This is a genomic window from Bradyrhizobium sp. LA2.1, assembly GCF_040547725.1.
Taxonomy (GTDB): domain Bacteria; phylum Pseudomonadota; class Alphaproteobacteria; order Rhizobiales; family Xanthobacteraceae; genus Bradyrhizobium; species Bradyrhizobium barranii.
Window position 1 is genome coordinate 111,189 of record NZ_JBEPQI010000014.1, and the last position, 53,483, is coordinate 164,671.

The window sequence follows — 53,483 nt, forward strand, 5'->3', positions numbered from 1 at the left end:
GAAGGGAAAGGAAGGGGAAAGGGAAGGGAAAGGAAAAGTCTCTCGGTCGGTCGCTGACGCGACGCGACGCGATGAGGATTCGAAATTCGAGGAATTCTGGCAGGCTTACCCGCGCAGAGACGGGCCCAATCCACGGAAGCCTGCCGAGCAGAAGTTCAACGCCCTCGCCAAAACCGGCGTCGATCCGGATGTGATGATTGCCGGGGCCAAGCAACTCGCGATCGAGGAGTCGCGGCGCGGCAAGATCGGAACTCAATTCGTCGCCCAGGCTGTGACGTGGCTCAACCAGCAGCGCTGGAGTGACCATGCAGCCTCGGCCTTCACCGCTGACGACGGCATGGTCGAGGTTTTGGATCAGCTTCAGCTCGAGGCATGGGACGCTTACGGCATTCAGCAAAACGGCAGGGGCTACCCGCGAAACAAGAAGGGCGGATGGCGCTTTCCGTCGAAATGGCCGCCAGGCTATGAGGCAAATTTGGTCGCTGGCGTTGAAAAGCTTCTGACCGGGAATGGCATGCAATGATCCGCGATCCCTCAGACGGCAGCGTGCGGGAGCCAGTGCATTGCACGGCATGCGGAACGCTATCGTATTCTGGCCGCTGCGATTGCACGAGAGCTGGGATTAGAGAGCGGCCCAACGGGCCATACATCGAGCCGAAAGTCCCAGACACCGGCCTTCGCCAGCCCACCAGGACCGACGCGCAACTGCGGATGGAGCGATCGAGAGAGTGGCTCAAAGCGTATCACGCGAACAACGGAGCATCACATGCAGGGGCAGACATTGAGCAAGAACTTTCGCAGGAACGGCATTCGATCCAAGTTCAACGGGCAGCCAAACCCGCTTCATCCGATGATGGCGGGGCCAACAGCGGAACGTCTCGCCAAGGCTGAGAACCATTACGCAGTTGGCGATGACCAGCGCGGCAACCGCGTCTACCATTTCCATGACTGCCCTATCGATCGCTTGTATAGCCGTTTAACGCGGCAGGCGAAGTCACTGAGCGCGGAGCAGGGACTTCGGCGGGAATACATCGCCCTGGTGAAGTACCGGCACCATTGGTTCTCTGCGGGGCTTCAGGACGCCATCGGCAGCGCCGACCTCAACCGGATATTCGCATCGGACCCAGGCTCGATGTCGGGCATGGCAAAATCTGAGCGGCAGGCACATCATCGGCAGCAATATCGCCAAGCCCGTGACGGCGAGAATGGCATAGGCCACAAAGCAGGCATTGTTGTGGACAACGTGGTGTGCGCAGAAATGTCTCTGGAGACCGCGGGCTATTCGGTCGGGTTCAATTCTCGCACTCACGCCCGCGACAAGGCCGAGGAGATGCTTCGCGAGAGCGGGCGGAAACTGGCCCGGCTGTGGGGGATATCGTGAGCGAGATGATTGAACGGGTCGCGAAAGCCAAATGGGCGCGTAGGCAAGAAGTTGCTCGCGCGGCCGGAATCCAGCCGCTCCTAGCCGACTGGGATGATGAGCTCGAGGGGTTGCGGGAAGAAGTTAGAGCGGAGGCCCGCTGCGCCATAGAGGCCATGCGGGAGCCAACAGTGGCAATGCTCTCGTATGAAACGCCGGACGCCATGGTGCATCCCGGCTGCTTCACATGTGGTGGACATCTGGAAGGCTGGCGGTTGATGATCGATGCGGCCCTTGACACTGCGTCACAAATCACCCCTCATAAGGCAGGTTCGTGAAATGCGCCCGGCAGGAGAAATCCTCGCCGGGCTTTTTCATGGGCCGCTTTCTGACTTCGTGTCCTCCCAACGACTTCGCCCCGGGCCCGCTCCCCCCAGAGCTATCAAGGTCCGGGGCGCTTTCAATTCCATTCGGAGCAGCCGCCGTTCAACCCGCACCGCTTCCCGTGGTTGGATCTGTGAGCCCCGGCGCGCTGCCTCCGAAGCCAAAGGACAAGATCATGCTCAGCAAACCGACCCTGGAACTGATCGTCTCCGAGATCGTCGCCGGCTACGGCAAGATCATCAAGCGCAAGGGCAAGCTGATCGCAACGAGCTCGCGCTAGTGTTCTTCCCGATCTCCCCCGCATTCGAATACGTCGAGGTTTTGTTCTGGCCGGTTATGACATGCGTCGCCTTCGGGCTCGGCTATATCACTGGCGGCATCGTTCAGCGCGGGTGACGGACAATGCCAGCTCTATCGAATTCCAAATGGGAACGGTTTGCTCAGGAGCTAGCAAAGGGCAAAACGGCCAGCGAGGCTTATGAGTTGGCCGGTTATAAACCGAATGACGGAAACTGCATCCGGCTGAAAGGGAATGAAAGGGTGGTTGCCCGCGTTTCCGAGTTGATGGAAAGGGCGGCAATAAGAGCCGAGATATCCATCGCCAGTATCACCGAGAGCCTGCTTCGGATCGCTGAGAAGGCCGAGAAGCTTGGAGAAGCCTCGGGGCTCAACGTCGCCAAGAGCGCTTGGATGGACGCAGCGAAGGTCAATGGGCTGATTGTGGATCGCGCCGTAACCGAGAACGTGAACACCAATTATGTTGTCTCAGGCGAGCCAATCGACAACGTCGAGGAATGGGAAGCCGAGTACGCTCCCAAGCACTAAGCTTGCTTGGTCGCCTCAGGCTGGCCCGCAAACCGCGCTGGTCAAATGCCCTGCCGATGAAATCTTCTACGGTGGAGCTCGAGGCGGCGGCAAGACCGATGGAATGCTCGGCAAGTTCGCTGTCAAGGCATCTCGGTACGGTGAGCACTGCGTTGGCGTCTTCTTCCGCCGATCGCGCGAGGATCTGAAAGAGGCGATCGAGCGCTCACAGCAGATTTATGGGCCGATCGGCGCCAAGTGGAACGAGCAGAAGAAGTGGTGGCGCTTTCCCAACGGCGCCCGCCTCAAGTTTGAATACCTGGATCGAGACGCTGACGCGGACAACTACCAGGGCCACAACTATACCGATGTTTTCTTTGAGGAGCTGACACACTGGGCTAGCCCGACGCCCGTCAATAAGCTGAGGGCAACGCTTCGATCCGCAACCGGCGTTCCATGTCAGTTTCACGCTACTGGGAATCCGGGCGGTCCTGGACATCAGTGGGTGAAAGCCCGCTACATCTCTCCGGCTCCTCAGGGCTGGAGCTTGATGTGGGAGGATTTCACCAACCCGTTCACGGGCGAGATCGTTCGCAAGAACAGAGTCTTTATCCCGTCGAAACTGAGCGACAACCATTATCTGGGTTCAGGCTACGTTGCTAACCTGTACCAGTCGGGCTCCAAGGAGCTTGTGCGGGCATGGCTCGCGGGCGACTGGGACGTTGTTGAGGGCGCGTTCTTCGATTGCTGGGATGCGTCCAAGCACGTTGTGCGTCCCTTTGAGGTGCCGGAAACCTGGGCGCGGTTTCGCTCGGGTGACTGGGGTTCGGCAAAGCCATTCTCCATTGGATGGTGGGCTGTCGTCGGGGAAAAGTACAGGCTTGAAAGTGGGCTCTGGTTGCCGCGCGGCTGCCTAGTCCGATATCGCGAATGGTACGGCATGAAGCCGGGACAGCCCAATGTCGGGCTCAAACTGCATGCAGATGCGGTCGGCAGGGGCATAGCCGAGCGCGAAGCTAAAGACCCGAAACTTGTCGGTGGCGTTCTGGACCCGGCCGCGTTCAGCGAGGATGGCGGCCCTCCAATCTCCGAGCGCCTTAACGCTGAGCTCATCAAGGCCAAGCTGGTCCCGTTCCGGCCAGCCGACAACAAGCGCGTACCAGGCCGCGGCGCGATGGGTGGTTGGGATCAGGTTCGAGGGCGGCTTGAAGGTGACGATGACGGCCTGCCTATGCTGGTCGTGTTCTCAACCTGCGTTGACTTCATACGAACCTTGCCAGCGCTTCAGCACGATCCGTTGAAGCCTGAGGACGTTGACAGCGACATGGAAGACCACGCGCCAGACGAAGGGCGATACGCCTGCATGTCACGCCCGTGGATTCGTAAGCCTGCGGTCGATGAGAAACCGATGAACCAGAGCGGTTACAAGACTGCATCGGCAGAGCCATCTGACAATTGGAAGGCAGCACTCTAATGGCAGTTCCAGCATATCAGGCACCGTGCCGGCCCAGTGACTACGGCTGGCGCAACGGGAAGCCGGGCAAATGAGCATTTCGCACTGGGGTATCTTCGAAGGGCCTGCGCTGCCGTTGCAGGCGCCTCTTACCTGGATTTGTGAGATAGCGCGGTTGCAGTCGCTGTTGGCGCAGCACGCCAAGCCTGCGGGCAAACTTATTTTGTCTGGCAGGGCTATTCGGATGATCAACGCCTAATGCAGACCCTTCCTGTCCCCACACAGCAGGCCATGCCCGCTGGTCGCGGCTCTGCGCCTGCGATCGACCAGGGGAAGGATGAGGACTATTACGATATCACGCGCCTGCGCCGGCAGTGGAACGACTGGGCCTCTGCAAAAGACGCCGAAGGCCGCGAGATGGTCGAGTCTCGCCACTACTACCACGGCGACCAGTGGACCGAGACGGAGATTGCTGCTTTGCGGCGCCGCAAGCAGCCGGTTGTCACGTCCAACCGCATTGTCCGCAAGATAGACGCGGTCGTGGGGCTGGTCGAGCGGCTGCGGCAAGATCCGAAGGCCTATGCGCGGACGCCTAAGCATGACGAGGGCGCCGAGCTCGCCACGGCCACGCTCCGGTTTGTGCTCGACAACAACGACTGGAAGTCCAAGTCATCCCGCATTGCACGGGCTGGCGGCATCGATGGCATTTCAGGGATTGAATACGATCTTGTCCCCGGAGACGAGGGCGACCCGTCCCTGGAAATGCATATCGCTTATGGTGACGGATTCTTCTACGACCCGCGCTCAGTGGACGAGGGCTTTACCGACGCCCGCTATCTCGGCATAGCCAAGTGGGTTGACCTCGAGCAAGCCAAGGAGATGTTCCCGAAGAAGGCCGATGAGATCGACGGCCTGATGGAGTCGGGCGCGGATCAAACGGCTGTCGTCGAGACCGACCGTTCCCGCAACTGGATCAATACCAACGAGAAAAAGGTTCGCCTGGCGGACCATTGGTACATCCTCGGCGGGAAATGGCGCTGGTGCATGTATATCGGAACGGTGATGCTGAAGCAGGGCATTTCGCCGTTTATCGACGAGAAGGGCAAGACGTTCCCGCGGTATCGGATGTACTCGGCCTCGGTTGACCACGATGGCGACCGCTACGGCTTTGTGCGCAATCTGAAGAGCCCTCAGGACGAGGTCAACCATCGCCGCTCCAAGGCCCTGCATATTCTAAATACCAAGCAGATCATCCTTGAGAAGGGCGCGGTAGACGACATTGAGGTGACGCGCCGTGAACGCGCGCGGCCGGACGGAATTATCGAGAAGAATCCGGGAATGGAGCTAGAGTTTCCGGATGCTACAGTGGATTTCAAAGGCCAACTGGAAATGCTCCAGGAGGCCAAGAACGAAATCGAGAACTTCGGGCCGAACCCGGCATTGATCGGGCAGGGGCTGGAAGATAGCTCTGGCCGCGCCATTCAGTTGTTGCAGCAAGCCGGTATCGCCGAGCTCGGTCCTTACCTATCGGCTTACAAGAATTGGAAGCTGCGGGTCTACCGCGACATCTGGAACATCATCCAGCGCTATTGGACGGCCGAGCGTTGGATTCGCGTGACCGATGATCGGAATGTCGCCCAGTTCTTCCAGATCAACAAGCAGGGACTCGATGAATACGGCCGGCCGGCGATCGTCAACGCAATCGGCTCGCTGGACGTGGATATCATCATCGACGAGGGCCCGGACGCGGTGAACATGCAGGGCGACAGCATGATGGTGCTTCAGTCGCTCGGCCCGCAGTTCGCCGCGCAGTTCCCGGATGTCGTGCTGGAGCTCTCGCCGCTGCCCAACTCGGTCAAGAAGCCGATGCTGGACAAGATCAAGGCAAAGCAGGAAGCCCCGCCGCCGGTTGATCCGAAGGTCGCCGCGCAAGGCCAGCTAAAGCAGATGGAATTGGCGGCTGATGCGCAGGCAACCGTTGCCGACAACAGTCTCGAATGGCGCAAAGCTCAGCTCCAGGCATTGACCCAGATCGAGGTCGCCCGGATTGGCGCCAAGACGGATCAAGACAGCGCGTCCTTGGCGGCCCGCCTGGAGGCCGTCCTTGGCTTCGCGCAGATGAACCATGAACATGCTCAGAACGCGCAGGACCGGGCGCATGAGGCAATCCAGAACGATGCGGAGCGGCGGCAGACCGAGGTTTTAGCCGCTCGGCAGCAGGCCTCAGAGGCGGCTCAGCAGCCGCAGGCGGCCGAATAAAAGAGATCGTTGGCGGCTGACGATATAGCCGCAGGACTACCCCGCCCGCAGGCAGCGACATGCCGGCATACGTGATCGCACGAAACGCGAAGGGTGAATGACCATGAGTGATGTTGACCAAGGACCAAGCGACGACGAACTGTTCAACGAAGCCGTCTCGGATGAAACGCCGGAAGCCCCGGTCGTAGCCGAGCAGGCAGAACAGCCTGTCAGGGATGAAGCTGGCAGGTTCGCCAAGAAGGAAGAGCCGGAAGCGGCTGAAGTGGTTGCAGAGGTGCAGGCTGAAAAGCCTGTCGTCGATGACAACGCTTCGCAAGTTCCCTCATGGCGCGTTCGGGAGATCAACGAGGAAAAGCGGGCGGCACTTGCTGAGTTGGAGACCCTGCGGGCTGAGCGTGCCCAATGGCAGCAGCGCCAGCAGCAGCCCAAGCCTGAGCCCGTCGAAAGGCCGGCCAAGCCTGATCCTCTCCTTGATCCGGAAGGCTACGCCAAAAGCGTCCGCGATGAAATCCGCGAGGAAATCATTAACGAGCGCCGCGAGGAAAGCCTTCAGCGGGCAGCCGAAGCCCATCCTGACGAGTTCAAGGAAGCCTATGCCGCAGCCCGTCAGGCTGTAGACCCGGCCCTCAAGGCCCGGATGCAGTCCAGCCGCGACCCAGGCAAGACGCTCCTCGAATGGCATCGTGACAACAAGGTCAAGGCCGAAGTCGGCCACGATCCGAACGCTTGGCTCGAAAAGAAGCTCGAGGAACGTCTCAATGATCCCGCCTTCCTTCAAAAGGCGATCGAACGTTCCAAGGGTGCAACGCAACTCGCCGATGGTCGCCCCCGTGTAGACCTTCCACCCTCGCTGAACGGCGCAAGCCGCTCCAACGCAGCGCTGAAGTCGTCGACCAATGACGATGTTTCAGACGAAGACCTGTTCCGAGAACTAGCCGGCTGATCTGCTCTAACTGGTTGACGAAAACACCCGCCCTTGTGGCGGGTTTTTCTTTGCCCGTTTGGCGTGAGAGGCCATCAACAGAAAGGTAGCGGCCAATGGCCCTCACTACGAACCACGCCAATAACGAACTGATCAAATTCCGCCGCAATGTCGCGACGGACTTCCTCCGGGCTTCCCGTTTTGACCCCTTCATGGGCTCGGACTCGACCAACCCGATCGTGCGCATGTCCGACCTGGCCGGCGACGGCAAGGAAATCCGCATCCCGCTCGTTACCCAGCTCATCGGCTCGGGCGTCGGCGTCGGTACGCTGGTCGGCAACGAAGAGACGCTGGACAGCTACGGCATGCCCATGTGGGCAGACTGGGCTCGTAACGCGGTTGCGAACAACCGTGCTGCGAACAAGGAGAACTCGTTCTCGGTCCAATCGACCGCGCAGAGCCTGCTTCGTGGCTGGGCCCGTCGTATCGTCCGCGACGATATCGTTGACGCCCTGCTGTCGATCCCGACCTCGCAGATCCAGGCCAACCGCTTCACGTCGCCGGGCAACCGGGTCAACGGCATCAAGTGGTCGGCGGCTACCGCTGCGAACAAGAATGCGTGGGTGACCGCTAACGTCGATCGCGTGGTGTTCGGTTCGGCGATCTCGAACTATTCGACCACCTTCGCGACCGCAGTTGCGAACGTGGACAGCACGAACGACAAGATGACCGCGGCTGTCGGCTCGTTGATGAAGAACGTAGCGCAGCAGACCGGCGTCACCGCCTCCAACCCCGGCGTTTACAACGGCAAGCCCAAGATCACCCCGTTCAGCATCAAGGGCACCAACAACGATCAGGAATGGTATCTCTGCCTCGTCGGTTCGCGCGCCATGCGCGATCTGAAGAACGACCCGACCATGTACCAGGCCAACCGCGATGCGCGCGAGCGTGAGAGCGGCGCCACCAAGAACAACCCGATCTTCACGGGTGGCGGCCTGATCTATGACGGCGTGATCTACCTGGAGATCCCGGAAATCACCCAGCGTCTGCTTCTGTCCGGCGTCGGTGCCTCCTCGATCGATGTCGAGCCCGTCTTCCTGCTCGGCCAGAGCGCCCTTGGCTACGTCATGGGTCAGATGCCCCGTCCGACCCGTCGTGATGAAACCGACTACGATTTCATCAAGGGTATCGGCATCGAGGCTCAGTACGGCGTTGGCAAGATTGCCAAGGCTCCGCTGTCGGTCGGAAGCGCTGCTACGGTCGGTGATTTGATCGATTGGGGCATGGTTTCACACTACGAACCACGCCAATAACGAACTGATCAAATTCCGCCGCAATGTCGCGACGGACTTCCTCCGGGCTTCCCGTTTTGACCCCTTCATGGGCTCGGACTCGACCAACCCGATCGTGCGCATGTCCGACCTGGCCGGCGACGGCAAGGAAATCCGCATCCCGCTCGTTACCCAGCTCATCGGCTCGGGCGTCGGCGTCGGTACGCTGGTCGGCAACGAAGAGACGCTGGACAGCTACGGCATGCCCATGTGGGCAGACTGGGCTCGTAACGCGGTTGCGAACAACCGTGCTGCGAACAAGGAGAACTCGTTCTCGGTCCAATCGACCGCGCAGAGCCTGCTTCGTGGCTGGGCCCGTCGTATCGTCCGCGACGATATCGTTGACGCCCTGCTGTCGATCCCGACCTCGCAGATCCAGGCCAACCGCTTCACGTCGCCGGGCAACCGGGTCAACGGCATCAAGTGGTCGGCGGCTACCGCTGCGAACAAGAATGCGTGGGTGACCGCTAACGTCGATCGCGTGGTGTTCGGTTCGGCGATCTCGAACTATTCGACCACCTTCGCGACCGCAGTTGCGAACGTGGACAGCACGAACGACAAGATGACCGCGGCTGTCGGCTCGTTGATGAAGAACGTAGCGCAGCAGACCGGCGTCACCGCCTCCAACCCCGGCGTTTACAACGGCAAGCCCAAGATCACCCCGTTCAGCATCAAGGGCACCAACAACGATCAGGAATGGTATCTCTGCCTCGTCGGTTCGCGCGCCATGCGCGATCTGAAGAACGACCCGACCATGTACCAGGCCAACCGCGATGCGCGCGAGCGTGAGAGCGGCGCCACCAAGAACAACCCGATCTTCACGGGTGGCGGCCTGATCTATGACGGCGTGATCTACCTGGAGATCCCGGAAATCACCCAGCGTCTGCTTCTGTCCGGCGTCGGTGCCTCCTCGATCGATGTCGAGCCCGTCTTCCTGCTCGGCCAGAGCGCCCTTGGCTACGTCATGGGTCAGATGCCCCGTCCGACCCGTCGTGATGAAACCGACTACGATTTCATCAAGGGTATCGGCATCGAGGCTCAGTACGGCGTTGGCAAGATTGCCAAGGCTCCGCTGTCGGTCGGAAGCGCTGCTACGGTCGGTGATTTGATCGATTGGGGCATGGTTTCGGGCTTCGTCTCCGGCGTCGCGAACGCCTGATCCTCATAGGGCGGCCTTCGGGCCGCTCTTTCCCCCTTTCATCAGACACAAGGAACTGAACTATGGCTTATCGTAAGGATTGGGGCCAGCCTCAGGCGGGTCTTCAGGGCGAAGCTCGTACTCGCAAGGTGTTCGGTCGCACCGTCACCGTCGGTACGGCTGACAACGTAACTGGCAATACCATCGGCGCCTTCATGGTGCCGGCTTGGTTTACCGTGACCGGCATCCTTGGCTCTGCCACGGATATGGATAGCGGTACGGCCATGCTGATCACGATTGGCGACGCAGGCAGCGCCAACCGCTTCGTCACGAGCTTGAATACTCAGGCTGCCGTGACCTCGCTCAGCTTGGCCGCGGCTGGTCTCCTGTACACCTTCGCGACGGACACGGAAGTCCTCATCACGATTGCCACTCAGGCCGGCACGCCGGTTGCGGGCACCGTGACCGCGTATCTCGACGGCTTCGTCAACTAAACGAACCAAGTGCCTGCCGGTCGCGTTGATCGGCAGGCAACCAACTGGAGAGCACTATGCGCAAGGCAACCGCTACCTACAACGCTCCCGAAGGCGACAACAAGGTCGTCGAGATGGGCGGCGTTACGTTCTTCGACGGCCAGTCCATCGATCTCAACACCGATGAGCACGAGCACCTGATCGGCAAGCTTCAGGGCAATCCTCACTTCGACATCGAAGTGGGCGAGGAAGAGCAGAGCGAGAAGCGCTGCCCTGGCCGTCCCAAGAAGCGCGATCTCAAGGCCGGCATCGAGGAAGCCCGCGATCACGACTTCGAGGCTGACCAGCGCGCCGCCGCTGCTCGCAAGCCTACTGAGCCGGCGCCTGCCAAAGCGTCGGCGGAATAACCGCCTATCAGATCCCAAAGGGCCCCTTTCGAGGGGCCTTTTTCTTGTGAGGGCCGATGTCCAAAACCCGCGCTGAGATCCAGAAGAAAGCCCTCGATATCCTTGTCGGGGGCGATGTCGGCGCGAGCATGTCCGATGAGGACGCGACGGCGCTTGATGGATACATCGATAGCGTGGTGGCAGAGATCAACGCGGATGGCACGACCTACATCGGCGATCCCGACGACCTCGACGACGGCCTGTTCCTCACCTTCAGCAAGTTGGTCGCGAACGCGGCCGCGGAAGAGTTTGGCGGGGCTTCCAACGAGCAATTGGCCCAGCAGATGCGCAACCGCATTCGCGTCATCACTCGCCAGACGCCCGGTTATGGTCCTCAGAGCGTGGAATATTTCTAAGTGGCAGGGCTGTACGAAAGCCTTATGGCGGCGCCTCAGCAGACGTTCGCCAATAATCAGCAATATGCCGCCGTGCCCGGTCAGTTGAACTACGACACGAAGCTCCCGCAGATGGATGAGTTTCAGTTTCGGCAGTGGCTGGCTGACAAGAAGGTTCCGTTTAACGCAGATGCGAGCGGACAAGATTACGACATGCGCGGGTACTGGCAGGGGCTGATGCAGCAGAATCCGCGTGCCACGTCAGGAATGAATGCGAACGACGGTCGTCTGCATTTCTCGGACTATTGGAAAACGCCTTATCATCAATCGTTCTCAAACGAGAGCAAGTATGCGTCTCCGAACGCGCCGCAATGGGTCAACGATAGTCAATTGGCCGCCCCAAATGGGCGCATTGTGTTTGACGAGCGGCGATGACTAGCAAGGGCGGATCGATCCACATACCGTTCCCTTTGAGCTCGTCGCCGGGGGCATCAGGGCAGGAGAGCGCGGGCCGTCTGATCAATTGCTATGCGGAACCGCTCGGCAAGGATATCGGTGCACAGAAGGGCTTTACCCCGCCGCAAGTCGTCTGGCGCAAGAGCCCTGGTCTGCCGCAGTTCTGCGCATCTGCCCTGACCGGATTCCGCGGCGGCTTGCTGGTTGGCAGCGCGCTCTACACGGCATGGAGCGGGAAGGCGGCCACTTACACCTCAGGAGGCGTTGAGGCCGTCCTGACCGGCACGCTCAACGGCACGGAGAAGGTGTTCTGGGCTCGCAACAACAAGAGCCCGACGCCTGATGTGGTGTGCGTCGCTCCGGGCACGGGCGCGTTCTCGGTCTCGTCGAGCGCGGTGATATCGTTTGCTGATCCTAACATTGGCACGCCCAACAGCGTGTTCGATATGGATGGCTTTTTCATCTTCACCTATGGCGACGGCACCATCCAAGCGTCGGGCCTGAATGCAGTCACGATCAACACGCTCGACAAGACGAAGGAGCAGGCAAAGCCCGGAGGTCTAACGCGCGGCCTTCGGTTCAACGGCCAAGCTTACGTCTGGGGGCCGACCTTCGGCGCTGTTTATTCGAACACAGCACAGCCAACCGGCTTCCCGTTCACACGCTCCTATGTGATCCAGCGCGGCTTGCTCAGCCCGTATGCGGTGGCAGGGCACGAGGATGGGTTCGGGTCGGCACTGATCTGGGTTGCGGACGACAATAGCGTTGTGCAGCACAACGGCACGCCGAACCCGCTGAAGATATCGCCGCCGGATCTGGATCGGTTGATCGCCGCGGTGACTGACAAGACCACGCTGGAGGCCAGCGTCTACATTTCGCAGGGGCATCCGAAATGGGTGCTCTCTTGCCCGGCGTTTACCTGGGAATTCGACCTCGGAAGCCAGAAGTGGAACGAGCGCGCGAGCTACCAGCAAGCACGGTGGCGGGCGATCAGTGGCGTCTCTGCCTTTGGGAAGTGGATCACGGGCGACACGCAGGGCGGCCGGCTGCTCTATGTCAGTGAGCAATCATATGACGAAAAGGGCAACCCTCTCCAGTTCCAAATCGAAAGCGGGCCGGTCCTGAACTTCCCGAACCGGACGAAGGTTGCTCGAGCAGATTTCAATTTCGTGGTTGGAGTCGGGCAGGCGACGGGGCAAGACCCGATCGCAACGGACCCCAGCGTCGGCATCTCTTGGACGGATGACGGCGGCATTACCTGGAGTCAGGAGTTCGTTCGAAAGCTTGGCCGGCAGGCAACACCACAGCGGATCACGATGCTGCGCACGGGGATGAGTGGCGTTCAAGGGCGGCGATGGCGGCTCAAGGTTACTGATCCGGTCTATGTCGCGTTCATGGGCGCGACGCAGGACACGGCATTGAGGAACCACTGATCATAACATTGCCTGGGTTATGATCAGTTTTGATCACCAACCTGCAAGGAAAGCTTGCAGGTTCAACCTGTGCAAAAAATGCACAGGTTGAACCTTACTTGGATATTGGAAAGCTGAGACCCGGGGCTTCACCAAAATCCTTTAGCGCTATGCCTAACGGTCCTTCCGTCTCATGACGGATGGTAGATCTAGCAATCTCGAACTCAGCCATCCCGCCGTAACCGGCACCTTCGATGGACTCTAGGAAGTGGAGAACTTGCCTCATGGCGTCATGGCGATCAATCATGGCCTACTCCTCGTCCTCGATATCGTCAGACGTATCAAGGCACATAAGGTTTTCAGCCCACTTATGAAGGTCAGAGACCAAAATCATCGTTCTCTTGCCTACCTTCTTGGCCGGGAGCCTGTTTGATTTTATCTCCTCTCTAAGCTTGGTTAGTCCAATGCCAACGGCTTGGCAGGCTTCGTGCACGCTGTAGGCGATCCTATCAACCATTCGGTATTTCCTCCTTATAAATGTGCAAATGCTCGGCGCCCTTCATAATTTGGGATTCCGACGTAGATCGAACGAGAGGCCCGATCTTGGCCGTGATCCAAGTATCAAGGTCTTCTTTGGCGTATAGCGGCCATCTGCCAGCAAGACGAAACGAAGGACCGCCGCCTACGCAGGCATATTTTGCTAGAGTTTTTGGCGAGCACGGATAGTTCCAAGTAGTCTGGATGTACTCAGCTGCTTCTTGGCGTCGCAACATGCGGCGGTGCGGAGAAGTGCTCATTCGTGATCCTCATGAGTGTTCAAGATTGAAGCATCCCACTCAATCATATTCGCGCGGAATCGGGAATAGCGAAGTTGTTGAAGTTGCGAGTTTTGCGGAGTTTGTGCGCACTATTGATTTTCTCGAACTGGCCAGTACGGGAAAAGCTGAGAGGATGAACCACTGATGTCTGCTTTTCCCGGAAAAGACGTTCCTGTCATCGATCAGGCGACGGGGACGATGAGCCAGACCTGGTACGACTGGTTTCAGTTTCATCAGAAGCTCGCTCAATTGCCTGACGTTTCAACGACGGCGCCGACCAACGGTCAGGTGCTGATTTACAACGACACGACTAAGCTTTGGACGCCGGGAGCCAACTGATGGGCCTGTTCGATCTCTTTTCAAATGATACCGCCGAGAAGGCGCGAGATATGGCTAACGCTGGCGCAACGGCTGGATATAATCAGCTGTCTGATCAATATGGGCAGGGTCGAAGCGCGCTCACGAGCAACTACGGCGACGCGAAGAACCTGTACAGCGGCCTGATCAACTCGACTGGCGCAGGCGCAAAAGCCTATGGCGATGCCAGCGGAGCGAACGGCGTTGCTGGACTTCAGTCGGCCATGGACACGTTCAAGAACAGTGGACAGTACGGCAACTATGGTTTCACGCTTGGCCAAGGCCTTCAGGCTCTGGATCGAACCCATGCCGCTGCCGGAAATCTAGCATCAGGCAATGCCGATACTGATACACTTAACTACGCGACTGGCCTCGCGAACAATACCTACAACAGCTATCTCTCAGGCTTGCAGCCATACCTTGGTGCGAACTCAAGCGCAGTTTCTGGTGCGGCTGGAGTTGATACCGGGCTCGGAAATGCATTGAACTCGTCCTACACCAACCAGGGCAACGCTGCGAACACCACTCAGACCACGATCGGCAACAACAATGCTGCGGCCGAGATGAATAACTACAAGGTCGGCGCAAACCAGTTGAATGCGCTCATGGGGATTGGGAGCTTGGCGTCTGGCGCCATTGGGGGCGCCGGTGGGCTGGGCGGGCTAACGGGCGGCTTTGGTGGCTCAGGATTCAGCCTCGGCCCGACTTCAGTTGGTGGCGCGCCGGTCAGCGGCGGCCTATTCAGCATGTTCGGTTAGGGATCAAATGGCTGAAGCATCAACATCGTCGTTTGCAAGTCTGCTTGCTAATGCCGCCGATACCAAGGCTGATTTTGACTTCGGCAAGCTCAACAAGAGCTATTGGGAAGGCAAAGATCAGTTCGCCAAGAATGAGCTGCGCGATGCGTTCCGGGATGGCCTCCCGCTAGATGCCAATGGTCAGCCTGATTGGGGCACCATGTCGAAGGTGCTTATCCAAAAGGGCGGCCTCGAACAGGGCGTTGCGGCGGCTAATCTCGATGTCAGCCGGCAGCAGCTTGCTGCAGGGCAGAGGGATAGAGCGCTATACGCTGGAGGTGGCAGCGGCCAGCCAGCCCCTATCGTATCTCCCCCGTCCTCCAACCGAGGCGCATCGGTGGCCGTTGCGGCTCCGCTCAATCGGGGCGGTGAGCAGCCTTCGACTGCCGCCCAGCCGCCGGCCGCCCCGAAAGGTGGAACAACAATTGGTCAATACCTGATGGCGGCAGGCATCCCAAATGACCAAATTGGAACGGCTGGCGCTTCGATTGCGCGTCAGCTCGGCGTTGATGATCCGAATGCTCAGATTGATACGAACGATATTCGGATTCGCAACGTGCTCGTGCCTGCCGTCCAGCAATTGAAGCGGATGGGCATCGGTCAGGTTGTGCAGCAGCAGCCCCAGACGGCGCAGATCGCACCTCCGCAAGCTCCGCAGCCGGCGCAGGCTATTCCTCAGCCACCGCAGCCCCCCGCCACCGCCCAAGTCGCGCCTGACTTCAACTCGCGGTTTAGCGCCGCCAGACCGGGACAGGCGGATGCCGAACTGGCGAGGCTACGGTATCTTTCCGGCAGTACTGACAAGGGAACGGCAGAGGCCGCGCGTGCTGAATTGAAAATCAGACTTGAGGGACAACAGCCTCCCAATGAGGTGAAGTTGTACAATCAGGCTGTAAGCCAAGGCTTCAAAGGTACGTTTGAGGATTGGCAGAACCGCACGGACGAAAACACCACGCAGCGCGATATCCTGACCAAAAGCATCCTGCCACGCATAGATAAGTCGCAGGAAACGGCGACGGCTGCACGGGACGATATTGATTCTATCCATCGGGCGCGTGCTGAGTTGGATAAGCCCGGCGGCATCATCAATGGTGCGTTTGCGGATAAGAGGCTGTTCCTCGCCAAGGCCGCTAATCTTCTTGGCGTTCCGAATGCTGACAAAATCAACAACACAGAGGCTTATGGCGCTGCCATCGGCCAGCGTGTTGCGTCCATGGTCAAGGCTTTCGGTAGCGGAACGGCCATCTCGGATGGCGACCGGCGTTTCGCGGCGGCAATGGCTGGTGGCAATATCGAGTTGGACGAGAAGTCCATGCGTCGCATTCTTGACATCGGCGAGAAGGCCGCGCGGGGCAAGATCGACTATCACAACACCTCTGTTGACAAGGTGGTGAACGCCAACGACGCGCTTAAGCCAGCGCGCGACACCTTCCTTGTGAAAGCTCCTGACGCATATCAAAAGGCGGCAGCACCAGACCCCTATGAAAAAGCCCGCGATGCAATCTCAAAGGGCGCTCCGCGCGATGCGGTCATGCAGCGGCTTCAGAAGGCGGGATTTGACCCGACGAAGCTGTAATGTCTGATCTCGATTTCTCGGACCTTATCCCGTCTCGCTCGTCCCCAACTGCGGCCGGTAGCGGGGATTTGAGTTTTGAAGACCTAGTTCCTCAGAAGTCGAATTTGCCAGCAGCCATAGCCGATGTACCGACAGAGATCAGCAATGCTGCCTCTGAAAATATTGACGCCATGAAGAAGGGTCTTACACCTTCCGGTCAAGGCACTCGCGGTTTTCTGGAGAGATCGGGCGATCTTGCGCGGGGGCTGATCAGCATTCCTGCCCTTGTGGCTTCGCCCATCACCGGGGCTGCCAGGTCGATTGGCGGCCACTTGATGGCTGACGCCGTGCAGGGCTTCGGCGAGAACGTCGTTAACCCCATCTCGGAGAAGATGGGGGGGCAGGCTCAGCACCCAGACCCGAATGCCGTTTACGAGACGGCAAAGGGCGATGTTGACCTCGCGTTATCTGGAGCGCGAGCGGCGGCGCCGAGAGCTCCCGCTGTGGCGACGCCGACCATTCAAGAGCTAAAAGCGGCTTCGAATGCGGCATATTCGTCGCCTGAAGTGGTCGGGCTTGAGTTTAAGCCTGGCGCTCTGAAGGGCTACTCGGATCGGACACAGATTGCGCTCAACAGCGAAGGTTTTGACGACATCGTTGCACCAAAGACTTTCGCGCTGCTTCAGCGCGTGCAGAATTTTCCGCAAGGTGCGACGGTAACGGGCCAGAACGTTAACAGCCTGCGAAAAACGCTGGGAAAACTCGCTGGATCGACTGATCCAACGGAGAAAGCGGCTGCTACTTTCGCAATCGATCATCTCGACGACTTTGTTCCCAAGATTCCGCGCACTGATATCCTGAAGGGTGACGCTGCTGCTGCCTCCGCGCGGCTTGAGGAGGCCCGCGGTAATTGGGCTGCTGCAAAGCAAGCAGAAAAGATGGACAAGCGCATCGCCAAGGCAGAAATGCAGGCTGATGTGTCCAATTCTGGAATGAACGTCGAGAACCGCATTCGTAGCCAAATGGGTAAGATCGCAATCGACGAGCGTGAGGCGCGAGGCTTGACGCCAAGTGAGGTGGCCGACGCGAGAAAGATCGCCGAAGGCAGCAAGACACAAAACGCGTTGCGGGCTACGGGGAACCTGTTGGGTGGGGGGGGCGGCCTTGGCGCCGTAGTTACCGGCATTCCATCTGGTGGCCTTGCGCCGGCCGCTGGATTTGCTCTCAAACTGCTCTCGAACCGGATGACCTTGAAGCAGGCTGAGCGACTGTCTGAGGCAATCCGGATGCGAGCGCCGCTCGCAAGCTCAACGGAGAAATTCGGGCAGGCTTTCGCGAACTACCAAGCTAACAGCAATCCAAGGACTTTGTCTGGTGTCGCGGTGGCAGCGCGCAATCTTTCGAACAACATCAATGAGCCGAACATGAAGGCTTCGATCGCGAACCTTCTGCGTGACCTTCAATCTACTCGTCAGGGTGAATGATGGTCCGTTTTTGCTGGATGAATTCCCGCAGAGACCTGGGACCGGGGTCATATAGATTCCCACCGCGAAGCTTGCGGACGACCGAGAAAATGACCGATCCGACCAATAGGGCCGGCAATCCAACCGCTATAGCTGTCAGCATTTTATAGGGCCTACCCACATGATCAAACGTCTCTGCCTCGCTTTTGCGGGGCTGTTTGCGCTGGCCAGTGTAGCACAGGGCGCTGGGACCGTCCCCGGCTTTTCCCTGGTGCCGCAGTTCGATTTGACGGGGAAACTCGCCCCCGGCTGCAAGCTCTACGTGATCCAGGCCGGCACGGTCTCGACCCCGCAGAATGCCTATCAGGATAGCAGTTTAACGCTGCTCCAGCCGAACCCGATGACGTGCGACGCCGCCGGCCGGTTAGGACAGTGGTTTGTCGCTGACGGGTCGATCAAGCTTCGCCTGACCGACAAGAACGGCGTTCAGATCTTCAACCAAGACGGCCTCTTGGTGGTTGGCGCTTCGTCCGGTGGGGGCGGCGGCTCTCCAGTCGATCCGACGACGATCCTTCAAACAGGAGATCTCAAGGTCTCATACGGTACTGGCGTCCTTTCTGGCTTCGTTCGGGCCAATGGGCGCACGATCGGCTCGGCAACCTCTGGGGCAACCGAGCGGGCGAACGCGGACTGCCAGTCGCTATTCCAGTATCTCTGGGGCGCCGATGCCAACTTGGCCGTAAGCGGCGGGCGCGGCGCATCTGGTGCAGCGGATTGGGCTGCAAACAAGACGATCGCCCTTCCCGACATGCGAGGCCGCGTCATTGCTGGCCTTGACGGGATGGGTAACAGCCTCGCCGGGATCTTGGGCTCCGGGTCCGGCTCGTTCCAGACAAACAGCAATACGCTCGGGTTCAAGGGCGGTGCCGAAGTACATGGGCTGACGCTTGCCCAACTCCCAACGGGGATCACGTCGAGCGGCACACTACCAGTTGCCGGCACAACAAATGCTGCGCTGGCTTTCATAACCTCCAATTCTCAATCAAGTCCTTTCAGTAGCGGAACCGGCGGTGCAACCGCTTGGTTAGCTCAAGGGACTGGCGCAACTGTTCTAACCCAATCCGCTAGCGCATCAGGCACCGTCACGTCGAACAACACTAGCGGCGTGGTACACGACACGATGTCCCCGGCGATGCTCATGACCTACTACGTGAAGCTCTGACCATGAGCATCACCCTCAACTCTTCCGCGACCAACAACGCGGACTGGAAAACACAATTCCAGTTCAACGATGCGGACAGCGGCGACCTGATCGATTTCACGGGCGCAAGCATCGAGATCGATGTGAAGGATTTCGACGGCTGCCGGCGTATCCAGGCGTCTACAGGCAACGGCCTTATTGCAATCGTGAGCACGGGCATTTTCGAACTCGACGTTCCCGCCTCGACGATGGAATGCCTTTGCCCCGGCACCTACCAGATCGGCGGCGTCTACTCGCTGAATGGTGAGACGATCTCTCTGTTTACTGGATCTCTGGCCATCGTGAGCGGGGTTGCGCGGCTGTGACCATTCCTGTCCTGAAGATAAAGGTTCTTCCGAAGTCGACCGTCAAGGGGAAGATGGATGTTCGCTTCCCTGCAAACATCGATGTCGAAAACTTCATTACGATCGTCAGGGCTAACGGCAAATACACATTTGGTATCGACTACACGAAGCTTGATCCAGCAGCCTTTAGCGATCCAGCCGAAACCTTTATTGCTGTTCTAGACGCTGTCTCTGGTACCTACAAGGTCACGACACTTTCAATAGCAGTCAACAGCGTAACTCAAGTTGAACAGCATATCACGGCGGCGGGACCTGTCGCAGTCGTCACCAATGCCGGCATCGTGAGGGTGGATCAAACGTCCGGAGCAGCCATCACTCTCAATCTTCCGGCAGCGGCGAGCAAAAGCTGCCCAGTGCTTATCGCGGATTGGAAGGGCGACGCCGGTACAAACAACATCACCATCGTCCCTGCTGGGGCAGAAAAGATCCAAGGTCAATCGAGTTGGACAATCGCGGGTGACACGGGAAGCGTGTTCCTGCGGCCGATTGCGGGAGTTGGCTACGTCATATGAAATATCTGCATAGACTTGTTGCGGTCGCTTCGGCGGCCATTTTTATTGCCTCCGCGCACGCTCAGAACGCTGGCACAGTAACCAACCATGCATTCGTGCTTGGGAAGGGCGCCGGCACCACGGGCTACACCTCGCTTTTGTGCGGCTCGGCACAGCTCGCGGTTGGCCAGTCTGCGGCTGACCCCATTTGTAAGACGATCACGGGCGACGTCACTTTGTCGGCGGCCGGCGCCGTTACGCTGGCAACGGTCAATTCGAACGTCGGCTCGTTCGGCTCTGCAACGAACTGCACGGCGATCACCGTCAACGCCAAGGGCCTGATCACTGCGGCGTCTGCCACAACCTGCACGCCTGCAATTGGCAGTGTGACGGGGCTCGGGACTGGCGTCGCGACATGGCTTGCAACTCCCTCCAGCGCCAACCTGCGCGCGGCCCTGACCGACGAGACGGGAACGGGGCTCGCCTACTTTCAGGGTGGAGCGCTCGGAACTCCGTCTTCTGCCACGCTCACGAACGCGACGGGGTTGCCTCCTGCTGGCCTAACGACGCAGGGCGCGTACACCTTCCTCGGCAACAACACGGGCAGCGCTGCAAGCCCGACTGCTGTCGATATGGCGGCGCTTACCACCAAGGCCAGTCCTGGCGTCGGCGACTACGTGATGCTATCCGACCAAGCCGCCTCGGGTGCTTGGAAGAAGGCGACCGTCGCCTCTCTTGGCGGTGGCGGTAGCGGCGTCTCATCGCTGAATACCGAGACCGGAGCAATGGTGCAGTGGCCGTCTCCGCAGGGCCGCCTCACCTTAACAAGCAACACACCAGTCATGGCGACGTCAGTCACTGCGGCAACGACGGTCTACTATACCTCCACTGCGGCAGGGAAAAGCGTCCCAATCTACAATGGTTCTGCTGTTGTTGTCCGTCAGCTCTGCGCCGCCGGCACCGCCGGCGCATGTGAACTCTCCGCCGCCCTCGGGTCAAATTGGGCGGCAAGTTCCAACTATGACTGGTTTGTCGGCCTAGACTCCGGAACGCTGCGGCTGTGCTCCGGGCCTGATTGGTCGGCAGGAGCCGTTGCTGGGTCAAATACAGTTGGCGCAAGCACGCGCGGCACTGGGGCTGGATCGACAGACCTTGAAAACCTCGACGGCCTGTTGACGAACAAAAACTCGATGACGTGCCGCTACAACAATACCACGACGTTCACCTGTGCTGTTCATCAATGCACCTATGTCGGATCATCCCGTACGGGCTCTGCTGGTCAGGTGAGCTTTACCTATGGCTCGCAGGGAACGGCAGGCACGTTCTACCTGTGGAACGCATACAACCAAGCACAGATTTGCAGCGCAAGCTCCGACTCAACGGCTAGCTGGGTTTATGGAGTTGCGACGCCACGGCAAGCGAACAACAGTTCGGTAAACCAGTTCAATTTCATGTCTGGCCTTGCATCCGGGTCGGTCGATGCATCACAGACCATATTAGCCCGTCCGGCCTCTGCCTCGGGGGCCCTCGCATATGTTGGTATCGCGCTCAACTCGACATCAACGGTAGATAAGCAAGTCCAGCTAATCAATCCCACGGTGTCTCTATTCAACGCCTCAATCAACGCCAACATCACCTACGGCGGAAGGCTGGGAGCAAACTTCATCGCAGCAATAGAATATGGCGATGGTGTCAACGGGACGACCTATTTCGCCCAGAACTTCATGACGCTTCGTGCCTGCATGGGTATGTAAATGAGGTTCTTGATTGTCGCGGCACTATGCCTTGTCCCTCAACTGTGTAGCGCTCAACAGCGCAGCGCATTGTCTAACGATCCGTTTGTCCTAACGGAGAACTCCAGGGCTGACGCCTGGAATAACAACGCCGGATACTCAGACACAAGCGCGAGAACACTGCGCTCTCTGCAAAGCGTCGATACGAGCAAGAAAAACCTGATCCTCATCACTGCTGGCGACAGCAATATGGCGTCGGTTGGGCCGTCTGCTTACTCGGTCGTCAACACTAGCACCAATGACAATCTTAACGTCTACAACGGGGCAATCTACGGATCGTCAGATCCGATGCTTAGCGCGACATACTTCCCCGCCTACGGTTCCGGTGGGATTTCCGCGCAGGTAGCCGACAAGTTTATCACCGCCGGAACGTTCGATCGCGTGATCGTGGTCCCGCTCGCTGTTGGCGGTTCAACCGCCGCGATGTGGGCTGCTGGTGGCGCCCTATACAACAGAATCCCGGTCGCGATGGCCCGGCTCGCAGCCAGAGGGATTACGCCAAGCACAACGAATTGCACATTCGCTCTGTTGTTCCAGATAGGAGCAAACGATACTGGTGCAGGAACATCTCAGGCGTCGTTTCAGGCGAGCATTACCCAATCCATCGCGAGAGCGCTTGGCGCCGGTTTTTCTGGGCGGATTTTTATCCCGCAATATTCGCGACTGAGCGGCGGCACCAGTGCAACCATAAGGGCCGCGCAATCTGCGCTTATCGATAACGTGACCATCTTTGATGGTGGCGACATTGATGCAATCACGGCCACCGGGTCGAATTTGCAGGCAGATAGCACGCATTTCAGTACGTCGGGCCAGACCGCTGTGGCAACGCAGTACAAGACCAAGATGACTGCAACAGGTGCGCCGTTCTAGCAGTGCATGGCGTGACGGATACTGCCAATCATTGCGCTCATCCAAGGCTTGTATCCTTCGGGCGATAAGTGAATGCCGTCGATAGTTGAGGCTTCGCCACCTGGCCGCAGGTCGATAAATGAAAGCCCCTTGCGTTTCGCGATCAATCGGATGCCCTGATCGAACCGCTCGCCTACGCTGGGAAGCCCGGCAAGTAAGATTGTCCCAGAGTATGAGCCGAGAATATCAATGAAGCGCTCATAGTCTTCGCTGAGGTTTGCGTTAGATGCCAGCGCATCGTTCGTGCCAAGTGCGACCACGATAACAGAAGCCTTGAATGGCGGGATTCCTCTTATGATCGCGCGCAGGTATGAGTTCACGGTAGCTCCACCAACTCCAGCGTTGATGAGGGCGTGACCGCAGACTTCGGCGGGAAGGAGCGCACTTTCGGTGATGCTGTCTCCGATGAGGACGACCGGATCATCGCCGGCCTGAGCCAGTTGGCTCTTGATAACAAACGATCTGACTTCTGCGTGGTCTTGTGCAGCGGCCGGAGCGGTGACGATAGCAAAAATCAATAGGACTGCCCTGATCATGGGCAATTCTTACCACCGCAACCCCTAGCAGAGTCAACCCATGGTAGACTAGGGCTTGAAGCCCTGCCGTTCGACATCTTCGGCGTCTGTTAGAGACCTGTATTCCCATGTCCCGTCAGGCCGGCGGCGACGCATCACCGTGCCGCGCGGGATGGACGTGTACTCGTGCCAGCGGCCGTTGCGGATGTGCTGATAGTGCCACGAGCCAAGGGCGACCAGGAAACCGAGCGGAATGGCGATATTTAGGAATGTCTCCATCGCCGGGACTCCTACCACCTTTAATTGAGCAACCCAAGCCGCCTTTCGGGCGGCTTTTTCTATGGAAATCCAATGGTAGACCTCAACGCTCTCACACGGGCGAACGCCGATCGCTGGGCGAAAGCCAAACTGACCCGCGAAGCTGAGTTCACGAAACCCGCGAGGGTGGCTGTAGCGAACAAGGGCCGCTATCTCGCCATCGCCCGTTCCGCCGGCATGCCTGACATCGCGTGGGTCTTCATCGCGGTCAGCCACTATCGGGAGTCCTCACAGGACTTTAGTCGAAGCCTTGCGCAGGGCGATCCGTGGAACCGGGTCTCGACGCACATTCCGGCTGGCAGGGGACCGTTCCAGTCGTTCGAGGACGCCGCTGTAGACGCTCTGGTCAAGTGCTCGCCCTACGCAGCCCGGCTGAAGGACTGGAGCATTGGCGGTATGCTCACGAACCTGGAGCGGTTCAACGGCGTCGGCTATGCCAACAAGGGCGTGCCATCGGCCTACGTCTGGAGCGGGACCGATCAATACAAATCGGGAAAATACGTCGCGGACGGCGTCTATGACCCGAACAAGGTAGATGCTCAACTCGGCGTCGCCGGCCTGATCATGGTCATGATGGAGCTCGACCCGTCGATCAAGTTCGATGGCCCGGCGCCGCAGATCCAGCCCCGGCCGATCGAACCCGCCAAGGAGCCCGTGCGGGACGGCATGTGGCTTCAGAACAGCCTCAACCGGCTGGGAGCGAGCCCGAAGCTGGCTCTCGATGGCATCGTGGGGCCATCCACGAGGAATGCCGTCCGCGCGTTCCAGCTAGCGGCTGGCATCGGTGTGGATGGTTTGGTCGGGCCGGAGACGTTCGCCGCGCTCGACAAGGCGCTTGCAGCCGGCAAGCCGGTTCCGACCATGCCTGTCCCGCCTGATATCGTCCTGCCGCCTCCCGGCACGCAGGCACATGCAGACCTCGCTCCGACCTTCTGGGGCAGGGTCTTGGATCTCTTCAAACCAAAGGTGCATTGATGCTCAACGACTGGGGCAGGGTGGTAGTTTCGGCGGTTGTCGTCGTCGGATTTATTGGCGTCACCGTTCTTTATATGACGCGCAAGCTTGATGGCGCGGCCGTGCCGGAAATTCTCTCCATCCTTCTGGGCGCTCTTGCCACCAATTTTACGGCGGTCGTTGGTTACTGGATTGGGTCGTCGTCCGGTTCGGCGTCTAAAGATCAAGCGATCCAGAATTTGGCGAACAAGTCATGATCGCTTTTCTCGCCGCTCTCCCGGCCATCCTTGGCGCGCTCGCTGGCATGGTCCCTGCGATTATCCAATGGCTCACGTTGAAAGAGACCAATGCTCACCAGCTCGCAATGGCCCAAGAGCAGCGCCAGGCTCAGAAGGAAGGCGTGGCTCTACAGGTCGATCTCGCTAACGCTCAGGCTGATATTCGACAGGCAGACGCTATTTACAATTTTGGTAACGGCGCTTCTGGCAACAAGTTTGTGGATGCGCTGGCCGTGTTCGTTCGGCCCTACATTACCCTTGTTTTCTTCCATCTGTGGCTCACGCTAGAAGTATGCCTGTTCATCTATGGAGTGAACAGCGGCTATGACCTCGGGCAGCTCGTCAAGCTGCTTTGGCCCGCCGAAACACAGGCCATGTTCGGCGCGATCATCGGCTTCTGGTTCGGCGACCGGATGATGCTCCGAGGGAAGCAGCAAATGGCGGCCACGCTGGCCGTCACTCAGCCCACGATCACAACGAAAGGAACTTGAGATGGTTTGGTTTGCAGGCATTCCCGGCTTCGTTGCCGGCGGGGCGCTCATCTGGTTCGGACGCGAGAAAATCCAGGCGCTCGTCATCGACGCCAACACACTTTCGCGGAACTTGCACGCGAAGGCGGATGCTATCGCGGCGGCGTCCAAGAAATAAGTAAGCGGCCCGCTGAGACGGCGGCAACCGCCTCAACGAGCCTAACCCGCGCTGTGGCGGACACCATAGCACAGGCTGGGGCAATCCTAGCAATCGGCGGATTTCTAGGAGCTTAACGGAATGGGACTGACTTTCGAATGGACGGTGAAGCTTGGCGACATCCTCACGATGGGAGGGGCGATCATGGTGGCCGCCGCCTTCCTGTACAACAGAGGCGGCAAAGAGGCCGGCGATCAGATGACGCTTAATGCCCTCTCGAAAGAGTTCACTGAAATGAAGACCGAGTTCAAGGCGTTCAGTGACACGCTTCAGAAAATTGCCATCCAAGAGATGAAGATTGACCTCTTGATGAAGTGGTACGACGAACTTCGGCGCGGGGAGGGGTTCATACAGGAGCCACGCCGCGGCAATGTCGACGGCGAATATAAGCGCTAGCGGATGCCGCACGTAAAGCGATGCACCACAGCATTCCTCATGCTGATGGCTTCCGCAATCTTCGTTCTCATCGCCGTCATGATCCTGCTCACGACGCGCCCGGCATGGTCTTCCGAACAAATCCCATGCTGGAAGGCACGGGCCTTCATCGCCTACGCCGGCAGCTCCGCTGAGGCTGAAAAGCTGGCGGAAAAGAACGGTTACACCAAATCACAAATCGCCGAGGTCCGGCGTCGCTGCGGGCTCTAGCCCGATCCTTCACAACTGGAGACTACCAATGCTTCGTAAGTCGATTCTTGCGGCGGCCCTCTTTGCGCTGTTCGCAACCGCTGCCAATGCCGCTTCAAGATGCTGGATTTCGGAATTCGGCGTGCTAGCCGCTACAAACAGTGGAGGCGTGCCCGCGCAAATCGCTGCGTTGCCATCTCTCGTGGACCAATCGACTTTGGATCTTAGCGGCGGAACGGCACAAACCTCAGCGGCATTTGGCAGCCAGACTCGATTTATCAGGGTAGTTTGCGAGGTGCAAAGTGCCATAAAGGGAGGCGGCACCGCGACGACCTCGAGCATGCTCCTCCCGGCGCTCAGCCCGGAATATGTGGGCGTCCAACCGGGTGCAACCGTCTCTGTTATCGCGGCGCCCTGACATGAACCGTCGCGAACTGTTGACGGGGGCTGCTGCCCTAGCTGGCATCGGCCAAGCTCATGCTTTCGGGATCGGAAGGGAGGGCGCTCGCGGTGGTTTCGGCCGCTCTGGCGCTGTCCTTGGGGGAGCGAGCACCTTGCCGCCCTCCGGCTTCAACTGGCCGTTTGCAACATATCCCCTGAGCGTCCGCCAGACCGGCCCCTATGCCTTCACGACCAACTTTGTCCCTGAATCCTATGCCACTGCGGCACTCGCCGGCCCGACCTATTTCGTCAACGGCAGCACGGGCAGCGACGCGGCGAACGGAACGAGCCTCGGTACAGCCGTCAAGTCGATCTGGAAGGCAACGCAGCTCGGGAATGCCGCTGCTGTGCCGTTCAACGTCTCGGTCGCGGCGATTACTGGCGGCTATCCCCGAGAGAACGGCTTCACCAATACCAGCACGCCGGTCCCCAACACACAGCCGGCGGCCTATGTGGCTACCGGAGGCACGGTGGAATGCTGGATCGGATCTACGCTGACCTGGCCGGGGACGCCTGACGGGACCTTCACAAACTGCTATGTCGCCGCGCGCTCCAACGTCTCCCAGATCATCGACGTCAGCGCCACGGATGCGAATGGCGACTACCTCCGCATGGTCCAGGTCGCGGACGCAGCGACCTGCAACAGCACCCCGAATTCGTGGGCGCAGGTTACGACAAACATCTACGTGCATCGCACCAACAACGACGCGGTGACGAACGCCAACACTCGTGCGCTGCTGAAGGCCACCCCGAACTTCGTGCAGGATGGGACGTCGAAAGACGTCTATCTCAAGGGCTTCGCGTTCCAGGGTGGTACGGCTGCTGCCGTCGCTTGTACTGCCGCCGCCACCATGAACTTCATCGCGGTCAACTGCCGGGCTCAGTACGCCGGCGATTCCGCCACGAACGTCAACGGCTGGAAGCTCGACTACATGACCGGGCTGGCTGCGCTGGTCAACTGCATCGGCTCCCAGAACGAAGCGGACGGCTTCAACACGCACTGGACGCCCGGCGGAACGCCTGCGCTGTTCACCCTCACGATCAACTGCAAGGGCTACAACAACGGCCGGGACACCGTTCAATCGTGCAACGGCCTCACATCGCACGACAACGCGATCGGCATCGATGTGAACGGTGAGTACTATGGGAACTACGGGGCCAACGTGATCCCGATCAACGGCAACCAGATGTGGTGCCTCGGGACGTATGCCCATGACAGCCTCGGCGATGTTAGCCACGGCGGCGCGACCACCCCGACCGATTTCCAGACGCAGGCGACCGCCGTTATGTGGCTACAGAACTGCCGCTCGGCGGTCTCGGCCACATCTCTGCTCGCCTCGAACACCTCGACCATCAAGACGAGGAACTTCCTGCCTGGTGGTGGTCAGACGCCGGGGGCAGGGGGCGGGACAATTACGACGTTCTGAAGCGGCCCGGAGCGGTCTTTTCCCACGCATCGAAGGTGTGCTGGCTCATCATCTGCCAGCCCTGACACAGATCCTCGCCGCAATCGCATGTCACCGCGATCTCTGGTTCGCAGCCATCGACGCGATATCCGTCCTCGTTCTGATATTGCTGAAGACCAGATCGCCTGCAATATTGTGCGATGAATTTTTGCTTCGATATGCTCATTTGCTTTCCTTCCTCGCGAACTCCTGCGCCTGCTTCTTGGCGGTCTCCTGATCGACATGGCCTGAGATCGCGCGGCGACCGGCGTTATCGTCCCAATAGAAGTACACCGAATCCCGCCCGTCGCTGAACCGTACCTCGAAGCTTCCCGTGTCGGGGATACCCTTCGGGCTGTGCGGGACGATGCGGACGGTCATGGGGAATGTCTCAGGGAATGCGCAAGTGTGCGAACGTGGCGTCAACCGTCGTTCGGGCGTGAATCTCAGCCTGCTTGTAGTTCATCCCCTCAGCTAAGTGCAGCCGGACCAAAAGCTGCACGAGCTGGCCCCTGGTCACGGGGATGGTTTCGAGGTCTCTGACGGCCTCTCGCTCCCTCAGCATCTTATCAATATCCATCATTCCCTCACTTTCACTCCTTGCCCAACTGTGGGGCGGTCCCACCTCAATGCCTCGTAGCGCCGCTGCGCCGTGATTGCGGCCTGCTCCAGAGCGTGGGACGACCACATCGTCTTGTGCAGCAGCAGATAGTTGCCGTTGACGAACGTGAAGTAGCTTCCCGGCTGCAAGTCCACACGCTGGCATTCCGGTACGTCGAGAATGTGCATGACAAATCCGGTTAGGCCCTCGGGGCCGTATCGGCCATAAACCCAGCCGTCATCGACCTCATCAATCCAGCCGCTCATGGTGGGTTCTTCTCTCATCGGGACTCTTCGCTTAGGATCGCGCAAGCGCAAGAGCGGCCGGGAAGGCCATGACACACATCCCGATCCCCATTGCCACTACATACCAATCCCAAATGTTTCGGGGATACGGCTCAGTCAGCGCAAAGCCAATGTGTACAAGACCAACCCCTAAGCCCATGGCAGCGCTTAGCGCAACCAAGAAGCCGGATAACGAGTGCATCATAAATACTCCCTGCTCAACTGTGAAAGTGAGACTACGGCTTCCGTTCGCCGACAATCTGAAGCCCCTCGTTGAGGATCAGGGCGATGGCAAGGTTAGCGTTATCCTCGCCGATCTTTGGAGCCAGGATCAAGAAAGCGCGGGCTTTCCGGTCAACATAAGAGTTGCCGGCATCGTCCTTCAGGCCCTCAGGCGCCGGCCTCATTGATTGCGCCACGGCCGACGCGCTTAGTAGAGACGCAGCCATTAAGAACACTCCTATCTTTTTCATGTCATCCTCGTTGTCATAACAACTGATCGGTCAAAAGCTCGGGGCACAAATTGTAGATTGCCCCCCAGGCGTCAGCACCACCATCATGACGCATTGGGCGCGCTCCAAGGCCTTCACTCTGGCTTCTACGGTATCAAACTCTGACCGCACCTTACGTTCGTCAGCGGCGCAAAAAAGCGCAAGCATCGCAAAGAACAAAGCTAACCACTTTATCACGTCTCGCCTCCCAACTGACCATTCGTAAGCCGGGATCTGCCGAGCGGCGTGATCAGCCAGCGGCAATCTCCATTCGGCCACATGTCGTAAAGCTCGACATATTCAGCGTCGCGGAGTTGGTTCAGGGCAGTCTCGTCCGTCGCATCTTTGGGCGCGATGGTGACGGCCTCCGGGTAGGCCACTTGGACCGCCTTAAGCATCGTCAGGGCTACCGGGTGAAGCGACATTTTATCCTCCTGAAGGCAGACTACTGATCTGTGCCGGTGGTGATCGACCCGACGCAGGCTTCCTCCGGCCAGGTCTGCGGCGCGACCGGGCCGATCCCGAATAGCTGCAAGAGCCTGGATGCAGCCTTGCGCAGGGTCGGGTAGCTCATGGGCGGCGCAACGCCTTCTGGCGTCCAGTCGTGGACCATGAAGCCGCTGCCGTAATCCTCGACGATCCAGACGCGATTGGCGCCCTTGAACTTGTCGAAGGTGGCTTGCTTGATCGCCTCGATCTCTTCTTCGTGTGTCATGATCATTTGCCTTGCCTGACTGGGGGACCGAGCACCTCAACCCATCGCCCGCCGAACCATTGATGCAGATGGGCGCAACCAAGGTGCATGTCCCGAAATTCAAGAGCGCCGCGGTAGGTCCAGAACTCCCGCATCGGGGTCCAGTGATCCATCACGGTGACGCAGTATTGTTTGAGCTTCATCGGGAATCTCCCTGTCGAAGCGCGAGAGAGTGCCGCTCGGCCAGATAGCGCCGGACAGAGCTGTAATCCTCTCTTGTTGCGGGCCGGCCCGACTTGAGGCCCAACCTATATGCCCTGCCGGTAACGCCCGCCTCCGGTCTGCCAATTTCCTTCGCCATCTCGCGGAAGCTTAAGCCGCGCTTGACGCAATCGCGTATCTTGTCATCCTCCTCTTGAGTCCAGAATTTGATCTTCCTGGGCCCAGAGTAAAATCTTCCGGTTGCGATGTTGCCGATCGTGGTCTGGTTGGCCCCGAACATCTCTGCAATCTCTCGGTGGGTGTGAGTTTTGAGCAGTTCCCGGATCTCGTCGATCTGGGAGGGGTCAAACTGACCCTTTGCCCCGAACCTGCTTTTGGGGTGCGTCCCGTGGGCGGCGCAGTCCATTAGATTTTCGGAGGCCGTCTTCCAGGAGAGGTGCTTTGGATTAACACAGCCCAAGTGCCCATTGCCGCAGCTATGAGCTGCCTGATGCTCTGGGGTCGGTGGCTCGCCGTGCGCAAGTTGGCACATCATCCGATGGGCACGATAAGTCTTTCCGTTGAGACCTACGACGCCGCGTCCATTGGCATGTCGGAACAGGGGCCAGATCAGACACCATTCCTCATGAGGGTAAGATCGGTGGTCCAAGAGCCACCTATAGCCGAGGCCATCACCTCTATTAGCCACTTGCATCTCCTTGACCGTTCGCGACGGTCGTTTGCGGTTGAGATGACTGACTTGTCGTGACAGGCCAAGGGGTTAGGTCTCTTCCGCGACCAGCGCAAGATCCTCGACATGACAGCGACGAGCTGGCTGTCATTCCGCGAGTTCAATGGGCTGCTCGTCTACTACACGCACCTCGTGTCCTACCGCTGCGCCATCCGCGAGGTGCGCATCGGCATCGACACCGCCGTTCCGAACCAGGTGTTGAAGATGCCGGGCTGCGACATGCGCGATCCCAGCGCGATCAGTGCCGGCATGCCGCTCTACATGAAGCTTGCCCCGGCTACCCAGTTCGTCTCGGTGGAACTGACCTACCGCGATGGCAGCGTGTCGGAAATCAAGAGTTTTCGGGCCGCGAACCGCAGCAACAACTGAGCGGTCTGCCATTGTTGGGCGGCGAGCGCAGTTGGCGCGGGAAACTAGCCGCGACGCTTCCCGATGTAGCGCTTGATGGAGTCGATTGCTTCCATCAAGGGCGGCGCAAGCGAGAAGAACGTGCCCATGGCGATCGAGATGACCACATGGCGAAGCAGGACCTTCTCCTGTTCCTCGAACGGATAGCCGTTCTGGTCGATCCGTGCCGGCGCGAGTGTGCCCGCGTCCTGAGGATCCGGCTTCCGCGGCTTGCGCGGCGGCAGCATGATCACGACGAAAAGCACGTTGATCAGCAGCCAGATGCCAAGCACTATCAGTATGGTGCGCAACGCGGGATCATCCTGAAATCAATCGAAATTATCAGCAACGCTACTGGCCATTCGGCATTGCGGCAAACCAATTCCGGCTTGTTGCACCGCACAGAGTACTAAAGTTGTAAGCGAGCAGTTGATGACGGAATCTGATACCCCAGAGCACACCGTGCGTCACTCCGTGAGAGCCCGATGTTGCATCGTCGGCGGCGGGCCGGCCGGCATGATGCTCGGCTATCTCCTGGGACGCGCCGGCATCGACGTCGTGGTGCTGGAGAAGCATGGGGATTTCTTCCGCGACTTTCGCGGCGACACCGTGCATCCCTCGACGCTCCAGGTGATGGACGAACTCGGCCTGATCGATGGGTTCCTGAAGCTGCCGCACCAGCGCCTGCAGATGATGGACGGCCTGTTTGGCGGCACGCCCGTGCGGATCGCCGATCTCCGCCGGCTCCGCACCAAGTACCCGTTCATTGCCTTCATGCCGCAATGGGACTTCCTGAATTTCCTGCGTGAGGCCGGCCAGCGCTTCGCCTCGCTCAAGGTGATGATGAATACGGAAGCCGTCGATCTGATCCGTCGCGGCGAGACCATCGCCGGCGTGCGCGCGATGACACCGGATGGGCCGATCGACATCGAAGCCGATCTCACCATTGCCTGCGATGGCCGGCATTCGACGGTGCGCGAGCGTGCGGGGCTCCGCGTCGAGGAGATCGGCGCGCCGATGGACGTGCTGTGGTTCCGCGTCGGCCGCAAGGCGGACGAGACCGAGAACCTGTTCGCGCGCATCGAGCCCGGAAAGATGATGGTCACGTTCGACCGCGGCGACTATTGGCAGTGCGCCTATGTCATCGCGAAGGGACAATACGAGGCGGTGAAGGCGAGGGGATTGCAGGCGCTGCTCGACGACGTCGTGCGCATGGCGCCGATCCTTCGATCCGGCATGGCCGATGTGAAGGGCTTTGACGACGTCAAGCTGCTCACCGTCGCGATCAACCGCCTGGCGCGCTGGACGCGGCCGGGCCTGCTTCTCATCGGCGATGCCGCGCATGCGATGTCGCCGGTCGGCGGCGTCGGCGTCAATCTCGCCGTGCAGGATGCAGTTGCGACCGCCAATTTGCTGGCGGACAAGCTTCGGCACGGCTGCCCAACCGAGAATGAACTCGATGCCGTGCGCCGACGCCGCGAATTCCCGGTGAGGATGACGCAGCGCATGCAGGTGATCGTGCAGAACAACATCATCAGCGGCGCCCTGCAGGGCGGCGATCGGCCGCTGAAGGTGCCGCTGGTCGTGCGCCTGATCACTGCGCTGCCATGGCTCCAGGGTATTCCGGCGCGCCTGATTGCGCTCGGCGTGCGGCCCGAGCACGTGCAATCCAAGGCCGCGCCGGCGTCGTAGTGCAGGAGGTCGGTAGGGATAACGCGGCGTTAAATCGCGCGCCGCGCGTTGCGTGCGCGCAACAGCGCAAACGGATTCACGTCGCGCCGCTTGCCAATCCGGCGTCTTAACTTTCTTGATTCAAATTTGAGTAAGACCTGCGTGTGACCGTGCACCCATCAAAGGACACGGGGTGTACCATGCGTAACAAATTGATTGCCGCCTTCGCCTGCACGACCGCTCTGGTTTCGACCGGCGCCGCTTCAGCCGCCGATCTCGGTGCGCGCTACATGAAGGCGCCCGCCTATGCGGAGCCGCTGTTCAACTGGACCGGTTTCTATGTCGGCGGCCACATCGGTGGCGCATGGACCAACGAGCAGTTCATCAACAACGGGACCGGCGCGCCGTTCGGCGATCTCGTTCCGGGCCAGGGCTATCGCCAGCGTGGCGCCGGCATCATGGGCGGCGCCCAGATCGGCTACAACTGGCAGGCCAACAACTACGTGTTCGGCATGGAAGGCACGATCTCCGGCCTCGACAACAAGGGTACGGTCGTCAACACCGCCTTCGGCGCCGCTGACGACATCTTCACCTGGCGCGCCAACGTGCTCGCGACCGTCGTCGGCCGCGCCGGCTTCGCCGTGCAGAACAATTTGTTCTACATCAAGGGCGGCTATGCCGGCGTGAACAACCGTCTCAACGTCAGCGACACCGTTGCGCCCTCGACCGGCTCGGGCGGTCAGACCCACTGGGCCAACGGCTGGACCGTCGGCGCCGGCTGGGAATACGGCATCACCCGCAACTGGATCGTCGGCCTCGAGTACAATTACGCGGCCTTCGGCAGCCAGACCTATCAGCTCGGCGGCACCTCGGGTAACTACACCTTCGATGCCAAGCCGCGCGACATCCAGTGGGCCGTCGTGCGCGCGAGCTACAAGTTCGACGCACCGGTCATCGCGCGCTACTGAGCACGTCAACAAACGACCGAAGCTAAAAAAGTACTGCCAACAACTGAAAGCCCCGGCTCCGTCCGGGGCTTTTTTCTGCCGATTCGCGCGTCGTTGTCGCCACGGGCGGGACGGCGCAGCGGATGGTCATCTCCGGAAACTGACCGTGACGGTGCATAAGGGTGCAGTAGGTAAATAGCACTTGCCTATTTCTGCCCCACGGACTCAGCGACGTATCGTTCAGCCATGTCGTTGATGCGGTGCGCGTCGGCGTCAACTACCGCTTCGATCCCTCGGCCGTCGTCGCAAGGTACTGATCTCTCCGAACGTGAGAGCTTTCAAAGCCCCGGCATCTGCCGGGGCTTTTTCGTCGACCGCGGGGCAAGCTTACGCCATCACGGAGAATCCACCGTCGACGGGGATCGCAGTGCCCGTGACGAAGTTCGAGGCGGGCGAGGCGAGGAACACGGCGATGCCGGCGAAGTCGTCGATATCGCCCCAGCGTCCCGCGGGCGTTCGCGCCAGCACGCGCTCATGCAGTCCCGAGACCTGCTGCCGCGCGCCGCGGGTGAGGTCGGTGTCGATCCAGCCCGGCAGGATGGCGTTGACCTGGATGTTGTCGGGCGCCCACGCATTGGCGCACGCGCGCGTGTACTGCACGATGCCGCCCTTGCTTGCCGCATAGGCGGTGGCGAAGCTCGCGCCGAAGATCGACATCATCGAGCCGATATTGATCACCTTGCCGTTGCCCGACGCCTTCAGCGCCGGATAGGCCAGCTTCGAGCACACGAAAGCGCTGGTGAGGTTGGTGTCGATCACCTTGTTCCACTCGTCGAGCTCGAGCTCGTGCGGCGGCTTGCGGATGCTCATGCCGGCATTGTTGATGAGGATGTCGATCCGGCCGAGCTCCTTGACGACGCGGTCGATCATGGCCGCGACCGCCGCCTTGTCGGTGACGTCGGTGGTGACGGCAATCGCCTTCACGCCGCGCTCTCTGAGATCGGCAACGGCAGCGGCCGACTTGGTTTCGTTACGTGCGACCACGGCGATATCGGCGCCGGCATCGGCGAGTCCGTGGGCGAGGCCAAGACCGATGCCGCCATTGCCCCCTGTGACGATCGCGACTTTGCCGCGGAGATCGAACCGGTTGGATGTCATATTTGTATTCCCTGGTTTCTTCTATTGGTTGCTCTGCCAGATCAGGACCAGTCCGAAGCCGGCCATGGCTGCGCCATAGCCGGCCCATTGCAACTGGTTGACCATGAAGCTCGACCGCGGCCAGGCGACGGTGCCCGTTCCCTGTCCGATCCAGAGCAGCCCGACGGCAAGGGCAAACAGGCCTGCGATCAGCAGAAATCTGCGCATGCATTCCTCCCCGTTGGTTTGCTTCTGTCGTGGCCTACGGCATCAACGATCGCCGCTTGTCACGAAAACTTCCCGCCAGACTAGCCGTAGCTTCGGTTTGGATACAATGGCTGCGGATGCAGGGCCGCTGGGAGGATCCATGTCCGTGCGGAAGATGATCCTTGGTAGCACCCTTGGCATCGCGGCTGCGGCCGCACTGGTGGCGGCCTATGCCGTCATTCCACGGCGTGCGGATCTGCGGGCGTTCGATCCGGCCGAGATGGCGCGGCTCGAGACCGCGATGTGGCGCGACTATTACGACAGGCGCTATGCCGCGCTGTTCTATCATCTCTACGAATCGACGCGGACGCAGTTCGGCTTTTCGCCGCTAGGAAGCTTGCAGATCGCGCTCGGCGCCGCCGGGGCCGCCAGGACGTTCCAGCCGACGCGGTCACGACCGGAGGCCGATGCGGCCCTGCCAGCGCTCGTTGGATACTACCGGGATTTTGCATCGGCCGCGCCTGTGGCATTCGACGCGCACGAGGCCGCCCGTCTCGAGCTTGACTGGTGGCAGGCGCGGCGCGAGGCGGCGGACCCGCGCGACTATGGCCTCACCATCGCACGCGTGACGGCGCTGACCTACGGCAAGAGCGCGGACGATTCCGGCATCAGGCAGTTCGGCATCGCGCGGGCAGAGGCCATGGCGTTTCGCGATGCGCGGGGCGAGGCGATCGCCGAGGCCGACTGGGCGGGGATCGAGAGCCGGCTTGGAGAGGCGTACCGATCTCTGAAGGCGAGCGTCGGCCGCTGACAATCCGGCAACGAAAAAGCCCCGGACGATGCCGGGGCTTTGACGTCTAACCAGACTGGATCAGGACCTGTCTCAGGAGTTGGGGCGCTTCAGTTGAAGCGGTAGACCAGCGACGTGCTGATGGTCTGGACCCAGGGCTTGAAGGTAATTGCGGTGCCCGTCAGACCCACCGCCGGCGCGCCGAAATTATTGCCCGGAGCAAACGTCGTGGGCCGGGAAATGCGGTCATAGTACGCCGAACGGTATTCGGTTTTCATGAACCAGCCGGGCGCAGCAATTCCGAAAATGTCGAGGTTGTTCTCGACGCCACCGCCAACGAAAAAGCCATCGCGGTGGAAGGAGCCAGTGGTCGTCTGCGTCGCGGTACTGGCGCCCGGTCCCACACCCAGAAACGTCTGAGACGTGCCTGACCATTCCGAACCCGAGTAACCGGCGTTGACGTAAGACAGGACATTGGGCGCAACGAGATAGCCTAACCGCGCGCCGGCCGTGTAGCTGGTGCGAAGCTTTTGGCGGCCTTCCGTTTGCCAGAAGGCGGGGTCGGTCAGCGAGCCACTGATGTCTCCGAACTGTCCGTCAGCAAAGACGCCGGCCACCCAACGGCCGTTGAATTGCCAATCGTAACCGGCGCCGACGGTTCCAAACCAGCCGCTGCCGCCCAGGCGCGTATCGCGGGTTATCGCGGTGCCCGCCGGTCCGAAGGCACCGAACCCTCCAGCAACACCAGTGCTCTGGATGTTGCTGTCAGCGGACCACAGACCGCCGCCGCCGCCGCCGAAGATGTAGAAGCCGGTCCAGCTTTGGACGGGCGCGGGCGCCAGAGCCTTCACATAGGGGCGGGCCCCAAGGTCAGCCGCCGCGGCCGAACCGGTCATCGCCGCCAATGCCGTCAGAGCGAGCAAAAACTTCTTCATGATTAAATCCCAACCTTGGTCTGTTCGGCGCGCGCGCTGAACTTCGAGTCATCGGATGACCAAGCTATAGGCGGTTCCAGCCAAAAAGCTGTTGCCGGTCAGGTACATATGAATTGGGAACGCAGAGCTTGAGGCGACGCCTCCGGACTGGCACGACCCGCTGGGGCACCGCGCACCGGAGCTCTCGATGTATCGAGCCTTGAACTCCGCAAAACAGAAGCCGCAACGAAAAAGCCCCGGACAATGCCGGGGCTTTGACGTCTGAATTTCAGATCAGATCAGTACTTCGCGACGACCGGACCGGTCCAGTTGAAGCGGTAGACAAGCGAGGTCGAGATCGTCTGGTTCCAGCTGTTCGCGCGGATGCTGTTGCCGGTCGGGAGGTTGGTGCCGTCGATCAGTTCGTCCTGGGTCTTGGCGTTGTAGAAGGCCGAACGATATTCGGTCTTCATGAACCAGCCGGGCGAAGAGATGCCGAAGATGTTCAGGCTGTTCTCGACGCCGCCGCCGACGAACCAGCCATTGCGGTTGTAGCTGTTGAGGTGGGCACCAGCGGGAACGCCGGCCAGCGTCAGGAAGTTGGTCTGGCCGAAGTGAGCGCCGGAATAACCGCCGTTGACGTAGGAGAGAACGTTCGGAGCAACCAGATAGCCGAGGCGCACACCAGCGGCCCAGGAGTCTTCCAGCTTCTGCGAGCCGGTGATGCCGAAGAAGGGATCCTGAACCGTGCCACGGATGCTGCCGAACTGACCGTCAGCGAACACGCCGGCGACCCAAGTGCTGTTGAACTGCCAGTCGTAGCCGAGACCGACGGTGCCGAACCAGCCCGAGCCACCCTGGCGCTGGCCGATCGTCAGCGGAACCGCGCCGACCGTGGTCTGGACGGACTGATCGGAGTTCGAGAGGCCACCACCACCACCGCCGAAGATGTAGAAGCCGGTCCAGTTGGCGACGGGCGCCGGAAGCGGGGCCTTCACGTAGGGACGGGCAGCCAGATCGGCCGCCGACGCCGAGCCGGTCATCGCGGCAACCGCGGTGAGTGCGAGCAAAATCTTCTTCATCTTAAAATCCCCAAGCTTTGGTCTGTCCGGCAGGCGCGAGCGCACTGAAGTCCGAGTGATCTGATGCCCGGACTATAGCCGCTTTCCACCGAAATGCTGTTGCCGGACAGGCACAGTCGCCGGGAAACGCCGCTCGGCGAGGATTCCGGGCGTGATCGCCGAAATCAAAAATAGCTCTATTATTACAATATGTTGCGTCATTTTCCGAAGATCGAATTCCGGTAACTTCTCGTTAGCAAATCCGGCTCTGTCCGAAATGGTAGCAATCCTGCCTCAGCCTTGGCGCCGGTGAGTCGTTGGCCGAGTCGTTCCGCCCCAAGATGAGTCGGGTAGCGGACGCGGTCTGGTCGGGCGCCTCCGCGAGCAGCCGCAAACAAAAAAGCCCCGGCCGAGGCCGGGACTTTGTGCGTGACGTCGGAAGACTGCCTCAGACGTCGAGCAGCTCCTCGCTCGCAAACTCCGCCTTGTCCGAGATGAACGCGAAGCGCGCCTCGGCCTTGGTGCCCATCAGGCGCTCCACCGAATCCGCCGTGGTGTCGCGGTCGTCGGCGAGCAGCACCACCTTGAGCAGCGTCCGCTTGCGCGGATCCATGGTGGTTTCCTTGAGCTGCGCCGGCATCATCTCACCGAGACCTTTGAAGCGGTTCACCTCGACCTTGGCGTTGGCGTTGAACTCGCTCTTGAGCAGCGTCTCCTTGTGCTTGTCGTCGCGTGCGTAGACGGACTTCGAGCCATGGGTCAGCTTGTAGAGCGGCGGCACCGCGAGGAAGAGGTGGCCCTCGTCGATCAGCCGCGGCATCTGCCGGTAGAAGAAGGTGATCAGGAGCGAGGCGATGTGGGCGCCGTCGACGTCGGCGTCGGTCATGATGATGATGCGCTGATAGCGCAGATCCTCTTCGCGATATTGCAAAAGCTGGCCGCAGCCGATCGCCTGCACGAGGTCGGAGAGCTGCGCGTTCGCCGTCAGCTTGTCCTTGCCGGCCGAGGCGACGTTGAGGATCTTGCCGCGCAGCGGCAGCACCGCTTGCGTCTTGCGATCACGGGCCTGCTTGGCGCTGCCGCCTGCCGAGTCACCCTCGACGATGAAGAGCTCGGAGCCGTCGGTGCCGGCATCGGTGCAGTCGGCGAGCTTGCCGGGCAGGCGAAGCTTCTTGCCGGCGGTCTTGCGTGCCGTTTCCTTTTCCTGGCGACGGCGCAGCCGCTCCTCGGCGCGATCGATCACGAAGTCGAGCAGCCTGTTGGCCATGTTCGGATTGCCCGACAGCCAGTGGTCGAACGGATCCTTCATCGCCTGTTCGACGATGCGCTGCGCTTCGGCGGTGGCGAGGCGATCCTTGGTCTGGCCCTGGAATTCAGGCTCGCGCACGAACACCGAGAGCATCACGGCCGCGCCCACCATCACGTCTTCCGACGTAATGGATGACGCGCGCTTGCCCTGGCCGACGCGCTCGGCGTGATCCTTCAGGCCGCGCAGGAGCGCGCTACGCAGGCCGGATTCGTGCGTGCCGCCATCGGGCGTCGGCACGGTGTTGGTGTACGAGGACAGGAAGCCGTCGGCATCCGCGGTCCAGGCGACAGCCCATTCGCAGGCGCCATGCGCGCCGTTGCGGCCCGATTTGCCGGAGAAGATGTCGGGATGCACCAGCGTGTCGGCGTGGATCGCTGCGGCGAGGTAATCCTTGAGGCCGCCGGGGAAGTGGAAGGTCGCTTCCGCCGGGACATCCTCGACGCCCTTCAAGAGCTCGGGTGCGCAATTCCAGCGGATCTCGACGCCGCCGAACAGATACGCCTTCGAGCGCGTCATCTTGAACAGGCGCTGCGGCTTGAATGCGGCCTTAGCGCCGAAGATGTCGGTGTCGGGCTTGAAGCGCACGCGGGTGCCGCGGCGGTTGTTGATCTTGCCGAGATCCTCGAGCTTGCCCTTCGGGTGCCCGCGCTCGAACGTCATGCGGTAGAGTTTCTGGCTGCGTGCGACCTCGACCTCGAGCAGCGAGGAGAGGGCGTTCACCACGGAGATGCCGACACCGTGCAGACCGCCGGAAGTCTCGTAGACCTTGGAGTCGAACTTGCCGCCCGAATGCAGCGTGCACATGATGACTTCGAGCGCAGACTTCTTCGGGAATTTGGGATGCGGATCGATCGGGATGCCGCGGCCGTTGTCGGTGACGGTCAGGAACCCATCGGCGCTGAGCTCGACTCCGATGAAGGTTGCGTGCCCGGCCAGAGCCTCGTCCATCGAGTTGTCGATGACTTCGGCGAAGAGGTGATGCAGCGCCTTCTCATCGGTGCCGCCGATATACATGCCGGGCCGGCGGCGCACCGGTTCCAGGCCTTCGAGCACCTCGATATCGGCCGCAGTGTAGTCGGCTTCGCCGCCGGTCCCGCGCGAGGCCGCCTTGGCGGGCGCGCGCGACTTCGGCTCATCGCCGCCGAAAAAATCGTCTTTTGCTTTTGGCTTCAACTGCTTGGACATATATTTTGATGCACTTTGATGGCCGCGATGGCGGCGAATCGGTTGGGCCGACTATGCCACGGCTGGCCTGCAAAGGTCACCGCAGGTCCGCCCGGCGGGTGTGGGTGGGAGCCAATCCCGGCGATTTTACGCCGCAGGCCCCACCAATTCCCGGCAATTTGACACCTGGGCCCGGCTCAGGCCCGGCTTTGTGACTTGATGTCACACAAGTCCTTGGCTTACCAGTCCTTTTATCTGACAGGACCGTGACGGGGCGGGAAGGCAATCTGGAATGGAGCAGTACGCGCACGCGCTGGCCGATTTCGTGCGCGCTCACCAGGCTTGGGCGGCCCCGATCGTGTTCCTGCTCGCCTTCGGGGAGTCGCTGGCCTTCATCTCGCTGCTGATCCCGGCCTGGGGGGCGCTGGTTGCGATCGGCGCGCTGATCGGGGCCAGCGGCATCAGCTTCTATCCGGTCTGGATCGCCGGCGGCATCGGTGCTGCGCTCGGCGACTGGGTCTCCTACTGGTTCGGCTATCGCTACAAGGAGCAGGTCGCCCAAATGTGGCCGCTCTCGCGTTACCCGGAACTGCTGCCCAGGGGCGAAGCCTTCGTGCGGAGCTGGGGCGTGCCCAGCATCTTCATCGGCCGCTTCTTCGGCCCCTTGCGCGCCTCGGTGCCGCTCGCAGCCGGCATTTTCGAGATGCCGTATTGGAGTTTTCAGGCCGCCAATTTCATCTCGGCGCTGGTCTGGTCCGCGGCGCTGTTGCTGTTCGGCGACGTGATCGCGAAGATCATGGAATGGATCTGGCGCGTGATCTGACCGGGCAGCTCGGCCGCCCGGTCAGCGCATACGGCAGAGCTTAAAGCGAGGCGTTCCAGATCGACGGAATCCAGCGATAGCCCGAACCATCCTTCTCCTTCTCGACGCGGACGAGACCTGGGAAGGCGGCATGGAAGGCCTGGATCGGCATCTTCTCGGCAATCGCCATGTCGTAGAGCTTGCGCCGCGTCTCTTGCGCCAGCGGCTTGTCGACGTCGGAGGCGATGTTCCATTCGGGGTGCTTCACGAACAGGAACGCTGCGCCTGCGGTGATGTCGACCTGCACAAGGACCTTTTCCGCTCCGGACGCGACGATGAAGGAGTTGTGTCCCGGCGTGTGGCCCGGGCTCGCCACCGAAGTGATGCCGGGCGCGACTTCCTTGCCGGACTCGTATTGCGTGACCTTGCGGCCGAGCGCATCGAACACGCGGCGGATATTCTTGAAGTTGCTTTCGAGGATCGGATTGCCGGTCCCCTTGCTCATCTCGCCGTCATCCATCCAGAACTTCCATTCCACTGCCGGAACCATGATCTCGGCGTTGGGGAAGGCCGGCTTGTTCTCGGCCGCGAGCAGGCCGTTGATGTGGTCGCCGTGGAAGTGCGAGATGATGACGGTGTCGACTGCTGCGCGGTCGATGCTGGCCGCCGCAAGGTTGTTGTGGAACTGGCCGACCTTGCCCTTGGTCTGCGTGAACTGGTCGGGCCCGAGACCGGTATCGATCACGACGAGCTTCGGCCCGGTGTTGACGACGACCGGATTGAAGGTGTGGGTGACCTTGTCGGTCGGCAGATGGTTCTCGGCGAAGATCTTGTTGATGTCGTCCTTGCTGGCGCCGGCCGCGTAATTGTCCGTCAGGTTGACGGTCGCGACGCCGTCGCAAACCACGGTGATCTGGTGGGTGCCGACATTGTAGCGGTAGAAGCTCGCATTCTGGGTCGCGGCCGGGGGCGCGGCGGCGCTCGCGGGCGAGGTCTTCACGAAGGGCAGGAGCGCCGAGGCGGCGGCGCCGGCTAGCGTTGCGCGACGGGTGATCTCGGTCATGGCGATGTCCTGGGGCTGGGTTGCGAACGAAAGGCGCGGACCGGCGGGGTTGTGGCGCCTTTCTTTCTCGGGAACCCCCAAGCTTAGGAGAAATTCCGCTGCGACCCGATGACACCCGTGCGGCATCCTGCCGTCACGGGGGCGGCAGCCGTCGCGCCCCATCGATTTGGACTTGACCCTGGAACCCTCTGGCCTTATAGCCGCGCGCCATGATCAACGCCGCGACCATCCTGTTCGCCCGTCGCCGCCGCCGCTCTTTAGCGGTTTGGGCGGTCGATCGCGTTTGAGATCATCGTCTTTGCCGCTGGATCCGATCCGCGGCATTCTCTCTCTCCTGTCAGCGCGATCTGATCCGGCGGCCCCCCGAGGAGGCCCAGCAGGAGACCACGATGTACACGCCACCCTTTTTCAAGCAGGACCGCGCCGCGAGCCTGAAATTCGCCGAGGAGCGCGGCTTCGGCACGATGTGCGCCTTCGACGGCCACAAGCCGGTCGCCTCGCCACTGCCGTTCTACCTGACTTACGCCGCTGACGGCACGCCGCAGGCCGCCTTTCATGTCGCCCGTCACAATCCGCTGCTAAAGCTGGCGGACGGCGCGACCTCCTGGCTGCTCGCGGTCAACGGCCCCGATGCCTATGTATCGCCCGACTGGTACGTCTCGCCGGATCAGGTGCCGACCTGGCTCTACCAGTCGGTGCATCTGAGCGGGCCGGTGCGCCTCTTGTCAGACGATCAGCTGGCGGTGCAGATCGACACGCTGAGCGACAAGTTCGAGAGCTGGCTGTTGCCGAAAGCGCCGTGGACATCGGCGAAGATGACGGCAGGCCGGCTGGAAGCGTTGAAGAAGGGGATCGTGGGTCTGGTCATGACGGTTGAAGAGGTCGAAGGCAGCTTCAAGCTCAACCAGCACAAATCGGACGCCGACTACACCGCGATCGCCAACGCGCTCGGTGCGCAACCCGAAGCCGACGCCAGAGAGATTGCACAATTGATGCAGGACGTGAGGCCGGAGGCCTTCGCGAACGAAACCAACATGCTCGAAAGGAGCGCGCCATGAGCCTCACCGAAACCACCAAGGCCCCGACCACCGGCGCGGCCAAGAAGCCCGCCACCGTCTTCGTCGACGGCGGCTCCGGCACCACCGGGCTCGGCATCAATGAGCGGCTGAAGCTCCAGAGCGACGTCACGGTGAAGACGATCGCCGACGACAAGCGCAAGGACCCCGCGGCCAAGAAGGCGCTGATGGAGGAGGTGGATCTCGTCATCCTCTGCCTGCCTGACGATGCCGCGAAGGAAACAGTGGCGCTGGTCGACAGCATGGGCGCTTCAGCGCCGAAGGTGCTGGACGCTTCCACCGCCTACCGGGTCGCGCCCGACTGGGCCTACGGCTTTCCGGAACTGACGCCGGACCAGGCCGGCAAGATCAAGGCCGCGAAGAAGGTCTCCAATCCCGGCTGCTATCCGACCGGTGCGATCGCGCTGCTGCGGCCAATCGTCGATGCCGGTCTGTTGCCGCCCGATTATCCCGTCACCGTCAACGCGGTGAGCGGCTATTCCGGCGGCGGCAAGTCGATGATCGCGAGCTTCGAAGACGGCAGCGCGCCGTCCTTCGAGCTCTACGGCCTCGGCTTCGAGCACAAGCATCTGCCGGAGATGCAGCTCTATTCGAAACTGACGCGGCGGCCGATCTTCATTCCCTCGGTCGCCAACTACCGGCAGGGCATGCTGGTCTCGGTGCCGCTCCAGCTCGACGCGCTGCCGGGCAAGCCCAGCGGTGCGGACCTTCAGGCCGCGCTGGCCAAGCGTTACGCCGGCTCGAAATATGTCTCGGTGATGCCGCTCCAGAACGAGGCGACCAAGGGCGGCAAGCTCGAGCCGGAGGCGCTCAACGAGACCAACACGCTCGAGCTCCACGTCTTCGCCAGCGACAAATATCACCAGGCGGTGCTGGTCGCGCGGCTCGACAATCTCGGCAAGGGCGCCTCAGGCGCAGCCGTGCAGAACATGCGGCTGATGTTGGGCCTTGCCGACAATAGCTGATCGAACGTTGCTCGGGAGGCCAGCCCGGTGGACGAAGCGACGCTGCGACTTTCGACCCCGGCAAGACGATCAAATGACGCCTGAAAGGTACGCGTGATGAGCTCGAAGAAGATCGGCATTCTCGGCGCCTCCGGTTACACCGGGGCCGATGCGGTGCGCCTGTTGGCCCGGCATCCGAATGCCGAGATCGTCGCGCTCACCGCCAACACCCATGCTGGCAAGTCGATGGGCGACGTGTTTCCGCATTTTTTCATGCTGGACCTGCCGAAACTCGTGGAATGGGAAAAGGTCGACTGGAGCAAGCTCGATGCGGTGTTCTGCGGACTGCCGCACGGCACCACGCAGGAAATCATCGCCGCGGTCCTCAAGGCAAATCCCAAAATCAAGGTCCTCGACATGTCCGCCGATTTCAGGCTGCGGGACAAGAGCACCTATGCGCAGTGGTACGGCCATGAGCACCGGGCGCTCGAACTGCAGGGCGAAGCGGTCTACGGTCTCACCGAATTCTATCGCGAGAAGATTACGTCGGCGCGGCTGGTCGCCTGTCCCGGCTGCTATCCCACGGCGGCGCTGCTCGCGCTGGTGCCGCTTGCGAAAGCCAAGCTGATCGACGTCGACGACATCGTCATCGACGCGAAATCGGGCGTCACCGGCGCCGGCCGCGGGCTGAAACAGAACACGTTGTTCAGCGAGGCGGGCGAGGGGCTGTCGCCCTATTCGGTCGGCACCCACCGGCACGCGCCCGAGATCGAGCAGGAGATCGGCGTCGCCGCCGGTTCCGCAGTGACGATCAACTTCACGCCGCATCTTATTCCGATGGCGCGCGGCGAACTCTGCACCTCCTACGTCAAGCTCAACGGCGCGACGCCGGACGATCTGCGAAGCGCGCTGGAGCAGGCTTATGCCAACGAGCCCTTCGTGCATGTCGCCAGGAAGGGCGTGCTGCCGCAGACCCAGAATGTGCGCGGCTCCAACTATGTGCAGATCGGCGTCGTCGCCGACCGCATCAAGAACCGGGCGATCGTGATTTCCACGCTCGACAATCTGGTGAAGGGTTCGGCCGGGCAGGCGATCCAGAACATGAACCTGATGTTCGGGCTGCCCGAGACGGCGGGGTTGGAGCAGATCGCGCTGTTTCCATGACACGAGGTACTGCGGTGGACGAAGCGACCTTGCAATTCTACCGGCAGAACGCCGAGGCCTATGCCGGCTGGGCGAAGGCCGCATCGACGCGGTTGCGGGGCTTTCTCGCCCTGCTGCCGCCGGGAGGCGCGATCCTCGAGCTCGGTTGCGGTGCCGGCAATCATTCCGCAGTGATGCTCGCCGAAGGTTTTCCAGTGCGTGCGACCGATGGCTCGCCCGAAATGGCCGAGATCGCCTCGCGCCGGCTTGGTCATCCCGTCGAGGCGATGCGGTTCGACCAGCTGGATGCGCACGAGGCCTATGACGGCGTCTGGGCGAGCGCCTGTCTGCTGCATGTGCCACGCGACGAACTCGCCGGCATCCTTGGAAAGATCCACCGTGCACTCAAGCCATCAGGCGTGTTCTACGCCAGCTACAAGATGGGTGAGGACGATGGCCGCGACAGCCTCGGGCGCTACTACAGCTACGTCTCGCGGGAGTGGCTCGATATGACTTACGCGAGCGCAGGTTCGTGGATCACGCTGTCGTCGGACACCAACGTGATCCAGAGTTTCGACGAGACGCCAGCCAACATGCTGAACCTCGTCGTACGCAGGGCCTGATCCCTAAGAGACCCGATTTCTAGAGCACCTTGAAGATTGCCAGCGCAAGCACGGCCTGGGCGAGGAAGCCGACGGTGAAGGCGAGAGTCCGGAACACCGGGATTCCGAGCGCATAGACGATCAGATGCGCGACACGCGACCAGAAATAGACCGCACAGGCGAGCACGGTCCATTTCGAGGAATAGTCGATCGCGTTCAGGATCAGCACCAGCGGCGCGAAGAGCACGAGGTTTTCGACGGCGTTGTCATGCGCGAACATCAGGCGGTTCGCCCACTCCGCCTGCGGCTTGTCGCCGCGCGAGGGATTGGCCAAGGCGCCACTGAGCCCCCGAACCTGGCAGCGGTTGATGGTGTAGGGAATCCAGAGGATCCCGGTCAGGATCACCGTCAGTGTCAGCCAGAACAATTCGCGCGTCATAACCCGGTCCCCTCTGTCGTCGCTGTGTTGAACGCGAGATTATACAAGCGCGCAGGATTGCGCCATGCGCAAAGAAATCCCGCTAGGCGCGAACCCTGACATAGCTGCCGGGCGCGTCCTCGATCGGGGGCAGGGCCTCGCTGCCGACCGCGCGCGCCGGGACTTCCTCGGGATCGAGCCCGCCCAGCCATTCGCGCCAGTCCGGCCACCACGAGCCCTTGTGCTCCACCGCGCCCTTCATCCACTCGGCGACGTTGACGTCCTTGACGTTGTCGTTGGTCCAGTACTGGTACTTGTTCGAGGCGGGCGGGTTGACCACGCCGGCGATGTGGCCCGAGCCGGACAGGACGTATTTCACCGGGCCGCCGAAGAACTGCGAGCCGTACAACACCGATTCGGCCGGCGCGATGTGGTCCTCGCGGGTGGCGAGGTTGTAGACCGGCACCTTGACCTTGGAGAGGTCGAGCAGCGTGTTGTCGAGCACCATGGTGCCGGTGGAGAGCCGGTTCTCCAGGTAGCAATTGCGCAGGTAATAGGAATGGTTCGACGCGGTCATGCGCGTCGCATCCGAATTCCAGTGCAAGAGGTCGAACGCGCTCGGCTGCTGGCCCTTCAGATAGTTGCTGACGACATAGGACCAGATCAGATCGTTGGAGCGCAGCATGTTGAAGGCCATCGCCATCTTCGAGCCTTCGAGCACGCCGGCCGCCTTCATGTCCTGCTCGAGGGCCGCGATCTGATCCTCGTCGACGAACACGAGGAGATCGCCGGCATGGGTGAAGTCGACCTGCGCCGCGAAGAACGTCGCCGACGCCACGCGCTGGCGGCGCTTCTCGGCGAGCCAGGCCAGCGTGGTCGCGAGCATGGTGCCGCCGACGCAATAGCCGGCGGTGTGCACCTTCAACTCGCCGGTGACCTTCTCGATCACGTCCATCGCCGTGAGCGGGCCTTCCTTCATGTAGTCTTCCCAGCTCTTGTTGCCGAGCCGCTTGTCGGGATTGACCCATGAGATCACGAACACGGTGATGCCCTGGTCGACGCACCACTTGATGTAGGATTTCTCCGGCTTGAGATCGAGGATGTAGAACTTGTTGATCCAGGGCGGCACGATCAGGAGCGGCGTGCGCAGCACGTTCTCCGTGGTCGGCGAATACTGGATCAGCTGCATCATCTCGTTCTGGTAGATCACCTTGCCCGGCGTCGTCGCCATGTTGACGCCGACGACGAGATTGTCCGGATTGGACTGGCGGATCTTCAGCATGCCCTTGCCGCCCGCGATGTCCTCGGCCAGCATCTTCAGGCCGCGTGCGAGATTTTCGCCGCTGCTCGCCACCGTCTCGCGCAGCACTTCCGGATTGGTCAGGACGAAGTTCGACGGCGAGATCGCATTGGTGACCTGCTGGACGTAGAACTCCGCCTTGCGGCGGGTCTGCGGATCGAGCTCGGCGTCGTGCACCAGCTCTTGCGCCCATTTGGCTGTGAGCAGATAGAGCTGCATCACGAAATCGAAGAACTGGTTCGACTTCCATTCCGGATCGGCAAAGCGCTTGTCGCGCGGCAAGGGCGCGATCGCGGGTGAAGCGTCCTGGCCAGCCATGCGGCGCGCCGCCGAGCCCCAGAGGTCGAGATAATCCTTGGCGAGCTTGGTCTGCAGATCGGACGCGCGGGATGTATCTGACATCCAGTATTGGGCGACCGACGTGAAGGCCTTGACCACTTCCGTAAGCTCGGCCGGCGGGCGATCCTGCACGTCGCCGCTCTCGCGTGGTTTCAGATACGCGGCGAGCGCCTTGCCGCCGCTCTCCATCGCCCGCGCGACATTCATCGCGAAGGCTTCCGCATCGAACTTCGTCTCGGGTTTGGGCGTGTCGGTCGTGGCGGTACTCATGAGCAGAACAGTAACGATTCATTCTGTATTCGTCACCGCGAAGCTCGCATGTTTGGCGTTAAACAAGCTCCAACATGTGCTGCACTGCGACAAAGCCCCTTGGTTTTGTCACAATCAGCGTGCACCTCTTCCGCAGTGGGCCTTGGAAGTATTCTCGCTCGTACCATTTGTGGGCAGCAATGGTTTGAGCTTGGGCAGGTTGTCGGGTTAAGCTCCGGCAGCCTTGCGTTGGGACGAGTAGGGGATTTCCCAAGTGTTGGCGTTGAGGGACCTGCAAAAGTCGCTGCCGATCTGTGGCGCGCTGCTGATGGCGGCGCTTGCCTTGGGCGGCTGCTCGAGTCAGCTGGCTGACTATACGCCCACCGACGCCCAGGCCCATCCCAGGGAGCCCGGCTCGTACCTACCGGTGCACGATCTGCCACCGGATCGTGATCAGGCAATCATCCCGCCGGACCAGCGCGCCAAGATCGAAGCCGAGCTGGCCGCCGCGCGCGACCGCCAATCGGTTGCCGCAAAAGACGCCAAGTAACGCGGCGTAATCGCTGGCGCCCCCGCCATGCCGTGCTAAAAGACCTCAGTTCAGCCAAGAGTCAGGGCGAACGACTTCAGCTCCTGCCGTCGAATATTACTCTAAGCGTTTGATTTTGAGTGATTTTCGCGAAGGGGCGAGAGCTTTCCCGAGCGGCTGTCATGGCCGGTCGATTCTGTCCTGACCGGTTGCCCGGAGCCCAGAGAGCCATGGAAGAGTTTTACCGCATCCGCCGCCTTCCGCCTTACGTGTTCGAGCAGGTCAACCGGGCCAAGGCGGCCGCGCGGAATGCAGGCGCCGACATCATCGACCTCGGCATGGGCAATCCGGACCTGCCGGCGCCGGCGCATGTGCTGGAGAAGCTCAAGGAGACGCTGGGCAAGCCGCGCACCGACCGCTACTCGGCCTCCCGCGGCATCCCCGGGTTGCGCCGGGCCCAGGCCGCTTATTACGCCCGCCGCTTCGGGGTGAAGCTCAACCCCGATACCCAGGTCGTCGCGACGCTGGGTTCGAAGGAGGGCTTTGCCAATGTGGCGCAGGCGATCACCGCGCCCGGCGACGTCATCCTCTGCCCGAACCCGAGCTACCCGATTCACGCCTTCGGCTTCCTGATGGCGGGCGGCGTGATCCGCTCGGTGCCCTCGGAGCCAACGCCGCAATTCTTCGAGGCGGTGGAACGCGCGATCGTGCATTCGATCCCGAAGCCGCTCGCGCTCGTCGTCTGCTACCCTTCGAACCCGACCGCCTATGTCGCGAGCCTCGACTTCTACAAGGACCTCGTCGCGTTCGCGAAGAAGCACGAGATCCTGATCCTGTCCGATCTCGCTTACGCCGAAGTCTATTTCGACGAGAACAACCCGCCGCCCTCGGTGCTGCAGGTGCCCGGCGCGATCGACGTCACCGTCGAGTTCACCTCGATGTCGAAGACCTATTCGATGGCCGGCTGGCGCATGGGTTTTGCTGTCGGCAACGACCGCGTGATCGCAGCACTCGCCCGCGTCAAATCCTACCTCGACTACGGCGCCTTCACGCCGGTGCAGGTCGCCGCGACCGCCGCGCTGAACGGCCCCGACGATTGCATCAAGGAGATGCGCGACACCTACCGCAAGCGCCGCGACGCGCTGGTGGAGTCATTCGGCCGCGCCGGCTGGGAGATCCCGCCACCGGAAGCCTCGATGTTCGCATGGGTGCCGCTGCCGGAGGCCTTCCGCAGCGTCGGCAGCATGCAGTTCGCAACCCTGATGGTGGAGAAATCCGGCGTCGCGGTCTCGCCCGGTGTCGGCTTCGGCGAGCACGGTGAAGGATATGTCCGCATCGCCATGGTGGAAAACGAGCAACGGATCAGGCAGGCCGCGCGCGGCGTGCGCCGCTTCCTTGAAAGCGGCATCGAAACGTTGCACAACGTCGTTCCGCTCGCCAATCGGCGTTAAGTTTCTCTTCGGCAGGTTTTCTAAAGCATCATGGTTGCACCCCTGAAAGTGGGCATAGCGGGGCTCGGCACCGTGGGCGCCGAAGTTGTCCGTTTGATCGAGACCCAGGCCCGCGTGCTCGCGGGCCGCAGCGGCCGCGGCATTCGCGTCGTCGCCGTCACCGCGCGCTCGAAGGCGAAGAAGCGCGGCGTCGATCTGCGCGGCATCGAATGGGTCAGGGACCCCATGGCACTGGCCACGCATCCCGGCATCGACTGCTTCGTCGAGCTGATGGGCGGCGCCGGTGATCCCGCTCTCTCTGCGGTCGAAGCGGCACTGAATGCGGGCAAGTCGGTCGTCACCGCCAACAAGGCGCTGCTCGCCAAGCACGGCCTGAAGCTTGCCAAGGCCGCCGAAAAGCACGGCGGCGCGCTGAATTTCGAGGCAGCGGTCGGCGCCGCGATCCCTGTCATCAAAACGTTACGTGAAGGGCTTGCCGGAACCGGCGTCACCCGCGTCTACGGCATCCTCAACGGCACTTGCAATTACATCCTGACGCGGATGGAGCAGGAGGGCCTGTCCTTTGCCGAATGCCTCAAGGATGCGCAGCGGCTCGGCTACGCCGAGGCCAATCCGTCCTTCGACGTCGATGGCCACGACACCGCGCAAAAACTTGCCATTCTCGCCAGCCTTGCCTTCGGCACGAAAGTTGCTCAAAGCGCGGTGTATGTCGAAGGTATCTCATCCATCGCGCCGGAAGATCTGCGCGCGGCCGACGATCTCGGTTACCGGCTCAAGCTGCTCGGTGTTGCCGTTCGCACCGCCAAGGGCATCGAGCAGCGCGTGCATCCGACCATGGTTCCAAAATCCTCCTCGATCGCGCAGGTGATGGGTGTCACCAATGCGGTCACGATCGATGGCGAGGGCATTCCTCCGATCACGCTGGTCGGCCCCGGTGCCGGCGGTGCTGCGACCGCATCCGCCGTCGTCGCCGACATCGCCGACGTTGCGCGCGGCATCCGCGCCAATCCGTTCGGCCGGCCGATCTCGCATCTGCGCGACACCAAGAAGGCGCCGATGGAGCGGCACGAGGGCGGCTACTATATCCGCCTGCTGGCGCGCGATTTCCCGGGCACAGCGGCCGCGATCGCGACCCGGCTCGCGGAGCAGAAGATTTCGATCGAGTCGATCGTGCAGCGTCATCCCAATGGCGGCGCTGCGCCGGCGAACGGCAAGGCGGTGCCCGTGCCCGTCATCCTGATCACCTATGCGACGCATGAGGACGCCGTGCGCCGCGCGCTCGCGGCCGTGCAGAAGGACAAGGTGATCAGCGGACGGCCGCAGGTGATCCGGATCGAGAAGAACTGAGCATGACCCGGAAAAGTGTGAAGAGGTTTTCCGGCAAGGTCATGCTCAAACAATAGGACACGGTTCGAACGAACTGTGGGTGTTACGAGTTGATGCGGACGGAGATCTCCGTCCAAAACTGTTCCGAAGGAGTTAGCCGATGTCGACCCATATTTCAGTCCCGCCGCACGCGTTGCTCGAGCGCATCCTCACGCTGGAGATCGTGCGGGTGACGGAGCGGGCGGCGGTGTCTTCGGCGCGGCTGCGCGGGCACGGCAACGAGAAGGCGGCCGACCAGGCCGCGGTGGACGCCATGCGGCGCGAGCTCAACAAGCTGCCGATCGAGGGCACCATCGTGATCGGCGAGGGCGAGCGCGACGAGGCGCCGATGCTGTTCATCGGCGAGAAGGTTGGCATGAACGCCGGCCCGCAGGTCGACATCGCGGTCGACCCGCTCGAAGGCACCACGCTGTGCGCCAAGAACATGCCGGGCTCGATTGCCACCATGGCGATGGCCGACGGCGGCACGCTGCTGCACGCTCCTGACGTCTACATGGAGAAGCTCGCGATCGGTCCCGGCTACGACAAGGGTGTTGTCGAAATTGATGCCTCGCCCGCCGACAACGTCCGCCGCCTCGCCAAGGCCAAGGGTGTCCAGCCGGAAGGCATCACCGTTCTCGTGCTCGACCGCCCGCGCCATGCCAGCATCATCGAGAGCGTGCGCTCGACCGGCGCCGCCGTCCGCCTCATCACCGACGGCGACGTGGCCGGCGTGATCCACTGCGCCGACCCCGATAACACCGGCGTCGACATGTATCTCGGCACCGGCGGCGCGCCGGAAGGCGTGCTCGCGGCCGTGGCGCTGCGCTGCATCGGTGGCCAGATGCAGTGCCGCCTGATCCTGGATTCGGACGAGAAGCGCGAGCGCGCCGCCAAGATGGGCGTCAACGATCCCAAGATGATCTACGGCATCGAGGATATGGCACGCGGCGACTGCCTGTTCGCCGCCACCGGCGTCACCACCGGCTCGCTGCTGTCGGGCGTCAAGTTCCGCAAGGACGGCGTGATCGAGACCGAGACGGTCGTGATGCGCTCCGTCACCGGCACCGTGCGTTACATCAAGGCCGAGCACCGGCAGTTGGAGAAGTTTTACCTGGGCTGACGCGCTTCGTCATTCCGGGGCGACGGGACCGCGCAAAGCGCGCGGCCCAGAGAAACCGGAATCTCGCGCCATAACTTCTGGATTCCGGGTTGGTGCTGACGCGCCCCCCGGAATGACAAGAACAACAAAAGAGGAAGCGCACATGTCCGATCTCTCCTCCGTCAAAGCGCTGGTCTTCGACGTGTTCGGCACCGTCGTGGACTGGCGCACCAGCCTGATCACCGACCTCATGTGGTGGGGCAAGGGCCGCGGCATCTCCGCCGACTGGACCGCTTTGGTCGACGGCTGGCGCGGCATGTACACGGCCGCCATGGATGACGTGCGCAAGCACCCCGAACGTGGCTATGTCATCCTCGACGTCCTGCACCGCCGCTCGCTGGACAAGCTGGTCGAGAAGTTCGCGATCAAGGGTTTGACCGAGGCCGATCTCGACTACATCACCAAGGGCTGGCACCGTCTGCATCCTTGGCCCGACAGTGTCGCGGGCCTCACACGGCTGAAGTCGAAATTCGTGATCTCGCCGCTGTCGAACGGCAATGTCGCGCTGCTCACCAACATGGCGAAGTTCGCAGGCCTGCCGTGGGATCTCATCATGTCGGCCGAGCTGTTCGAGCACTACAAGCCCGATCCCGAGACCTATCTCGGCG

At 61.1% G+C, this 53,483-nt stretch carries 66 protein-coding genes and 1 pseudogene (2 of these 67 cut by a window edge); 46 read left to right on the forward strand and 21 right to left on the reverse strand.

The annotated features are described in order from the left end of the window. The 15 genes from ABIB95_RS26225 to ABIB95_RS26295 form a co-directional block, all read left to right on the forward strand. Positions 1-523 carry the 3' portion of an LvrA C-terminal domain-related protein gene (locus ABIB95_RS26225; RefSeq protein ID WP_354243392.1) on the forward strand. 413 nt of this gene lie to the left of the window's left edge, so only the last 523 of its 936 coding nucleotides appear in the window; its start codon lies beyond the left edge, outside the window; the stop codon is at positions 521-523. Between the two features lie 243 nt (positions 524-766). After that, positions 767-1,381 (forward strand): hypothetical protein, encoded by a 615-nt coding sequence (locus tag ABIB95_RS26230; RefSeq protein ID WP_354243395.1) that lies wholly within the window; start codon positions 767-769, stop codon positions 1,379-1,381. Beyond that, the gene (locus ABIB95_RS26235) at positions 1,378-1,698 is read left to right on the forward strand and encodes a hypothetical protein (RefSeq protein WP_354243397.1); all 321 of its coding nucleotides are present in this window, start codon (positions 1,378-1,380) and stop codon (positions 1,696-1,698) included. Before ABIB95_RS26230 ends, ABIB95_RS26235 begins: the two co-directional genes overlap by 4 nt. Positions 1,699-2,146: 448 nt before the next feature. Then, entirely contained in the window at positions 2,147-2,569 is a 423-nt protein-coding gene (locus ABIB95_RS26240) for a terminase small subunit (RefSeq protein WP_354243400.1), read from the forward strand. Continuing rightward, positions 2,502-4,022, forward strand: a complete 1,521-nt coding sequence (locus ABIB95_RS26245; protein ID WP_354243403.1) for a phage terminase large subunit — start codon at positions 2,502-2,504, stop codon at positions 4,020-4,022. Before ABIB95_RS26240 ends, ABIB95_RS26245 begins: the two co-directional genes overlap by 68 nt. A gap of 70 nt (positions 4,023-4,092) precedes the next feature. Continuing rightward, positions 4,093-4,260, forward strand: a complete 168-nt coding sequence (locus tag ABIB95_RS26250; protein ID WP_354243406.1) for a hypothetical protein — start codon at positions 4,093-4,095, stop codon at positions 4,258-4,260. Next, positions 4,260-6,260, forward strand: coding sequence for a portal protein (locus tag ABIB95_RS26255; protein ID WP_354243409.1), 2,001 nt, complete (start codon positions 4,260-4,262; stop codon positions 6,258-6,260). The genes ABIB95_RS26250 and ABIB95_RS26255 overlap by 1 nt, the downstream gene beginning before the upstream one ends. 103 nt (positions 6,261-6,363) lie before the next feature. Continuing rightward, on the forward strand, positions 6,364-7,203 hold the full coding sequence (locus tag ABIB95_RS26260) for a hypothetical protein (RefSeq protein WP_354243411.1): 840 nt from the start codon (positions 6,364-6,366) through the stop codon (positions 7,201-7,203). 95 nt (positions 7,204-7,298) lie between these two features. Continuing rightward, the gene (locus tag ABIB95_RS26265) at positions 7,299-8,495 is read left to right on the forward strand and encodes a phage capsid family protein (protein ID WP_354243414.1); all 1,197 of its coding nucleotides are present in this window, start codon (positions 7,299-7,301) and stop codon (positions 8,493-8,495) included. Positions 8,496-8,502: 7 nt separating this feature from the next. Continuing rightward, entirely contained in the window at positions 8,503-9,672 is a 1,170-nt protein-coding gene (locus ABIB95_RS26270; RefSeq protein WP_354243673.1) for a phage capsid family protein, read from the forward strand. A 62-nt stretch (positions 9,673-9,734) separates the two neighbouring features. After that, positions 9,735-10,145 carry a hypothetical protein gene (locus ABIB95_RS26275; protein ID WP_354243417.1) on the forward strand — a complete coding sequence of 137 codons (411 nt, stop codon included), beginning with the start codon at positions 9,735-9,737 and terminating at the stop codon, positions 10,143-10,145. A gap of 56 nt (positions 10,146-10,201) precedes the next feature. Continuing rightward, positions 10,202-10,531 (forward strand): hypothetical protein, encoded by a 330-nt coding sequence (locus ABIB95_RS26280; RefSeq protein ID WP_354243420.1) that lies wholly within the window; start codon positions 10,202-10,204, stop codon positions 10,529-10,531. A gap of 56 nt (positions 10,532-10,587) precedes the next feature. After that, a complete protein-coding gene (locus tag ABIB95_RS26285) occupies positions 10,588-10,926 on the forward strand; it encodes a hypothetical protein (protein WP_354243422.1) in 339 nt (112 codons plus the stop codon). Further along, positions 10,927-11,340, forward strand: coding sequence for a hypothetical protein (locus ABIB95_RS26290; protein WP_354243424.1), 414 nt, complete (start codon positions 10,927-10,929; stop codon positions 11,338-11,340). It abuts the gene before it with no gap. Beyond that, complete coding sequence (locus tag ABIB95_RS26295; RefSeq protein ID WP_354243426.1) at positions 11,337-12,794, forward strand: packaged DNA stabilization protein; 1,458 nt, start codon at positions 11,337-11,339, stop codon at positions 12,792-12,794. The genes ABIB95_RS26290 and ABIB95_RS26295 overlap by 4 nt, the downstream gene beginning before the upstream one ends. Before the next feature lie 289 nt (positions 12,795-13,083). Here the strand turns inward: ABIB95_RS26295 and ABIB95_RS26300 are convergent, their stop codons facing one another. Beyond that, on the reverse strand, positions 13,084-13,290 hold the full coding sequence (locus ABIB95_RS26300) for a helix-turn-helix domain-containing protein (RefSeq protein WP_354243429.1): 207 nt from the start codon (positions 13,288-13,290) through the stop codon (positions 13,084-13,086). Between the two features lie 445 nt (positions 13,291-13,735). Here ABIB95_RS26300 and ABIB95_RS26305 point away from each other — a divergent pair, with 445 nt between their 5' ends. From ABIB95_RS26305 to ABIB95_RS26345, 9 genes are all read left to right on the forward strand, one after another. Beyond that, positions 13,736-13,930: a hypothetical protein gene (locus ABIB95_RS26305; protein ID WP_354243431.1), complete on the forward strand. Its 195-nt coding sequence runs from the start codon at positions 13,736-13,738 to the stop codon at positions 13,928-13,930. Continuing rightward, positions 13,930-14,706: a hypothetical protein gene (locus tag ABIB95_RS26310; RefSeq protein ID WP_354243434.1), complete on the forward strand. Its 777-nt coding sequence runs from the start codon at positions 13,930-13,932 to the stop codon at positions 14,704-14,706. Before ABIB95_RS26305 ends, ABIB95_RS26310 begins: the two co-directional genes overlap by 1 nt. 7 nt (positions 14,707-14,713) lie before the next feature. Then, positions 14,714-16,321, forward strand: coding sequence for a hypothetical protein (locus ABIB95_RS26315; protein WP_354243437.1), 1,608 nt, complete (start codon positions 14,714-14,716; stop codon positions 16,319-16,321). Continuing rightward, positions 16,321-17,784, forward strand: coding sequence for a hypothetical protein (locus ABIB95_RS26320; RefSeq protein WP_354243440.1), 1,464 nt, complete (start codon positions 16,321-16,323; stop codon positions 17,782-17,784). The genes ABIB95_RS26315 and ABIB95_RS26320 overlap by 1 nt, the downstream gene beginning before the upstream one ends. A gap of 160 nt (positions 17,785-17,944) precedes the next feature. Further along, positions 17,945-18,985 carry a hypothetical protein gene (locus tag ABIB95_RS26325; RefSeq protein WP_354243443.1) on the forward strand — a complete coding sequence of 347 codons (1,041 nt, stop codon included), beginning with the start codon at positions 17,945-17,947 and terminating at the stop codon, positions 18,983-18,985. A gap of 2 nt (positions 18,986-18,987) precedes the next feature. Beyond that, on the forward strand, positions 18,988-19,329 hold the full coding sequence (locus tag ABIB95_RS26330) for a hypothetical protein (RefSeq protein WP_354243446.1): 342 nt from the start codon (positions 18,988-18,990) through the stop codon (positions 19,327-19,329). Then, positions 19,326-19,880 (forward strand): hypothetical protein, encoded by a 555-nt coding sequence (locus ABIB95_RS26335; protein ID WP_354243449.1) that lies wholly within the window; start codon positions 19,326-19,328, stop codon positions 19,878-19,880. The genes ABIB95_RS26330 and ABIB95_RS26335 overlap by 4 nt, the downstream gene beginning before the upstream one ends. Then, a complete protein-coding gene (locus ABIB95_RS26340; protein ID WP_354243452.1) occupies positions 19,877-21,613 on the forward strand; it encodes a hypothetical protein in 1,737 nt (578 codons plus the stop codon). Before ABIB95_RS26335 ends, ABIB95_RS26340 begins: the two co-directional genes overlap by 4 nt. Then, positions 21,614-22,522: a sialate O-acetylesterase gene (locus tag ABIB95_RS26345; RefSeq protein ID WP_354243454.1), complete on the forward strand. Its 909-nt coding sequence runs from the start codon at positions 21,614-21,616 to the stop codon at positions 22,520-22,522. Here ABIB95_RS26345 and ABIB95_RS26350 read toward each other — a convergent pair. Together ABIB95_RS26350 and ABIB95_RS26355 are read right to left on the reverse strand one after the other, a co-directional pair. Then, complete coding sequence (locus ABIB95_RS26350) at positions 22,519-23,097, reverse strand: SGNH/GDSL hydrolase family protein (RefSeq protein ID WP_354243457.1); 579 nt, start codon at positions 23,095-23,097, stop codon at positions 22,519-22,521. The two genes, ABIB95_RS26345 and ABIB95_RS26350, sit on opposite strands and share 4 nt — an antisense overlap. Positions 23,098-23,145: 48 nt before the next feature. Further along, positions 23,146-23,355 carry a hypothetical protein gene (locus ABIB95_RS26355; RefSeq protein WP_354243459.1) on the reverse strand — a complete coding sequence of 70 codons (210 nt, stop codon included), beginning with the start codon at positions 23,353-23,355 and terminating at the stop codon, positions 23,146-23,148. Between the two features lie 72 nt (positions 23,356-23,427). On the opposite strand from ABIB95_RS26355, the gene ABIB95_RS26360 reads away from it, so the two are divergent. The 8 genes from ABIB95_RS26360 (at position 23,428) to ABIB95_RS26395 (ending at position 27,805) form a co-directional block, all read left to right on the forward strand. Next, entirely contained in the window at positions 23,428-24,369 is a 942-nt protein-coding gene (locus ABIB95_RS26360; protein ID WP_354243461.1) for a peptidoglycan-binding protein, read from the forward strand. Further along, a complete protein-coding gene (locus ABIB95_RS26365) occupies positions 24,369-24,605 on the forward strand; it encodes a hypothetical protein (protein WP_354243464.1) in 237 nt (78 codons plus the stop codon). The genes ABIB95_RS26360 and ABIB95_RS26365 overlap by 1 nt, the downstream gene beginning before the upstream one ends. Then, entirely contained in the window at positions 24,602-25,117 is a 516-nt protein-coding gene (locus tag ABIB95_RS26370; protein WP_354243467.1) for a hypothetical protein, read from the forward strand. The genes ABIB95_RS26365 and ABIB95_RS26370 overlap by 4 nt, the downstream gene beginning before the upstream one ends. Position 25,118: 1 nt before the next feature. Further along, positions 25,119-25,274 carry a hypothetical protein gene (locus ABIB95_RS26375; protein ID WP_354243469.1) on the forward strand — a complete coding sequence of 52 codons (156 nt, stop codon included), beginning with the start codon at positions 25,119-25,121 and terminating at the stop codon, positions 25,272-25,274. Positions 25,275-25,394: 120 nt separating this feature from the next. After that, positions 25,395-25,709 (forward strand): hypothetical protein, encoded by a 315-nt coding sequence (locus ABIB95_RS26380; RefSeq protein ID WP_354243471.1) that lies wholly within the window; start codon positions 25,395-25,397, stop codon positions 25,707-25,709. A gap of 39 nt (positions 25,710-25,748) precedes the next feature. Next, positions 25,749-25,958, forward strand: coding sequence for a hypothetical protein (locus tag ABIB95_RS26385; RefSeq protein WP_354243473.1), 210 nt, complete (start codon positions 25,749-25,751; stop codon positions 25,956-25,958). 28 nt (positions 25,959-25,986) lie between these two features. Beyond that, the gene (locus ABIB95_RS26390; RefSeq protein ID WP_354243476.1) at positions 25,987-26,355 is read left to right on the forward strand and encodes a hypothetical protein; all 369 of its coding nucleotides are present in this window, start codon (positions 25,987-25,989) and stop codon (positions 26,353-26,355) included. 136 nt (positions 26,356-26,491) lie between these two features. After that, positions 26,492-27,805 (forward strand): hypothetical protein, encoded by a 1,314-nt coding sequence (locus ABIB95_RS26395; protein WP_354243479.1) that lies wholly within the window; start codon positions 26,492-26,494, stop codon positions 27,803-27,805. Here ABIB95_RS26395 and ABIB95_RS26400 read toward each other — a convergent pair. From ABIB95_RS26400 to ABIB95_RS26440, 9 genes are all read right to left on the reverse strand, one after another. Then, positions 27,792-28,010, reverse strand: a complete 219-nt coding sequence (locus tag ABIB95_RS26400; protein WP_354243482.1) for a hypothetical protein — start codon at positions 28,008-28,010, stop codon at positions 27,792-27,794. The two genes, ABIB95_RS26395 and ABIB95_RS26400, sit on opposite strands and share 14 nt — an antisense overlap. Beyond that, positions 28,007-28,204 (reverse strand): hypothetical protein, encoded by a 198-nt coding sequence (locus tag ABIB95_RS26405; protein WP_354243484.1) that lies wholly within the window; start codon positions 28,202-28,204, stop codon positions 28,007-28,009. Before ABIB95_RS26405 ends, ABIB95_RS26400 begins: the two co-directional genes overlap by 4 nt. A gap of 10 nt (positions 28,205-28,214) precedes the next feature. Next, complete coding sequence (locus ABIB95_RS26410; RefSeq protein WP_354243486.1) at positions 28,215-28,406, reverse strand: hypothetical protein; 192 nt, start codon at positions 28,404-28,406, stop codon at positions 28,215-28,217. Next, positions 28,403-28,690 (reverse strand): hypothetical protein, encoded by a 288-nt coding sequence (locus tag ABIB95_RS26415; protein ID WP_354243489.1) that lies wholly within the window; start codon positions 28,688-28,690, stop codon positions 28,403-28,405. Before ABIB95_RS26415 ends, ABIB95_RS26410 begins: the two co-directional genes overlap by 4 nt. A gap of 254 nt (positions 28,691-28,944) precedes the next feature. Continuing rightward, positions 28,945-29,181 carry a hypothetical protein gene (locus ABIB95_RS26420; RefSeq protein ID WP_354243492.1) on the reverse strand — a complete coding sequence of 79 codons (237 nt, stop codon included), beginning with the start codon at positions 29,179-29,181 and terminating at the stop codon, positions 28,945-28,947. A gap of 212 nt (positions 29,182-29,393) precedes the next feature. Next, positions 29,394-29,624 carry a hypothetical protein gene (locus ABIB95_RS26425; protein WP_354243495.1) on the reverse strand — a complete coding sequence of 77 codons (231 nt, stop codon included), beginning with the start codon at positions 29,622-29,624 and terminating at the stop codon, positions 29,394-29,396. Between the two features lie 20 nt (positions 29,625-29,644). After that, positions 29,645-29,914: a hypothetical protein gene (locus ABIB95_RS26430; protein ID WP_354243497.1), complete on the reverse strand. Its 270-nt coding sequence runs from the start codon at positions 29,912-29,914 to the stop codon at positions 29,645-29,647. Between the two features lie 2 nt (positions 29,915-29,916). Next, positions 29,917-30,096 (reverse strand): hypothetical protein, encoded by a 180-nt coding sequence (locus tag ABIB95_RS26435; protein WP_354243500.1) that lies wholly within the window; start codon positions 30,094-30,096, stop codon positions 29,917-29,919. Next, positions 30,093-30,521, reverse strand: coding sequence for a hypothetical protein (locus ABIB95_RS26440; protein WP_354243676.1), 429 nt, complete (start codon positions 30,519-30,521; stop codon positions 30,093-30,095). Before ABIB95_RS26440 ends, ABIB95_RS26435 begins: the two co-directional genes overlap by 4 nt. 360 nt (positions 30,522-30,881) lie before the next feature. On the opposite strand from ABIB95_RS26440, the pseudogene ABIB95_RS26450 reads away from it, so the two are divergent. Continuing rightward, positions 30,882-31,214: pseudogene (locus ABIB95_RS26450) on the forward strand (caspase family protein); the annotation flags it as partial. 44 nt (positions 31,215-31,258) lie between these two features. On the opposite strand, the gene ABIB95_RS26455 reads toward ABIB95_RS26450, so the two are convergent. Further along, positions 31,259-31,543 carry a hypothetical protein gene (locus ABIB95_RS26455; protein ID WP_354243502.1) on the reverse strand — a complete coding sequence of 95 codons (285 nt, stop codon included), beginning with the start codon at positions 31,541-31,543 and terminating at the stop codon, positions 31,259-31,261. 121 nt (positions 31,544-31,664) lie between these two features. On the opposite strand from ABIB95_RS26455, the gene ABIB95_RS26460 reads away from it, so the two are divergent. Further along, on the forward strand, positions 31,665-32,924 hold the full coding sequence (locus tag ABIB95_RS26460; RefSeq protein ID WP_354243505.1) for an FAD-dependent oxidoreductase: 1,260 nt from the start codon (positions 31,665-31,667) through the stop codon (positions 32,922-32,924). Between the two features lie 179 nt (positions 32,925-33,103). After that, the gene (locus ABIB95_RS26465; RefSeq protein ID WP_071914298.1) at positions 33,104-33,871 is read left to right on the forward strand and encodes an outer membrane protein; all 768 of its coding nucleotides are present in this window, start codon (positions 33,104-33,106) and stop codon (positions 33,869-33,871) included. A 366-nt stretch (positions 33,872-34,237) separates the two neighbouring features. On the opposite strand, the gene ABIB95_RS26470 is transcribed toward ABIB95_RS26465, so the two are convergent. Beyond that, positions 34,238-35,008 (reverse strand): SDR family NAD(P)-dependent oxidoreductase, encoded by a 771-nt coding sequence (locus ABIB95_RS26470; RefSeq protein WP_063983511.1) that lies wholly within the window; start codon positions 35,006-35,008, stop codon positions 34,238-34,240. 21 nt (positions 35,009-35,029) lie between these two features. Then, the gene (locus ABIB95_RS26475; RefSeq protein ID WP_007609848.1) at positions 35,030-35,215 is read right to left on the reverse strand and encodes a hypothetical protein; all 186 of its coding nucleotides are present in this window, start codon (positions 35,213-35,215) and stop codon (positions 35,030-35,032) included. 139 nt (positions 35,216-35,354) lie between these two features. Here ABIB95_RS26475 and ABIB95_RS26480 point away from each other — a divergent pair, with 139 nt between their 5' ends. After that, entirely contained in the window at positions 35,355-36,005 is a 651-nt protein-coding gene (locus tag ABIB95_RS26480) for a hypothetical protein (protein ID WP_354243507.1), read from the forward strand. Positions 36,006-36,094: 89 nt separating this feature from the next. Here the strand turns inward: ABIB95_RS26480 and ABIB95_RS26485 are convergent, their stop codons facing one another. The 3 genes from ABIB95_RS26485 to parE form a co-directional block, all read right to left on the reverse strand. Then, on the reverse strand, positions 36,095-36,919 hold the full coding sequence (locus tag ABIB95_RS26485; RefSeq protein WP_063983510.1) for an outer membrane protein: 825 nt from the start codon (positions 36,917-36,919) through the stop codon (positions 36,095-36,097). A gap of 278 nt (positions 36,920-37,197) precedes the next feature. Further along, complete coding sequence (locus ABIB95_RS26490) at positions 37,198-37,980, reverse strand: outer membrane protein (RefSeq protein WP_085401054.1); 783 nt, start codon at positions 37,978-37,980, stop codon at positions 37,198-37,200. Positions 37,981-38,407: 427 nt separating this feature from the next. After that, positions 38,408-40,453 (reverse strand): DNA topoisomerase IV subunit B, encoded by a 2,046-nt coding sequence (parE, locus tag ABIB95_RS26495; protein WP_208071610.1) that lies wholly within the window; start codon positions 40,451-40,453, stop codon positions 38,408-38,410. A 271-nt stretch (positions 40,454-40,724) separates the two neighbouring features. On the opposite strand from parE, the gene ABIB95_RS26500 reads away from it, so the two are divergent. Continuing rightward, the gene (locus tag ABIB95_RS26500) at positions 40,725-41,255 is read left to right on the forward strand and encodes a DedA family protein (protein WP_063983507.1); all 531 of its coding nucleotides are present in this window, start codon (positions 40,725-40,727) and stop codon (positions 41,253-41,255) included. A 40-nt stretch (positions 41,256-41,295) separates the two neighbouring features. Here ABIB95_RS26500 and ABIB95_RS26505 read toward each other — a convergent pair whose 3' ends face one another. Next, the gene (locus ABIB95_RS26505) at positions 41,296-42,297 is read right to left on the reverse strand and encodes an MBL fold metallo-hydrolase (protein ID WP_028153053.1); all 1,002 of its coding nucleotides are present in this window, start codon (positions 42,295-42,297) and stop codon (positions 41,296-41,298) included. A gap of 389 nt (positions 42,298-42,686) precedes the next feature. On the opposite strand from ABIB95_RS26505, the gene ABIB95_RS26510 reads away from it, so the two are divergent. The 4 genes from ABIB95_RS26510 (at position 42,687) to ABIB95_RS26525 (ending at position 46,083) form a co-directional block, all read left to right on the forward strand. Next, positions 42,687-43,355: an FMN-binding negative transcriptional regulator gene (locus ABIB95_RS26510; RefSeq protein WP_208086635.1), complete on the forward strand. Its 669-nt coding sequence runs from the start codon at positions 42,687-42,689 to the stop codon at positions 43,353-43,355. Beyond that, positions 43,352-44,338 carry an N-acetyl-gamma-glutamyl-phosphate reductase gene (argC, locus tag ABIB95_RS26515; RefSeq protein ID WP_354243512.1) on the forward strand — a complete coding sequence of 329 codons (987 nt, stop codon included), beginning with the start codon at positions 43,352-43,354 and terminating at the stop codon, positions 44,336-44,338. The genes ABIB95_RS26510 and argC (ABIB95_RS26515) overlap by 4 nt, the downstream gene beginning before the upstream one ends. 96 nt (positions 44,339-44,434) lie before the next feature. After that, entirely contained in the window at positions 44,435-45,481 is a 1,047-nt protein-coding gene (argC, locus tag ABIB95_RS26520) for an N-acetyl-gamma-glutamyl-phosphate reductase (RefSeq protein WP_063983503.1), read from the forward strand. Positions 45,482-45,495: 14 nt separating this feature from the next. After that, a complete protein-coding gene (locus ABIB95_RS26525; RefSeq protein WP_354243515.1) occupies positions 45,496-46,083 on the forward strand; it encodes a class I SAM-dependent methyltransferase in 588 nt (195 codons plus the stop codon). 19 nt (positions 46,084-46,102) lie between these two features. On the opposite strand, the gene ABIB95_RS26530 is transcribed toward ABIB95_RS26525, so the two are convergent. Together ABIB95_RS26530 and ABIB95_RS26535 are read right to left on the reverse strand one after the other, a co-directional pair. Continuing rightward, on the reverse strand, positions 46,103-46,501 hold the full coding sequence (locus tag ABIB95_RS26530; RefSeq protein WP_071914281.1) for an MAPEG family protein: 399 nt from the start codon (positions 46,499-46,501) through the stop codon (positions 46,103-46,105). Positions 46,502-46,583: 82 nt separating this feature from the next. Then, positions 46,584-48,389 (reverse strand): PHA/PHB synthase family protein, encoded by a 1,806-nt coding sequence (locus ABIB95_RS26535; protein ID WP_354243518.1) that lies wholly within the window; start codon positions 48,387-48,389, stop codon positions 46,584-46,586. Positions 48,390-48,642: 253 nt separating this feature from the next. On the opposite strand from ABIB95_RS26535, the gene ABIB95_RS26540 reads away from it, so the two are divergent. The 5 genes from ABIB95_RS26540 to ABIB95_RS26560 form a co-directional block, all read left to right on the forward strand. Then, complete coding sequence (locus ABIB95_RS26540) at positions 48,643-48,918, forward strand: hypothetical protein (RefSeq protein WP_063983499.1); 276 nt, start codon at positions 48,643-48,645, stop codon at positions 48,916-48,918. 209 nt (positions 48,919-49,127) lie between these two features. Continuing rightward, a complete protein-coding gene (locus ABIB95_RS26545; RefSeq protein ID WP_014495524.1) occupies positions 49,128-50,348 on the forward strand; it encodes an LL-diaminopimelate aminotransferase in 1,221 nt (406 codons plus the stop codon). A 30-nt stretch (positions 50,349-50,378) separates the two neighbouring features. Then, positions 50,379-51,695, forward strand: coding sequence for a homoserine dehydrogenase (locus ABIB95_RS26550; RefSeq protein ID WP_085401211.1), 1,317 nt, complete (start codon positions 50,379-50,381; stop codon positions 51,693-51,695). A 139-nt stretch (positions 51,696-51,834) separates the two neighbouring features. Next, the gene (gene glpX, locus ABIB95_RS26555) at positions 51,835-52,836 is read left to right on the forward strand and encodes a class II fructose-bisphosphatase (RefSeq protein ID WP_063983497.1); all 1,002 of its coding nucleotides are present in this window, start codon (positions 51,835-51,837) and stop codon (positions 52,834-52,836) included. Positions 52,837-52,978: 142 nt separating this feature from the next. Then, positions 52,979-53,483 carry the 5' portion of a haloacid dehalogenase type II gene (locus ABIB95_RS26560; RefSeq protein WP_354243521.1) on the forward strand. 215 nt of this gene lie beyond the right edge of the window, so only the first 505 of its 720 coding nucleotides appear in the window; the start codon lies at positions 52,979-52,981; its stop codon lies off the right edge, out of view.

Excerpts from the sequence above, each read along its gene's own strand:
- ABIB95_RS26330 (WP_354243446.1), top strand. The coding sequence starts at position 18,988 with ATGAGCATCACCCTCAACTCTTCCGCGACCAACAACGCGGACTGGAAA.
- ABIB95_RS26340 (WP_354243452.1), top strand. The coding sequence starts at position 19,877 with ATGAAATATCTGCATAGACTTGTTGCGGTCGCTTCGGCGGCCATTTTT.
- ABIB95_RS26410 (WP_354243486.1), bottom strand. The coding sequence starts at position 28,406 with ATGATGGATATTGATAAGATGCTGAGGGAGCGAGAGGCCGTCAGAGAC.
- ABIB95_RS26425 (WP_354243495.1), bottom strand. The coding sequence starts at position 29,624 with ATGTCGCTTCACCCGGTAGCCCTGACGATGCTTAAGGCGGTCCAAGTG.
- ABIB95_RS26420 (WP_354243492.1), bottom strand. The coding sequence starts at position 29,181 with ATGAAAAAGATAGGAGTGTTCTTAATGGCTGCGTCTCTACTAAGCGCG.
- ABIB95_RS26375 (WP_354243469.1), top strand. The coding sequence starts at position 25,119 with ATGGTTTGGTTTGCAGGCATTCCCGGCTTCGTTGCCGGCGGGGCGCTC.
- ABIB95_RS26280 (WP_354243420.1), top strand. The coding sequence starts at position 10,202 with ATGCGCAAGGCAACCGCTACCTACAACGCTCCCGAAGGCGACAACAAG.
- ABIB95_RS26320 (WP_354243440.1), top strand. The coding sequence starts at position 16,321 with ATGTCTGATCTCGATTTCTCGGACCTTATCCCGTCTCGCTCGTCCCCA.
- ABIB95_RS26460 (WP_354243505.1), top strand. The coding sequence starts at position 31,665 with ATGACGGAATCTGATACCCCAGAGCACACCGTGCGTCACTCCGTGAGA.
- ABIB95_RS26430 (WP_354243497.1), bottom strand. The coding sequence starts at position 29,914 with ATGACACACGAAGAAGAGATCGAGGCGATCAAGCAAGCCACCTTCGAC.
- ABIB95_RS26230 (WP_354243395.1), top strand. The coding sequence starts at position 767 with ATGCAGGGGCAGACATTGAGCAAGAACTTTCGCAGGAACGGCATTCGA.
- ABIB95_RS26305 (WP_354243431.1), top strand. The coding sequence starts at position 13,736 with ATGTCTGCTTTTCCCGGAAAAGACGTTCCTGTCATCGATCAGGCGACG.
- ABIB95_RS26480 (WP_354243507.1), top strand. The coding sequence starts at position 35,355 with ATGTCCGTGCGGAAGATGATCCTTGGTAGCACCCTTGGCATCGCGGCT.
- ABIB95_RS26300 (WP_354243429.1), bottom strand. The coding sequence starts at position 13,290 with ATGGTTGATAGGATCGCCTACAGCGTGCACGAAGCCTGCCAAGCCGTT.
- ABIB95_RS26345 (WP_354243454.1), top strand. The coding sequence starts at position 21,614 with ATGAGGTTCTTGATTGTCGCGGCACTATGCCTTGTCCCTCAACTGTGT.
- parE (WP_208071610.1), bottom strand. The coding sequence starts at position 40,453 with ATGTCCAAGCAGTTGAAGCCAAAAGCAAAAGACGATTTTTTCGGCGGC.
- ABIB95_RS26275 (WP_354243417.1), top strand. The coding sequence starts at position 9,735 with ATGGCTTATCGTAAGGATTGGGGCCAGCCTCAGGCGGGTCTTCAGGGC.
- ABIB95_RS26465 (WP_071914298.1), top strand. The coding sequence starts at position 33,104 with ATGCGTAACAAATTGATTGCCGCCTTCGCCTGCACGACCGCTCTGGTT.
- ABIB95_RS26240 (WP_354243400.1), top strand. The coding sequence starts at position 2,147 with ATGCCAGCTCTATCGAATTCCAAATGGGAACGGTTTGCTCAGGAGCTA.
- argC (WP_063983503.1), top strand. The coding sequence starts at position 44,435 with ATGAGCTCGAAGAAGATCGGCATTCTCGGCGCCTCCGGTTACACCGGG.
- ABIB95_RS26470 (WP_063983511.1), bottom strand. The coding sequence starts at position 35,008 with ATGACATCCAACCGGTTCGATCTCCGCGGCAAAGTCGCGATCGTCACA.
- ABIB95_RS26285 (WP_354243422.1), top strand. The coding sequence starts at position 10,588 with ATGTCCAAAACCCGCGCTGAGATCCAGAAGAAAGCCCTCGATATCCTT.
- ABIB95_RS26435 (WP_354243500.1), bottom strand. The coding sequence starts at position 30,096 with ATGAAGCTCAAACAATACTGCGTCACCGTGATGGATCACTGGACCCCG.
- ABIB95_RS26415 (WP_354243489.1), bottom strand. The coding sequence starts at position 28,690 with ATGAGCGGCTGGATTGATGAGGTCGATGACGGCTGGGTTTATGGCCGA.
- ABIB95_RS26380 (WP_354243471.1), top strand. The coding sequence starts at position 25,395 with ATGGGACTGACTTTCGAATGGACGGTGAAGCTTGGCGACATCCTCACG.
- ABIB95_RS26310 (WP_354243434.1), top strand. The coding sequence starts at position 13,930 with ATGGGCCTGTTCGATCTCTTTTCAAATGATACCGCCGAGAAGGCGCGA.
- ABIB95_RS26265 (WP_354243414.1), top strand. The coding sequence starts at position 7,299 with ATGGCCCTCACTACGAACCACGCCAATAACGAACTGATCAAATTCCGC.
- ABIB95_RS26475 (WP_007609848.1), bottom strand. The coding sequence starts at position 35,215 with ATGCGCAGATTTCTGCTGATCGCAGGCCTGTTTGCCCTTGCCGTCGGG.
- ABIB95_RS26315 (WP_354243437.1), top strand. The coding sequence starts at position 14,714 with ATGGCTGAAGCATCAACATCGTCGTTTGCAAGTCTGCTTGCTAATGCC.
- ABIB95_RS26370 (WP_354243467.1), top strand. The coding sequence starts at position 24,602 with ATGATCGCTTTTCTCGCCGCTCTCCCGGCCATCCTTGGCGCGCTCGCT.
- argC (WP_354243512.1), top strand. The coding sequence starts at position 43,352 with ATGAGCCTCACCGAAACCACCAAGGCCCCGACCACCGGCGCGGCCAAG.
- ABIB95_RS26250 (WP_354243406.1), top strand. The coding sequence starts at position 4,093 with ATGAGCATTTCGCACTGGGGTATCTTCGAAGGGCCTGCGCTGCCGTTG.
- ABIB95_RS26245 (WP_354243403.1), top strand. The coding sequence starts at position 2,502 with ATGTTGTCTCAGGCGAGCCAATCGACAACGTCGAGGAATGGGAAGCCG.
- glpX (WP_063983497.1), top strand. The coding sequence starts at position 51,835 with ATGTCGACCCATATTTCAGTCCCGCCGCACGCGTTGCTCGAGCGCATC.
- ABIB95_RS26530 (WP_071914281.1), bottom strand. The coding sequence starts at position 46,501 with ATGACGCGCGAATTGTTCTGGCTGACACTGACGGTGATCCTGACCGGG.
- ABIB95_RS26360 (WP_354243461.1), top strand. The coding sequence starts at position 23,428 with ATGGTAGACCTCAACGCTCTCACACGGGCGAACGCCGATCGCTGGGCG.
- ABIB95_RS26400 (WP_354243482.1), bottom strand. The coding sequence starts at position 28,010 with ATGAGCATATCGAAGCAAAAATTCATCGCACAATATTGCAGGCGATCT.
- ABIB95_RS26365 (WP_354243464.1), top strand. The coding sequence starts at position 24,369 with ATGCTCAACGACTGGGGCAGGGTGGTAGTTTCGGCGGTTGTCGTCGTC.
- ABIB95_RS26500 (WP_063983507.1), top strand. The coding sequence starts at position 40,725 with ATGGAGCAGTACGCGCACGCGCTGGCCGATTTCGTGCGCGCTCACCAG.
- ABIB95_RS26350 (WP_354243457.1), bottom strand. The coding sequence starts at position 23,097 with ATGATCAGGGCAGTCCTATTGATTTTTGCTATCGTCACCGCTCCGGCC.
- ABIB95_RS26295 (WP_354243426.1), top strand. The coding sequence starts at position 11,337 with ATGACTAGCAAGGGCGGATCGATCCACATACCGTTCCCTTTGAGCTCG.
- ABIB95_RS26545 (WP_014495524.1), top strand. The coding sequence starts at position 49,128 with ATGGAAGAGTTTTACCGCATCCGCCGCCTTCCGCCTTACGTGTTCGAG.
- ABIB95_RS26440 (WP_354243676.1), bottom strand. The coding sequence starts at position 30,521 with ATGGACTGCGCCGCCCACGGGACGCACCCCAAAAGCAGGTTCGGGGCA.
- ABIB95_RS26355 (WP_354243459.1), bottom strand. The coding sequence starts at position 23,355 with ATGGAGACATTCCTAAATATCGCCATTCCGCTCGGTTTCCTGGTCGCC.
- ABIB95_RS26325 (WP_354243443.1), top strand. The coding sequence starts at position 17,945 with ATGATCAAACGTCTCTGCCTCGCTTTTGCGGGGCTGTTTGCGCTGGCC.
- ABIB95_RS26385 (WP_354243473.1), top strand. The coding sequence starts at position 25,749 with ATGCTGATGGCTTCCGCAATCTTCGTTCTCATCGCCGTCATGATCCTG.
- ABIB95_RS26510 (WP_208086635.1), top strand. The coding sequence starts at position 42,687 with ATGTACACGCCACCCTTTTTCAAGCAGGACCGCGCCGCGAGCCTGAAA.
- ABIB95_RS26485 (WP_063983510.1), bottom strand. The coding sequence starts at position 36,919 with ATGAAGAAGTTTTTGCTCGCTCTGACGGCATTGGCGGCGATGACCGGT.
- ABIB95_RS26390 (WP_354243476.1), top strand. The coding sequence starts at position 25,987 with ATGCTTCGTAAGTCGATTCTTGCGGCGGCCCTCTTTGCGCTGTTCGCA.
- ABIB95_RS26405 (WP_354243484.1), bottom strand. The coding sequence starts at position 28,204 with ATGACCGTCCGCATCGTCCCGCACAGCCCGAAGGGTATCCCCGACACG.
- ABIB95_RS26550 (WP_085401211.1), top strand. The coding sequence starts at position 50,379 with ATGGTTGCACCCCTGAAAGTGGGCATAGCGGGGCTCGGCACCGTGGGC.
- ABIB95_RS26260 (WP_354243411.1), top strand. The coding sequence starts at position 6,364 with ATGAGTGATGTTGACCAAGGACCAAGCGACGACGAACTGTTCAACGAA.
- ABIB95_RS26490 (WP_085401054.1), bottom strand. The coding sequence starts at position 37,980 with ATGAAGAAGATTTTGCTCGCACTCACCGCGGTTGCCGCGATGACCGGC.
- ABIB95_RS26255 (WP_354243409.1), top strand. The coding sequence starts at position 4,260 with ATGCAGACCCTTCCTGTCCCCACACAGCAGGCCATGCCCGCTGGTCGC.
- ABIB95_RS26505 (WP_028153053.1), bottom strand. The coding sequence starts at position 42,297 with ATGACCGAGATCACCCGTCGCGCAACGCTAGCCGGCGCCGCCGCCTCG.
- ABIB95_RS26535 (WP_354243518.1), bottom strand. The coding sequence starts at position 48,389 with ATGAGTACCGCCACGACCGACACGCCCAAACCCGAGACGAAGTTCGAT.